Source organism: Peribacillus sp. YIM B13477 (genome assembly GCF_042787955.1).
In the GTDB taxonomy this organism is placed as follows: Bacteria; Bacillota; Bacilli; order Bacillales; family DSM-1321; genus Peribacillus; species Peribacillus frigoritolerans.
The window spans coordinates 1-57671 of the sequence record NZ_JBHZPD010000013.1 but is presented as its reverse complement, the minus strand read 5'-3'; the positions used below and the strand labels follow the sequence as shown (position 1 = coordinate 57671).

Annotated in this window: 54 protein-coding genes and 1 other annotated feature; of the genes, 41 read left to right on the top strand and 13 right to left on the bottom strand. The window is 42.9% G+C overall.

The window, feature by feature from the left end; genetic code table 11:
* The first annotated feature begins 94 nt into the window (after nt 1-94).
* From ACFX4H_RS24280 to ACFX4H_RS24245, 9 genes are all read left to right on the top strand, one after another.
* Complete coding sequence (locus ACFX4H_RS24280) at nt 95-910, top strand: uroporphyrinogen-III synthase (RefSeq protein ID WP_377436410.1); 816 nt, start codon at nt 95-97, stop codon at nt 908-910.
* Between the two features lie 13 nt (nt 911-923).
* A complete protein-coding gene (gene cobA, locus ACFX4H_RS24275; protein WP_377436409.1) occupies nt 924-2369 on the top strand; it encodes a uroporphyrinogen-III C-methyltransferase in 1446 nt (481 codons plus the stop codon).
* A 183-nt stretch (nt 2370-2552) separates the two neighbouring features.
* On the top strand, nt 2553-2726 hold the full coding sequence (locus tag ACFX4H_RS24270; protein WP_161784859.1) for a hypothetical protein: 174 nt from the start codon (nt 2553-2555) through the stop codon (nt 2724-2726).
* Between the two features lie 140 nt (nt 2727-2866).
* Nucleotides 2867-3280, top strand: a complete 414-nt coding sequence (locus ACFX4H_RS24265) for a DUF4064 domain-containing protein (RefSeq protein ID WP_052137318.1) — start codon at nt 2867-2869, stop codon at nt 3278-3280.
* Between the two features lie 179 nt (nt 3281-3459).
* Nucleotides 3460-5340, top strand: coding sequence for an immunoglobulin-like domain-containing protein (locus ACFX4H_RS24260; RefSeq protein WP_377436408.1), 1881 nt, complete (start codon nt 3460-3462; stop codon nt 5338-5340).
* A gap of 476 nt (nt 5341-5816) precedes the next feature.
* Nucleotides 5817-5924: a DnaJ family domain-containing protein gene (locus tag ACFX4H_RS26885; protein WP_483878274.1), complete on the top strand. Its 108-nt coding sequence runs from the start codon at nt 5817-5819 to the stop codon at nt 5922-5924.
* A 33-nt stretch (nt 5925-5957) separates the two neighbouring features.
* Entirely contained in the window at nt 5958-6200 is a 243-nt protein-coding gene (locus ACFX4H_RS24255; protein ID WP_377436407.1) for a hypothetical protein, read from the top strand.
* A gap of 94 nt (nt 6201-6294) precedes the next feature.
* Nucleotides 6295-6846 (top strand): signal peptidase I, encoded by a 552-nt coding sequence (gene lepB, locus ACFX4H_RS24250; protein WP_176474440.1) that lies wholly within the window; start codon nt 6295-6297, stop codon nt 6844-6846.
* Between the two features lie 248 nt (nt 6847-7094).
* A complete protein-coding gene (locus ACFX4H_RS24245) occupies nt 7095-7580 on the top strand; it encodes a DedA family protein (protein WP_034309313.1) in 486 nt (161 codons plus the stop codon).
* An 86-nt stretch (nt 7581-7666) separates the two neighbouring features.
* On the opposite strand, the gene ACFX4H_RS24240 is transcribed toward ACFX4H_RS24245, so the two are convergent.
* The gene (locus ACFX4H_RS24240) at nt 7667-8401 is read right to left on the bottom strand and encodes an SDR family NAD(P)-dependent oxidoreductase (protein ID WP_214806209.1); all 735 of its coding nucleotides are present in this window, start codon (nt 8399-8401) and stop codon (nt 7667-7669) included.
* A gap of 442 nt (nt 8402-8843) precedes the next feature.
* Between ACFX4H_RS24240 and ACFX4H_RS24235 the strand changes: the two genes are divergently transcribed.
* From ACFX4H_RS24235 to ACFX4H_RS24200, 8 genes are all read left to right on the top strand, one after another.
* Nucleotides 8844-10181 carry an MATE family efflux transporter gene (locus tag ACFX4H_RS24235; RefSeq protein WP_034309304.1) on the top strand — a complete coding sequence of 446 codons (1338 nt, stop codon included), beginning with the start codon at nt 8844-8846 and terminating at the stop codon, nt 10179-10181.
* A 156-nt stretch (nt 10182-10337) separates the two neighbouring features.
* Nucleotides 10338-11750 carry a dipeptidase PepV gene (pepV, locus tag ACFX4H_RS24230; RefSeq protein ID WP_063590418.1) on the top strand — a complete coding sequence of 471 codons (1413 nt, stop codon included), beginning with the start codon at nt 10338-10340 and terminating at the stop codon, nt 11748-11750.
* Nucleotides 11751-11771: 21 nt separating this feature from the next.
* Nucleotides 11772-12626, top strand: coding sequence for a D-amino-acid transaminase (gene dat / locus ACFX4H_RS24225; RefSeq protein WP_377436406.1), 855 nt, complete (start codon nt 11772-11774; stop codon nt 12624-12626).
* 215 nt (nt 12627-12841) lie between these two features.
* Nucleotides 12842-14080 carry an Nramp family divalent metal transporter gene (locus ACFX4H_RS24220; RefSeq protein WP_328138142.1) on the top strand — a complete coding sequence of 413 codons (1239 nt, stop codon included), beginning with the start codon at nt 12842-12844 and terminating at the stop codon, nt 14078-14080.
* Nucleotides 14081-14538: 458 nt separating this feature from the next.
* Entirely contained in the window at nt 14539-15102 is a 564-nt protein-coding gene (thpR, locus tag ACFX4H_RS24215; protein ID WP_095679590.1) for an RNA 2',3'-cyclic phosphodiesterase, read from the top strand.
* 19 nt (nt 15103-15121) lie between these two features.
* A complete protein-coding gene (locus ACFX4H_RS24210; protein WP_377436405.1) occupies nt 15122-16129 on the top strand; it encodes an NERD domain-containing protein in 1008 nt (335 codons plus the stop codon).
* Nucleotides 16041-17072 carry a diacylglycerol/lipid kinase family protein gene (locus tag ACFX4H_RS24205; RefSeq protein ID WP_249597376.1) on the top strand — a complete coding sequence of 344 codons (1032 nt, stop codon included), beginning with the start codon at nt 16041-16043 and terminating at the stop codon, nt 17070-17072. The genes ACFX4H_RS24210 and ACFX4H_RS24205 overlap by 89 nt, the downstream gene beginning before the upstream one ends.
* A 292-nt stretch (nt 17073-17364) precedes the next feature.
* Nucleotides 17365-18147 (top strand): phosphotransferase family protein, encoded by a 783-nt coding sequence (locus tag ACFX4H_RS24200; RefSeq protein WP_034311469.1) that lies wholly within the window; start codon nt 17365-17367, stop codon nt 18145-18147.
* Here ACFX4H_RS24200 and ACFX4H_RS24195 read toward each other — a convergent pair whose 3' ends face one another.
* Nucleotides 18148-18423 carry a YtzH-like family protein gene (locus ACFX4H_RS24195; RefSeq protein ID WP_034309293.1) on the bottom strand — a complete coding sequence of 92 codons (276 nt, stop codon included), beginning with the start codon at nt 18421-18423 and terminating at the stop codon, nt 18148-18150. It abuts the gene before it with no gap.
* Nucleotides 18424-18665: 242 nt separating this feature from the next.
* Between ACFX4H_RS24195 and trmB the strand changes: the two genes are divergently transcribed.
* Both trmB and ACFX4H_RS24185 read left to right on the top strand, forming a co-directional pair.
* Entirely contained in the window at nt 18666-19304 is a 639-nt protein-coding gene (trmB, locus tag ACFX4H_RS24190) for a tRNA (guanosine(46)-N7)-methyltransferase TrmB (RefSeq protein ID WP_034309290.1), read from the top strand.
* A 129-nt stretch (nt 19305-19433) separates the two neighbouring features.
* On the top strand, nt 19434-20279 hold the full coding sequence (locus ACFX4H_RS24185; protein WP_377436404.1) for a YtnP family quorum-quenching lactonase: 846 nt from the start codon (nt 19434-19436) through the stop codon (nt 20277-20279).
* 47 nt (nt 20280-20326) lie between these two features.
* On the opposite strand, the gene ACFX4H_RS24180 is transcribed toward ACFX4H_RS24185, so the two are convergent.
* On the bottom strand, nt 20327-20644 hold the full coding sequence (locus ACFX4H_RS24180) for a PepSY domain-containing protein (RefSeq protein WP_034309283.1): 318 nt from the start codon (nt 20642-20644) through the stop codon (nt 20327-20329).
* A 176-nt stretch (nt 20645-20820) separates the two neighbouring features.
* On the opposite strand from ACFX4H_RS24180, the gene ACFX4H_RS24175 reads away from it, so the two are divergent.
* The 3 genes from ACFX4H_RS24175 to ACFX4H_RS24165 all read left to right on the top strand — a co-directional run bounded on the left by ACFX4H_RS24175 (nt 20821) and on the right by ACFX4H_RS24165 (nt 23482).
* On the top strand, nt 20821-21894 hold the full coding sequence (locus ACFX4H_RS24175; protein ID WP_063590425.1) for a M42 family metallopeptidase: 1074 nt from the start codon (nt 20821-20823) through the stop codon (nt 21892-21894).
* An 81-nt stretch (nt 21895-21975) separates the two neighbouring features.
* The gene (locus tag ACFX4H_RS24170; RefSeq protein ID WP_034309275.1) at nt 21976-22497 is read left to right on the top strand and encodes a DUF84 family protein; all 522 of its coding nucleotides are present in this window, start codon (nt 21976-21978) and stop codon (nt 22495-22497) included.
* Nucleotides 22498-22612: 115 nt separating this feature from the next.
* Nucleotides 22613-23482 (top strand): AraC family transcriptional regulator, encoded by an 870-nt coding sequence (locus tag ACFX4H_RS24165; protein WP_283866201.1) that lies wholly within the window; start codon nt 22613-22615, stop codon nt 23480-23482.
* 132 nt (nt 23483-23614) lie between these two features.
* Here ACFX4H_RS24165 and ACFX4H_RS24160 read toward each other — a convergent pair whose 3' ends face one another.
* Nucleotides 23615-24064, bottom strand: a complete 450-nt coding sequence (locus ACFX4H_RS24160; protein WP_249597380.1) for a YtoQ family protein — start codon at nt 24062-24064, stop codon at nt 23615-23617.
* A gap of 123 nt (nt 24065-24187) precedes the next feature.
* Here ACFX4H_RS24160 and ACFX4H_RS24155 point away from each other — a divergent pair, with 123 nt between their 5' ends.
* The 6 genes from ACFX4H_RS24155 to murC all read left to right on the top strand — a co-directional run bounded on the left by ACFX4H_RS24155 (nt 24188) and on the right by murC (nt 31287).
* Nucleotides 24188-24694, top strand: a complete 507-nt coding sequence (locus tag ACFX4H_RS24155) for a hypothetical protein (RefSeq protein ID WP_034309266.1) — start codon at nt 24188-24190, stop codon at nt 24692-24694.
* Between the two features lie 110 nt (nt 24695-24804).
* Complete coding sequence (locus ACFX4H_RS24150) at nt 24805-25116, top strand: thioredoxin family protein (RefSeq protein ID WP_034309264.1); 312 nt, start codon at nt 24805-24807, stop codon at nt 25114-25116.
* Between the two features lie 50 nt (nt 25117-25166).
* The gene (locus tag ACFX4H_RS24145; protein WP_377436403.1) at nt 25167-25973 is read left to right on the top strand and encodes a DUF1444 domain-containing protein; all 807 of its coding nucleotides are present in this window, start codon (nt 25167-25169) and stop codon (nt 25971-25973) included.
* Between the two features lie 132 nt (nt 25974-26105).
* Nucleotides 26106-26447, top strand: coding sequence for a M20/M25/M40 family metallo-hydrolase (locus ACFX4H_RS24140; protein ID WP_377436402.1), 342 nt, complete (start codon nt 26106-26108; stop codon nt 26445-26447).
* Nucleotides 26448-26872: 425 nt separating this feature from the next.
* Nucleotides 26873-29698 (top strand): DNA translocase FtsK, encoded by a 2826-nt coding sequence (locus ACFX4H_RS24135; RefSeq protein WP_483878273.1) that lies wholly within the window; start codon nt 26873-26875, stop codon nt 29696-29698.
* 284 nt (nt 29699-29982) lie between these two features.
* Entirely contained in the window at nt 29983-31287 is a 1305-nt protein-coding gene (gene murC, locus ACFX4H_RS24130) for a UDP-N-acetylmuramate--L-alanine ligase (RefSeq protein ID WP_034309255.1), read from the top strand.
* Between the two features lie 46 nt (nt 31288-31333).
* Here the strand turns inward: murC and ACFX4H_RS24125 are convergent, their stop codons facing one another.
* Nucleotides 31334-32446 (bottom strand): aminopeptidase, encoded by a 1113-nt coding sequence (locus tag ACFX4H_RS24125; RefSeq protein WP_057276734.1) that lies wholly within the window; start codon nt 32444-32446, stop codon nt 31334-31336.
* Nucleotides 32447-32675: 229 nt separating this feature from the next.
* Between ACFX4H_RS24125 and ACFX4H_RS24120 the strand changes: the two genes are divergently transcribed.
* The 5 genes from ACFX4H_RS24120 (at nt 32676) to ccpA (ending at nt 37240) form a co-directional block, all read left to right on the top strand.
* Nucleotides 32676-33185 carry a DUF948 domain-containing protein gene (locus tag ACFX4H_RS24120; RefSeq protein ID WP_377436401.1) on the top strand — a complete coding sequence of 170 codons (510 nt, stop codon included), beginning with the start codon at nt 32676-32678 and terminating at the stop codon, nt 33183-33185.
* Nucleotides 33186-33232: 47 nt separating this feature from the next.
* On the top strand, nt 33233-33805 hold the full coding sequence (locus tag ACFX4H_RS24115; RefSeq protein ID WP_377436400.1) for a YtxH domain-containing protein: 573 nt from the start codon (nt 33233-33235) through the stop codon (nt 33803-33805).
* A 128-nt stretch (nt 33806-33933) separates the two neighbouring features.
* Nucleotides 33934-34260: a bacillithiol system redox-active protein YtxJ gene (gene ytxJ, locus ACFX4H_RS24110; RefSeq protein WP_034309246.1), complete on the top strand. Its 327-nt coding sequence runs from the start codon at nt 33934-33936 to the stop codon at nt 34258-34260.
* 518 nt (nt 34261-34778) lie between these two features.
* Complete coding sequence (locus ACFX4H_RS24105; RefSeq protein WP_034309244.1) at nt 34779-35855, top strand: bifunctional 3-deoxy-7-phosphoheptulonate synthase/chorismate mutase; 1077 nt, start codon at nt 34779-34781, stop codon at nt 35853-35855.
* A 380-nt stretch (nt 35856-36235) separates the two neighbouring features.
* The gene (gene ccpA / locus ACFX4H_RS24100) at nt 36236-37240 is read left to right on the top strand and encodes a catabolite control protein A (RefSeq protein WP_048682265.1); all 1005 of its coding nucleotides are present in this window, start codon (nt 36236-36238) and stop codon (nt 37238-37240) included.
* A gap of 91 nt (nt 37241-37331) precedes the next feature.
* Here ccpA and ACFX4H_RS24095 read toward each other — a convergent pair whose 3' ends face one another.
* From ACFX4H_RS24095 to ACFX4H_RS24085, 3 genes are read right to left on the bottom strand one after another with little or no spacing between them, the layout of a single operon-like run.
* The gene (locus ACFX4H_RS24095; protein WP_377436399.1) at nt 37332-38513 is read right to left on the bottom strand and encodes an acetoin utilization protein AcuC; all 1182 of its coding nucleotides are present in this window, start codon (nt 38511-38513) and stop codon (nt 37332-37334) included.
* Complete coding sequence (locus ACFX4H_RS24090; protein ID WP_328138148.1) at nt 38506-39156, bottom strand: acetoin utilization AcuB family protein; 651 nt, start codon at nt 39154-39156, stop codon at nt 38506-38508. Before ACFX4H_RS24090 ends, ACFX4H_RS24095 begins: the two co-directional genes overlap by 8 nt.
* A gap of 26 nt (nt 39157-39182) precedes the next feature.
* A complete protein-coding gene (locus tag ACFX4H_RS24085) occupies nt 39183-39815 on the bottom strand; it encodes a GNAT family N-acetyltransferase (RefSeq protein ID WP_034309235.1) in 633 nt (210 codons plus the stop codon).
* Between the two features lie 323 nt (nt 39816-40138).
* On the opposite strand from ACFX4H_RS24085, the gene acsA reads away from it, so the two are divergent.
* On the top strand, nt 40139-41857 hold the full coding sequence (gene acsA, locus ACFX4H_RS24080) for an acetate--CoA ligase (RefSeq protein ID WP_377436398.1): 1719 nt from the start codon (nt 40139-40141) through the stop codon (nt 41855-41857).
* 126 nt (nt 41858-41983) lie between these two features.
* On the opposite strand, the gene ACFX4H_RS24075 is transcribed toward acsA, so the two are convergent.
* Nucleotides 41984-45022: a transglycosylase domain-containing protein gene (locus ACFX4H_RS24075; protein ID WP_377436397.1), complete on the bottom strand. Its 3039-nt coding sequence runs from the start codon at nt 45020-45022 to the stop codon at nt 41984-41986.
* 147 nt (nt 45023-45169) lie between these two features.
* Nucleotides 45170-45386, top strand: a binding site (T-box leader).
* A gap of 66 nt (nt 45387-45452) precedes the next feature.
* Between ACFX4H_RS24075 and tyrS the strand changes: the two genes are divergently transcribed.
* Complete coding sequence (gene tyrS, locus ACFX4H_RS24070; protein ID WP_377436396.1) at nt 45453-46709, top strand: tyrosine--tRNA ligase; 1257 nt, start codon at nt 45453-45455, stop codon at nt 46707-46709.
* Between the two features lie 711 nt (nt 46710-47420).
* Nucleotides 47421-48065 carry a hypothetical protein gene (locus ACFX4H_RS24065; protein ID WP_377436395.1) on the top strand — a complete coding sequence of 215 codons (645 nt, stop codon included), beginning with the start codon at nt 47421-47423 and terminating at the stop codon, nt 48063-48065.
* 377 nt (nt 48066-48442) lie between these two features.
* Here the strand turns inward: ACFX4H_RS24065 and rpsD are convergent, their stop codons facing one another.
* Together rpsD and ACFX4H_RS24055 are read right to left on the bottom strand one after the other, a co-directional pair.
* Nucleotides 48443-49045 (bottom strand): 30S ribosomal protein S4, encoded by a 603-nt coding sequence (rpsD, locus tag ACFX4H_RS24060; RefSeq protein ID WP_034309220.1) that lies wholly within the window; start codon nt 49043-49045, stop codon nt 48443-48445.
* 478 nt (nt 49046-49523) lie between these two features.
* Nucleotides 49524-50003, bottom strand: a complete 480-nt coding sequence (locus tag ACFX4H_RS24055) for a GAF domain-containing protein (RefSeq protein WP_034309218.1) — start codon at nt 50001-50003, stop codon at nt 49524-49526.
* Nucleotides 50004-50157: 154 nt separating this feature from the next.
* Here ACFX4H_RS24055 and refZ point away from each other — a divergent pair, with 154 nt between their 5' ends.
* Complete coding sequence (gene refZ, locus ACFX4H_RS24050) at nt 50158-50802, top strand: forespore capture DNA-binding protein RefZ (protein ID WP_034309217.1); 645 nt, start codon at nt 50158-50160, stop codon at nt 50800-50802.
* A gap of 14 nt (nt 50803-50816) precedes the next feature.
* On the opposite strand, the gene hisJ is transcribed toward refZ, so the two are convergent.
* Complete coding sequence (gene hisJ / locus ACFX4H_RS24045; RefSeq protein WP_095393615.1) at nt 50817-51620, bottom strand: histidinol-phosphatase HisJ; 804 nt, start codon at nt 51618-51620, stop codon at nt 50817-50819.
* A 167-nt stretch (nt 51621-51787) separates the two neighbouring features.
* On the opposite strand from hisJ, the gene ezrA reads away from it, so the two are divergent.
* From ezrA to ACFX4H_RS24025, 4 genes are all read left to right on the top strand, one after another.
* The gene (ezrA, locus tag ACFX4H_RS24040) at nt 51788-53482 is read left to right on the top strand and encodes a septation ring formation regulator EzrA (protein WP_034309211.1); all 1695 of its coding nucleotides are present in this window, start codon (nt 51788-51790) and stop codon (nt 53480-53482) included.
* 218 nt (nt 53483-53700) lie between these two features.
* On the top strand, nt 53701-54849 hold the full coding sequence (locus ACFX4H_RS24035) for a cysteine desulfurase family protein (RefSeq protein ID WP_377436394.1): 1149 nt from the start codon (nt 53701-53703) through the stop codon (nt 54847-54849).
* A complete protein-coding gene (gene thiI / locus ACFX4H_RS24030) occupies nt 54846-56057 on the top strand; it encodes a tRNA uracil 4-sulfurtransferase ThiI (RefSeq protein ID WP_241634871.1) in 1212 nt (403 codons plus the stop codon). Before ACFX4H_RS24035 ends, thiI begins: the two co-directional genes overlap by 4 nt.
* 82 nt (nt 56058-56139) lie before the next feature.
* Entirely contained in the window at nt 56140-56346 is a 207-nt protein-coding gene (locus tag ACFX4H_RS24025; protein ID WP_034309203.1) for an alpha/beta-type small acid-soluble spore protein, read from the top strand.
* 667 nt (nt 56347-57013) lie between these two features.
* On the opposite strand, the gene ACFX4H_RS24020 is transcribed toward ACFX4H_RS24025, so the two are convergent.
* Entirely contained in the window at nt 57014-57280 is a 267-nt protein-coding gene (locus ACFX4H_RS24020) for a hypothetical protein (protein WP_377436393.1), read from the bottom strand.
* Nucleotides 57281-57671: the final 391 nt, after the last annotated feature.

Below are 57671 nucleotides of genomic sequence, written 5' to 3'. Positions count from 1 at the left end.
TGATATGGAATCCGTTTTTTATAGTTTCATAGACTGAAAATTTGTATAATGGGTGAGATGGATTTAATTGAATGTACATATAGGAGGGGCATGGATGAGTAAGCTTAATGGCAGGACCGTTGCTTTATTGGGGGCGCGGAAGACAGAAGAACTTAGTAAAATCGTTCAAAATCTTGGGGGAGTCCCGCTTGTTCGCCCGGCACAGGGGACGGTTTTCCTTGATGATTCCCATTTGGAAGAGGATGTCACCCGGTTGATGGCAGGGGAGTTCGATTGGATCATTCTCACGACGGGAGTGGGGACGGAATTATTATATAAAACGGCAGTGAAGATGGAAGCGGGAGAGCGTTTCATAGAGGCTTTGCAGTCTATGAAAATTGCAGCTAGGGGCTATAAAACGGTTAATATGCTGAAAAAGCTTGGCCTGCAGCCATTAATCCGTGATGATGATGGCAGTACGGCAGGGCTTGTTCGCAATCTGGAAGGCCATCTGCCTGGAGGTGTAAGGGTCGCTTTGCAGCTTCACGGCGATCCGGCGCCTCTTTTGATGAATTGGCTGGATGAACAAAAAGTGGAACATAAAGAAATCCTGCCATATGAACATATAGCGCCTGAAAAAGAAATGATGCAGCAGCTGATCCAAGAAATCCTTGAAGGCAAAATCGATTCGGTTGTGTTCACGAGTGCACCCCAGCCGCGAAATTTAATGAGATTTGTCCGTGAACAAGGTATGGAGGATAAGATAGTCGGACTGTTTGCAACAGATGTAATTGCTCTTGCGGTCGGAAAGGTAACAGCGCAGGTGGTGATCGATGAAGGGATTGAGCGGGTCATATATCCTGAAGACCAACGGATGGGCAGTGCAATGGTGGAGCTGGTGAAATATTATCAGGGAATGGCAAGCAGATAGGGGTGAGTGCGGCATGACCAAGGGCAAGGTTTATTTTGTTGGTGCAGGTCCGGGTGATGAAGGCCTGATTACCGTAAAAGGCCAAAAAGAGATTGAAAAAGCGGATGTCATTTTATATGATAGATTGCTGAATCCCAAGCTGTTGGAGGCTGCCGCCTTCGATTGTGAATTGATATATTGTGGCAAGACACCTTATGCTACTGGCATCAGCCAAGGGGAAATCAATGAGCTGCTTGTTTCCAAAGCACTGGAAGGGCATCGGGTCGTCCGTTTGAAAGGCGGTGATCCTGCCGTTTTTGGAAGAGTCGGGGAGGAAGCGGAATCGTTGAAAGATGAGGGAATCCCATTCGAAGTCATTCCGGGGGTTACGTCCAGCATTGCTGCATCCATGTACGCAGGAGTCCCTGTCACACATCGGGATTACGGACGTTCCTTTGCGATGGTGACGGGCCATGACCAAACGAAGAAGGATATAGATTGGAATGGGCTTGTGAGTATAGATACGGTTGCCTTTTATATGGGTGTGGCCAACCTTCCGTCTATCCGCGAAAATTTGATCAATCATGGAAAGCAGGGGAATACACCGGCACTCGTCATTCAATGGGGCACTTATGGAAGACAGGAAAGTGTCGAGGGGACCTTGGATGATATCGTCGAACGGGTAAGTGGAAAGTCGCTTGGCAATCCTGCAATAACCTTGGTCGGGGATATCATTTCACTAAGGGGAAAACTGCAATGGTTCGAAAAGAAGCCGCTTTATGGACAACGGTTTTTAGTGGCCCGGACGGGGACGGCAAAAAGTGCCTTGGCGGAAGCCCTGTATGAACTTGGCGGCGAAGTCATCGAGTTTCCTAAATGGAATGCGGCAAAAGTGAAAATAGAAGAAAGTCAGCTGCTCGCTTTTCTTTCGTATGATCGAATTCTCTTCACCTCTCCTGAAAGTGTCCATGGATTCTTGGATTCACTCACTGAACAAGCTATTGATTTCCGCCGGATTTCTTCAAAACTATATGTGTTATCTAGGAAATCGAAAAAGGCTTTACAGCAACGGGGTCTGACGGCCGAGCTCAAATCCGGGATGCCGGAAGCCGGAACACTGTTAGTTGTCGGGGATCGAAACAGGGATCTTAGAGATCCGGCACATGGGGACGGAGACTATATTCAATCAATCGCTAAATTTGTCGATGAAAGATTCCTTGAAATCTTTCCGAGAATGCTGGATGGGAAACCTGTAGGAACGGTACTATTTTCAAACCGGCATTCAGTCGATATGCTGATGCAATATGGGAACAAGGCAAACGTGGATGTTGAAGCGCTGCTAAAACAAGCCTCCATCGGGGTGATCGGGGAAAGTACCGGCAATAGAATTCAAGACTATGGATTTACATCTGATATGATGCCGAAAGAACCGTCTGCCGAACAATTGGTGGATTTGATCGTGAATAGGAATGTTTTTTAGACTCTGATAAAAACAGAGTCTATTTCCTTTGGGGAGCTTCGTTATTCACCTTCTATTAATATTGTGGGCCCAGTGTTAGGGCCAATCGTGTTATCATTTAATTACGGGACTTCACGGAGTACGAAAAGCCCTCACTTACTGCTTTTATTGGCCGGAATTCATTCAAGGACAGAAGGTGACTTCATGTTTAATATTGGCGATGTTTTATGGCAATTATTCTACCTTGCCCTACTTGTTCTGTTATTCGTTATGGTTGTGAAGGCGGTCCGTTTCTTTATAAAGCATATGACAAAAATGAATAACCTGGATAATAAAAGAGATGAATTACATGAACGATTGAAAAAGAAGGATGAATGAAGGCAAGGCAGGGGGAGTTAAAGGATTTGGACGAATTCACCAAATTTACACTCAATTTTGAGGAGTAAGGAATAAAAGTCTTTTATTCCTTCACAGATTGGGTATTATATATACGTGACTTTTCCAGGGAGGCGAAGTAAATGAAACGGACATGGGAATACGCATTAAGTATCATAGGCGTGAGTATCGCTGCGATTTTTTTAATCGTGACGATCATATCGGCCGTCTATCTCAACAGTATCGATTTGAAAGAAATGGTGGACAACTCATTAATGACAGATTCTCAGGAGTTTTCCTCATCTGAGATAGATATGTCAGTCAAATTTTTCATGGGCTTATTATGGGCTGGGATCATTTCTCTGTTCATTGCCTTGGCAGGCGGTTTGATCGCTATCTTTCTATTAAAGGGCGGCAAGGCGAAGGGAGCCGGAATCTTATTGATCATTACGGGCATTCTGACGATTTTTCATGTTTGGCCGCTTATCTTCTTCATCATACCGGGTATCATGTGCCTTGTAAGGAAGCCGAGGGAAACGGTGGAAGTGATCGAATGATCCGGCATCATACATAGTTTTGAGATTTGAAAACAAAGGAGCTTTCCCGATAATGCGGGTAAGCTCCTTTTATGCTGCAAGGATATTTGAGGAGGAAATACCCTATTATACCTGAAATCACCAGTCTATCATGTTACTATTATTATAGATTTAAATATAAATAGACTGGAGTTCGATCGATGAAGATACCTTTAATGAAGATTGGGGCACTGACCTGTTTAACACTCGGTTTGTTCAATGGACAGGCTTTTGCGGAGTCTGGAATAACCAATGCGTGTTCATCATTCGGTGAGGTTCAACCCAATGAAAATCCTTCCCATAAGCAGATCAACTGCTTACTGACGAATGCGGCAATAGAGGCTGAAATCCCCCCTGAAGTGGTAAAAGCGGTGGCTACGCAGGAAAACGGGGATTGGAGGCAATTTAATGAGGATGGTAAACCGATTATATCCGACGATGGCGGCATCGGTTTAATGCAGCTTACCAATAAAAGTGGGTATGACCAGAAAAAGCTGGAAAATGATATAGTCTACAATATCGGGGCAGGCGTCGAGGTCCTGAGTGGCATGTATTCAAGAAGGGATTTACCCAAGATCAAAGGTGCAGGGCGCAGGGTCATCGAAAATTGGTATTTCCCTGTCATGGCTTACAATGGGACAAAACCGGTGAACAGTCCTCTTTACCAGGAAAACGGGAAAATAAATGTGAATGCGTACCAAGAGGAAGTTTTTGCTGAGATAGAAAACCAAAGTTATTTGAATGATACGAAACTGGCAAAATATCCATTCAAAACTTCTGACTTTCAATATGATCGGAACAGCACGGAAAATATCGTCTTTAAAAATCTTGAATACACCCTGACAGATCAAACGCATGACTCTGTTTATTGGTTCAGGGCAGGAGACAAAGTGGTGACGACATCGAGCGCGAATATCAGGAAAGAAATAAGCACTACGGCAGGTGCAGTAACTGTTCCGCCAAATACAAGCTTGATCATCACTGGGAATTTTGACTATCACGAATCTAAGGGAAATAAATTTGTCTTTTACCCCGTACAAACGGCAGACAAAAGTATTAAGGGGTATGTTTCATCAGCTTACATCTCCAATCGGCCATCGATTGTCAAGGATACGAATAAGCCTGTGATTTCAGGGACTGCCGGTAAATCGATTCCATTCAACTCAACTTTCAATACTAAAACCGGCGTAAAGGCGAAGGATGATAAAGATGGTGACTTAACGAATGTCATCCGAGTGGAAGGCAAGGTCGATACCAAGAAAGTGGGCACCTATAATTTGATTTATACGGTAGCTGACAAAGCTGGGAATGTTTCCAAGGTCACAAGGAAAATAACCGTTTATGATCAAGTCAAGCCTGTGATATCAGGTGCCGGGAACAAAACCATCAAACTTAATTCTTCATTCAATCCAAAAACAAACGTGAGTGCCAAGGATAATGCCGATGGAAATTTGACTAGTAAAATCAAAGTGACGGGTACAGTCAATACGAAGAAAAAGGGGACCTATACATTGAAGTATACGGTCACAGATTCATCGAAAAATGCGGCGACGGTCACAAGAAAGATCACGATAGATGGCACCAAGCCAGTCATCTCGGGAGCCAATAGTAAAACCGTTGGCTATTATTCGTCATTCAGCCCTAAATCGGGTGTATCTGCGACAGATAACCTGGATGGCAACATGACAAGTAAAATAAAGGTGACAGGTACGGTGAATACAAAGAAAAAAGGTACGTATACATTAAAGTATACAATCACTGATTCATCGAAAAATACTGCAACAGTCACAAGAAAGATCACGGTAGACAGCACAAAGCCGGTCATTTCCGGTGCCAAGAGCAAAACCATTGCCTATAACTCGACATTCAATCCTAAATCAGGAGTATCCGCAAAAGATAATCTTGATGGAAGCTTAACAAGTAAGATCAAAATAACAGGGACTGTGAATACGAAGAAAAAAGGCACCTATACATTGACTTACACAGTTACGGATAAATCGAAGAACAAGGCGGAAGTAAAAAGGAAAATCACCGTTAAATAGAAGGCCAACAAGGATTCCCTGAATAGAATCATGTTTAGAAAGCATCCTCATCACCTCAAGTTTTAATACAAAACAAAAATGAATCTAGGCAAAAGTGTTCTATCTAAAAGTTAAAACAAAGTTGATTGGAGCGGGTGTTCGAGACTCCTGCGGGAAAAGCGAGTCCAGGGGAGACCCCGCAGGAGAAAGCCGAGGGCGGACCGTCCGCGGAAAGCGAGTGCCCTACGTTCCAATCAACGGCCAAATTGTACAAGCCATAAAAAACTGTAGACAAAAAATCGATCTTCATCGAGTTTGTCTACAGTCTGCAAGGATTCCCTGAATAGGGGAATCCTTTTTTGATGCCTGAATTTGTTTGGCTGAAGGATAGGCATATATAATAGTAGAAAGTGTCCCACAAGGGTAGAGTGAGTATTGATAAAAATGTTATAATTGTAAAAACATGTAATTACAAGTGATCTGAAAGGGGATTGTTTATGGGCAAAGAACACGGACATGTGAACTGGATGGATCAAATTTTCAAGGAATATGAAAGAGAAGGCGGGCTGAAGAATAATCCTGGCTTTGGTAAACCGCTTCCGTAGTCGGCGCTGTCGGGAAATATATATGACAACTTCTTGACGAAGGCCAAGGATGCCGGCTTCCTTCCGCTGTGGATAAAATGGCAAAAAGAAATTCGGGAAGAGCTAGCCGAATTGGTTCAATTGAAAAAAATGAATGGAACTGAATCTGAATTACTGAAACGAATGGGTGAAATAAATGAGAAAGTCCGTACATATAATGCGATTTGTCCAACCAAAATGCAGCGCAGGGAAATAGAGTTGGAAAGCATGGAAATCCAGTATGAAAAATGGAAGTAAATGATAATGTGTAAAATGTGGGTATTTGTATGACGTGATCATGAAAGGATTATGTTATAATGGCATGAATAAAAAACAGAGAGAGGGACTTCGATTGGAAAAAAGAAAAGAAGTTTTTTCATGGATAAAAGCGATATTGATTGCAGTCATTCTAGCTTTTTTAATTCGAACGTATATTTTTGCACCGATTGTCGTGGACGGTGAGTCAATGATGCCGACTCTGCAAGACCACGAAAGAATTGTTCTTACCAAGTTTGGAACGAATATCGATAATATAGACCGGTTTGATATTGTCGTATTTCATGCAACGGTAGATAAAGATTATATAAAAAGGGTTATCGGTCTGCCAGGTGACCATATTGAATATAAAGACGATACGCTTTATATTAATGGGAAGGCTTATGAAGAACCATACTTGGACAAATATAAGAATCAGATGGCATCAGGAGTGCCGCTGACTGAATCCTTCAAGCTCGAAGATATTACAGGCAGCATGACAGTGCCGGAAGACCAGTTGTTCCTTATGGGTGACAATCGCCAAAATAGTTTGGATAGCCGTGAAATTGGCACGATTTCCGTCGATGAAATCGTAGGCAAGGCGAATCTAGTGTATTGGCCGATCAATGAAATAAAGATTGTGAAATAAGAAGAAGCGGACTCAGGTATCGAGTCCGCTTTTATTGTTGCCGATTTTCATCCTTAATGAGGAAACTGCCATACAGGTATTTCAACAAAAAACGTGTTCATTCTTCTTTTTTTTCTATTTTTTTTTTTGAAAATCAACTCATTTGGGTTAAATTAGGTTATCCTATTAAAAAGAAGTAATCACGTTACCCAGGCCCGCATAAGAAAATGGATTACTTTAATAAAGGGTGCTGAGATGGAGTACTTTAGATGGATATAGTAAAAGATTTAATATCAAACTATGGTTATTTTGCGATATATGGATTGTTGGCGATTGGGATTATTGGCTTGCCGGTACCTGATGAGTTCATGATGACTTTTGTCGGTTATTTGTCATCCATTTCGGTTTTGAATGTCCAGGGAGCATTCCTTGTCAGTTTCCTTGGCTCGATATCCGGGATGCTTGTCAGTTATTTCATCGGAAAAAAGGTGGGGAAGCCTTTTTTGAGGAAGCATGGTAAGTGGATCAAAATGACCCCCGCGAGGTTGGAAAAATTGGAAAAATGGTTCAATAAATACGGTCCATGGACGATTATCATCGCCTATTTCATTCCAGGAGTCCGTCACTTCGCCAGTTACATTTCCGGTATGAATGGAATGGGGAAACGAAAGTACTTTATCTTTGCAGGGGCAGGGGCATTCAGCTGGTGTTTGGTATTTACGACTTTTGGCTATTTCATCGGTGTGTTAACTTAACTCATTACAACTTACAAAATTTCTTTATTGAATCAGAAAATCCCGTTTCTGAGTTTTAGAAACGGGATTTTCCATTTCTGCTTTAATTATTGAGCGGAGTATCCGCCGTCGATGACAAGCTCGGCACCAGTTACGTATGAAGCTTCATCGGATGCTAGATAAAGCACGGCATTTGCAATATCCGCCGGCTGACCCAAACGTTGTAATGGAGTGGCCTTGATCATTTGGTTCACTAACTCTTTTGATTCTTCTAATTTTTGAGTCATCGGTGTTTCGATGATACCAGGGAATACGGCATTGACACGGACGCCCATGCGGCCATATTGCGTTGCGGCAGCCTTGGAAATGGCACGTACGGCACCTTTTGAAGCTGAATAAGAGTTTAAGCCCATTCCGATTTGAGCAGTAAAGGAAGAAATGTTTACAACTGCGCCTTTACCTTCTTTAGCCATGTGAGGAACAACGTGTTTCATTCCAAGGAATGGTCCAAATCCATTAATGCCTAACATTAGCTGCCAATCTGCCAAAGTCGTATCGTTAATGCCTTTTTCCGTTGAGATGCCGGCATTGTTTACCAAAATGTCGATTTTGCCAAATTTAGCGATAACTTCATCCGTCACCTTTTTCCAGCTTTCGTCTGAAGATACATCAAGTACTGTTCCATGGACGTTATCCAGTTCATTCACGGCAGCTACAGCTTTTTCATTGATATCGGCAGCAATGACTTGTGCTCCTTCTTTTGTGAATAGGTCTACCATTTCCCTGCCCATACCAGATGCTCCGCCAGTGATAATGGCTACTTTATCAGTCAATCTTCCCATCATGATCACTCCTGATTAGTTGTTATAACAATGAATATATATTCAAGCATAGTTCAAAAGGTATATTATCAACGAGCAATACTATAACTCATTCAAGAATCCGTCAAGCATTTTATTTTCCGTCTTGCGAAATGCCTTTTTCTTGCTGGATAAAAATGGACCTCCCATAACCCCTGCGGGTTGAAAGCGATATCAATCTTTCAATCTTCAAAATTTGATACGTAAATGATCCAGATTTAAAATGGCTTTTACCCGTTCTATTTAAAACGTTCCACAAGTAATCTTGTAGAGGCATCTCTTGCATGTTTGGGAGCACCATATGTACAATTCTAGTGATTAAAATTAAATACTGCAATCTTTTTGTACTTTGAATACAAAATTTTATAACGATATTCCAATTCTAACTTTTCAGAACTTTTATGTACATAGGAGGTCACATTTTATGAATAACAGAGTATATCTTTCCTTGGCCATCCCGCTTACGATTTCGACGATGAGTACGCCCTTGCTCGGTGCGGTCGATACGGCTGTGGTTGGAAAGTTGAGTGATCCCGCTTATATTGGCGGGGTGGCTGTCGGAACGATAATTTTCAATACGATGTATTGGCTTTTTGGTTTTCTTCGGGTCAGTACATCTGCCTTCGCTGCACAAGCGGAAGGGGCAAGGGATGAAAAGCAAACCCTGATGGCCTTGATTCGGCCTTTTTTCATTGCAGCGATCATCGGTCTGCTTTTTATCGTGATCCAAAAGCCCATTTTGAATGTATCGTTAGGCGCAATCGGTCCGGAATCGGACGTTTCCGCCTTTGCCGCAGATTATTTCGGCATCAGGATATGGGGCGCACCTTTTGCTCTATTGAATTATGTCATCTTAGGCTGGTTAATGGGGAAATCGAGGATAAAAACGTCCTTGTTCATTCAAGTTTTCATGAACGTGATGAATATAATCTTATGCCTCGTTTTCGTTAATGGTTTTTCATGGTCTGTATCAGGGGTTGCTGCCGCTACACTGATATCAGAGATTTCCGCTTTTTTACTGGGCTTGTGGGTCATCAGGAAAGCGGTTAACGTACCGGATTCTTTTTCATTCCGGGAGGGGTTCGATCGGGCTTCCCTGAAAAAAATGATGGTGGTCAACAGGGATTTATTCATCAGGACCATTTGCCTGATCACGGTTTTCAACCTTTTTACGGCCAAGGGAGCGACTTTCGGGACAGAGACCCTGGCGGCCAATGCCGTACTCATTCAAATCCATTACCTGATGGCCTATTGCTTTGATGGCTTCGCGAACGCGTCCAGTCTTCTGGTCGGGAAGGCGATTGGTTCGAGAGATATAAACCTTTATAAAAAAACACTCTCACTATCGGCGCGGTGGGGCTTGTATGCCGCGTTCATACTTGCCGCATCTTACTATCTTTTCAGCGATGAGGTCATTCTCTTATTCACGGATATTCCCGGCGTCATCGAATTGGCCCATGAATATGGACTTTGGATAGTCCTATTCCCATTCAGTGCCTTTATCGGACTCATTTTTTATGGAGTGTTTACCGGTGCGACTGAAGCCGTTCCAGTAAGGAACTCGATGCTTCTGGCACTGATGGCTTTTTTAATAGTCCAGTTCGCAGCAGTCAGCAATCATGGCAATCATGGTTTATGGCTTGCATTCCTGGCTTTCAGTTTAGGACGTTCTTTGTTTTTAGCATTATATATCCCAAGATTGAACAGAAAAGTAACAGAGTTAATGAATGACGATAGTCTAATGAAATCATCCTCTTTTTAATAAAAGAGGGTGTTTTTTTATTTTTGTAAGGAAATTTATCGGTAGTTTGATGCTAGCAATAATGCGGGAATACGAAGAATAGGTAGCAAGGCTTGGCGAATGTGGTAGTAAAAGTGATAAAATGAAAAATATATATAAAAGAGGAGTTGTCATATTTTGAGTGAATTGAATTGGCGAGAAGAAGTTGAAAAACGGAAAATGGACTTATTACTGGACACACAAAACTTATTGAAAATAAAAAGTGTACTTGATGAAGAACATCCGACAGAGGAGGCCCCACTCGGTAAAGGGGTGAAGGAAGCGCTTGATTTCATGCTTCAATTAGGTGAAAAAGACGGTTTTACTGTGAAAAATGTCGATAATGTCGCTGGTCATATCGAAATGGGGGAAGGTGAGGAGTTAATCGGGATTTTATGCCATGTCGACGTGGTACCTGAGGGAGATGGCTGGAGTTCAGATCCGTTTGGCGCTGAAATCCGCAATGGCCGCATATACGCCCGCGGGGCAATCGATGATAAAGGGCCGACGATGGCTGCCTATCATGCGATGAAGCTGGTCCGGGAGCTAGGAGAACCTTTGAACAAACGTGTGAGGATGATCATTGGAACCGATGAAGAATCGAACTGGCGCTGCGTTGACCGGTACTTTGAAGTGGAGGAAATGCCTTCGATCGGCTTCGCACCAGATGCTGACTTCCCGATCATCAGTGCGGAAAAAGGAATCTGGGATTTCTCGGTTATCCATCCTGCCGATGCAGGAAATGGCACGAACTCAGACGTGAATGTCATCGAGTTTTCTTCAGGTCGAAGGACGAATATGGTACCGGATTTTGCGACGGCTGTTGTGGAAGCGGACAACACTGCTGAAGTGGCGGCAAACTATCAGGATTATTTGCAAAAGTACTCATTGGAGGGGCAAGCCGTTCCGCAAAAAAATCAAGTGCTGCTTGAAATGAATGGTATCTCGGCACACGCGATGGAACCGAACAACGGAAGGAATGCAGGTCTGCATTTAGCCGTGTTTTTAGCTGATCTCACTCTTGATCCGCATGCGAAAGCCTACTTCACTTTCATCAAGGACCGTTTGTTCGAAGATTCCCGCGGAAATAATTTAGGTGTGGCTTATTCGGATGAGCAAACCGGAGAATTGACGATCAATGCCGGCGTTTTCAATTATTCTAAACAAGGCGACAGCTCAATCGGTTTCAGCATGCGTTATCCGGTCACGTTTGAGTGGGAACAGCAAAAGGCGGCGCTGGAAGAAAGGCTTGCGGCATATAATTTGAAAGTGAAGACCAATTCGCATTCAACTCCCCATTATGTGGACAGTGAAAGCTTCTTGATCAAGACGTTGCAGGAAGTGTATGAAGCGGAGACAGGTGATAAAGCCGAGCTTCTTTCGATTGGCGGCGGCACATATGCCCGTTCATTGAAAGAAGGCGTTGCATTTGGCCCGCTTTTCCCAGGCAGCGAAGACATTGCGCATCAGAAAGATGAATATATTGATATTGAGGATATGCTTAAGGCTACGTCCATTTATGCACGTGCCATTCATGAATTGGCTAAATAAGAGGCAAAGAGGGAGAAAGACATGGGAAAAATCATTTTTAACGGCGACCTTAAAAGCAGGTCCGAAGTAAAGGTAGATATTGAAGACAGGGGATATCAATTCGGTGATGGCGTCTATGAAGTCATTCGGGTTTATAATGGCGAATTATTTACGGACGATATGCATCTGACCCGGCTGATGGACAGTGCGAAGTTGATTCAGATGAAAGTTCCCTTTACCATAGCGGAAATCAAAACCCGCATGAAAGAGCTGATCGCTGAAAATCAACTGAAGGACGGTATCGTCTATATGCAGCTGACAAGAGGAGTATCTGCGCGTACACACTCTTTTCCAACTGCAGAGGTGGAACCGGTCTTTGTCGCCTATACAAAGGAAATGCCTTATACAGGCAAAATGAAGCCAGGGGTCAATGCTGTTACCACCGAAGATATACGCTGGCTGCGCTGTAATATCAAGAGTTTAAATCTACTGGGAAATATAATGGCTAAACAGCAAGCGGTGGAAGCTGGCTGTGATGAAGCGATCCAGCATCGTGATGGTACGGTGACGGAGGGAAGTTCGTCAAATGTCTCAATCGTGGTGGATGGTCAACTTAAAACGCATCCGGCCACAAATTTGATCCTGAATGGAATTACCCGTCAGGTGATGCTGAAGCTTTGCGCTGATCATGGGATTCCCTATGTCGAAGAAGCCTTCACGGTCGAGGACATGATGGCAGCCGATGAAGTTCTTTATACAAGCACTAGTGTCGAAGTGACACCAATTATAAATATCGATGGCCAATCGATTGCAGCCGGGGAACCCGGTCCGTTAACTCAAAGACTGCAGAAACTGTTTTCCGAGGAAATCGAGAAGCAATGCGGTTCCATTAAATAGAGGAACGCCCCTTTGCCACTAATGGCAAGGGGGTTTTTTTATCTGATTAGCCGGAAGCGAGATGGCCTTCCCCGAATCCCCGATCACGTTAATTACATCGATAGGCAATCCTCCCTTTTTGACATTTTCAATAACCAGGAATATACTTGCTAATAACCTAAAAAGTTTACCTGTTGCAACAATTTGAGTTGCGTGTAAAAGGAGTAGAAATTGATATGTCCGACGTGTTGCATCAATCTTCTTCGAGAGGAATAAAAAAACTGCTTCCCTATCTGGGGCCTGCATTCATAGCAGCTGTTGCCTATATTGATCCAGGGAATTATGCGACCAATATTACAGCCGGATCTAAATATGGCTATACGTTATTATGGGTTATCTTCGCCTCCAATTTAATGGCTGTGCTAATCCAATCACTATCAGCTAAATTGGGGATAGCCACTGGAAAGAACCTTCCGGAGCTATGCAGGGAAAAATTTTCGAAAAAAACATCTTTCTTATTATGGATTCAGGCTGAAGCCGTTATAATGGCAACCGACCTAGCTGAATTCATAGGAGCCGCACTAGGGATTTATTTACTATTTGATTTACCGTTAATCACATCGGCAATCATTGCAGCGATTGGTTCCTTTGCCATCCTGGAAATCCAGCGCAGGGGTTACCGAACATTCGAAGCCCTGATCACGGTCATGATATTTGTCGTTGTGATCGCTTTTGGCGCTCAAGTTTTTTATGCAAAACCTGACACTTCAGCCGTTGTTTTAGGACTCTTCACTCCAAAATTCGAGGGAGTGGACAGCATTTTACTATCGGCCGGTATGCTTGGAGCCACCGTTATGCCACATGCGATATACCTTCATTCCTCTTTGACTCAAAGAAGGATAGTCGGAGTAAACGATTTGGAAAGAAAAAGGATTTATCGTTTTGAGCTAATCGACATTGTCATCGCCATGTTGATTGCAGGTGCGATCAATGCCGCCATGGTCATAGTTTCAGCTGCCCTATTTCATAAGAATGGAGCACTGGTTGAGGACTTGGATGTTGCCTATCAACAATTCGGGGCCATGCTTGGACCATCAGTCGCGATGTTCTTTGGAATAGGATTATTATTTGCCGGTTTATCGAGCTCATCCGTTGGTGTAATGACAGGTGATGTTGTCATGCAAGGATTCATTAAAAGACATATTCCGATTTATTTAAGAAGGGTCATTACTACCGTCCCGCCCCTGCTCATAATATTATGGGGAGTGAATCCATCCAAAGCGCTTGTGATGAGCCAAGTTGTCCTCTCGTTTGGCATCGCGTTTGCCTTAGTGCCATTGATCATGTTTACAAGCAATAAAAAAATCATGGGCAGCCTGGTCAACCATAAAATCACCTCGGGCGCCGCTTGGCTTATAGCTGTACTTATCATTGGGCTGAACTTGTTCCTGCTTTACGAAACAATGTTCAGCTAACATGGGAATGGCAGGGAAGGATCGATTTTTGGTCCTTTAGATTGAAACTCGATAATAATTGAGTCAGGTTTTTAAAATTTGACCGTTGATTTCCCCTCCAGGCACTCGCTTTCCGCGGGCGGTCCGGGAGTCTCCTCGGTGCCTATGCACGCGGGGTCTCCCTTGGACGCGCTTTCCCCGCAGGAGTCTCGAACACCCGCTCCAATCAACTTTGGATAGTACTCCTTTTGCCTCCAGTATTTAGGACCGATTTTTGGTCCTTTTTTGCTGTTTTTTTCATTAATCTACCCAGCCTGAAAAATACATTCCGGACCTGCGTATGATCCGTCAGGGGCTTTGATCATAGGATGGTAGATTAGGGATATTCCTGTGGAGGGAGTATGTATTAGGAAGCCCAGGAAAAGGTATAGGCAATGGGAATTATGGTAAAATTAAAGGGAAAACAGGAAGGAATGGAAATGAACATGAATACTCATTTTTTCTTTGCTTTAGTATTGCCTGATGATATTAAGGCCTATTTAAATGCTGTTACGGAACAACTAAAGCCAGACTTTCCATTTAAGAAATGGCTGCATCCAGCCGATTATCATATTACGATGGCATTTTTGGGCAATGCTCCCGATACATTGAAAGAAGATGCTTTGGGGCGTGTGGGAAGCGAGCTTGCCAATGAGGCCTCATTCGGCTTGGAACTGGGCGATATCGGCGGTTTCGGCAAGAGTGATAGTCCAAGGATTCTATGGGCAGGCGTCAAGCAGCAAGAAAGGCTTTTTGCCATTCAAAGGAAAGTCTATAATTCCTGTATCGAAGCGGGTTTTGAACTTGATAAAAAGCCGTTTAAGCCTCATATTACACTGGCAAGAAAATTCGAGGGGGATAATCCCTTTTCGCTGGAGGGCGTTCGCCAGATGGCGAATGTGCAGGATAAGCATTTTGAAGCAGACCAGGTTGCGTTATATCAAACACATCTTGGAGCTTCCCCATCATACGAGAAGATTTTCACGATAAACCTCCAAAAATAGAAAGATGGGTGGTGGTCGCATGGCACAGCTCATAAAGATGCAAGATTATATTTCCCGGTATGAGCAGGATATTTATCGTTATCCTACACAATTTGCGCGGTTGAAAAAACAGCAATGGGATAAATTGAAGGCTGCTTATAATGCGGGCGAGCTAGATCGGTTGTATAGTGAACATACTGAAAGAGAAACACAGGTCAAATTTGATCCTCCTCAGGAAGATTCGAAGCGCCTGTTTAAAAAGGTGAAAGGCATATTCCTCCGGCCAGGTAAACAGGAGTCAGGGGCGGAAGAACTGCCGATGCCGAACCTGATTGAAGATCCTAATGTTTTTTCATTAAGATTTCCGTTCCGGCCGGCCAGTCTCGATGAATTAAAGCAAAGTTTTTTAAATCAATTGCTTCGTTTTCAAATGAAATGGGGGAGTTCGACGCTTCGTGAAAAGTCATTTGTGGACCAATCATTCTTTTTGGATGAGAGGCTCCGCTTTTTTCTGCAGCGTTTTCCGGATACGTTTCTCGTATTATACAAACCTATCTTTCTTTTGAAAAATGCGCCTGTTGAGGTCGAAGTCATTTTATTGACCCCTGTTGATGCTTGGTGCATCACGTTTCTGGAAGCGGAAGAAGACGCTGCTTTCATCGGGTCAAGTGAACGATTCTGGGTCCGCAGGCATCATAAGCATCCTGATAAAAAGGTGCTCAATCCTTTGCTTGGTGCAAATCGGATGACGAACATCGTTTCCAAGCTATTTGAGCTATATGGAGTGAACATGCCGATTAAAAAGGTGATTTTATCCCGGAATGGATATGTCGATTATCCCGAAGCCCCTTATGATATTACGATATTGGATAAACGGACCTTCCCGGAATGGTTCGAAAGGATGCGGGCCATATCGTCTCCGCTCAAGGCACAGCAGTTAAAAGGGGCACAGGCTTTGCTTGAATATTGCCAAACTACATCCAGCCTGCGACCTGAATGGGAAGCGGAGTATAACCAAACGGATGGAAATCAGCATGCCGCACCTTAAAGAAACGGTGTATTTCATTGTCAATCCAATGGCAGGAAATGGAGAGAGTTTGAAGGTTTGGAAAAAAGCCGAGAAAATACTGCAATCAAAAGCTGTTCCCCATGAGGTGTTTTTTACACGGGAAAAAGGGCATGCGCTAAGATTGACGAAGGAGATCCTATCAGGGACGAAGCAGGATACCCGGATGATCGCTGTCGGGGGAGATGGCACGATCAATGAAATGATAAATGGCGCCATTGGTTTCCCACACGCTATCATCGGCTCCCTTGCGGCTGGATCCGGCAATGATTATGTAAGGGGCATTCAAAAAACCGAGAGTGTGGAAGAAGCACTTTCTTTATTTCAGGATAATGCCTTTAGTGCCATTGATATCGGACAGTTCGAGACGAATGGTCAGATGGGGTATTTCGTGAACTGCCTGGGAATGGGCATTGATGCTGAAATTTCCGATGAAGCGGACCGTTCCCCTCTGAAAAAATGGTTTAATTTTATCAGAGCGGGTAAATTAATTTATCTGTTCATTTTTATAAAAAAGATAGTGACTTACAAGCCCGGCTGCATGGAATTGATCATTGATGGTGACCGGCATTTTTTGAAAAGGGTTTGGTTCATCGCTATTGCGAACCAGTCCTATTTTGGCGGCGGGATGAAAATTTCACCGATGTCGAAGCTGGATGATGGCAGGTTGAACGTGATTGCGGTCCATGATATTCCTTTGTTGAAATTATTGACCGTCTTCATCACCGTTTTATGGGGCGGTCACCTGAACATTAAAAATGTTGATTCTTTTTCCGGTAAAAAGATAAAAATGAAGAATGAAGGGTCAGTGAAAATCCAGTCTGATGGGGAAATTGTTGGTAGGAACGAAGTAGCTGCAGTGGTTCTGAAAGAGAAATTGCGCGTCATGTTACAGGCTGATAACCGATACAAAAATATGAAATGATTTATTTGTTTTTGTTTTATGCGTATAATCGTTTTATAGTACTTGACGAAGAAACCGTTTTTCAACTAAAATTTAATTTATGGCTATTGTTTAATTGCTCAATAGCTATTTTTTTATTTCTCTAAAATGAGGATGTTTTTAATTGCGGGTATCATCCCGATGCAAGTATATATGCAGCTTCGCCAGCAGGCGGATTTTTTATAAAACATGGACTCAAAGTAGTGGTAATACATACACTAGGTGAACGTACCCACATTTGTATGATTAAGCGAGGAAATCGAAGGTGAACCAGTTGGAACATTTATTAGGTCAGGAGTGGGATATATCCCCTGCTGGAGGAGCTACGGGAGAAGCCTTTATTGCCGAGAAAGAGGGGCAGAAGCTCTTCCTTAAACGAAATTCATCGCCATTTTTAGCTGTTCTTTCAGCTGAGGGCATTGTTCCAAAGTTAATGTGGACAAAACGCCTGGAAAATGGGGATGTAATTACGGCCCAGCATTGGATGGAAGGCAGGGAGCTATCTCAGCAGGAAATGAACAATATAAGAGTCGCAAAGCTGCTTCAAAAAATTCATCAATCCGATCCTTTGTTAAGCATGCTCAAAAGGCTTGGGAAATCCCCTTTACGACCTGAAAGTATACTTACGGACATAGAAACCGGGTTATCTTCGGATGTTACGGACATTCCGATTATCAAACAGGCCATCCATTTTTTACAGAACAATCTCCTGTTGATTGAATGCGACGAAAAAGTCGTCTGTCATTGTGATGTGAACCACAATAATTGGCTCATGACAGAAACGGACGGATTGTTCCTGATTGATTGGGACGGAGCGGTCATTGGCGATCCGGCCATTGACCTCGGCATACTCCTTTATTCATATGTCCCGAGGGAAGAATGGAATCAATGGCTTGCCCGTTACGGCAAGAAGCTTGACGCAGGCCTGGAGATGAGGATGAAATGGCACACGGTTTCACAACTTGTGCTTTCCATCCAATGGCATCATCGCAGGAAGCGGTACGAGGAAAGAAATGAATTACTGCAAAAACTGGAAGCTTTATTGATGGTCAGCTGATCAGAATTGATCTATATCATCCACCCACTGGGACAGGTCGTTCTGGTGGGTTGAAATATGTGCATCTAAATCGGCGGTACCGATGCCCGTCTGACTGTATTCGTAAATCTCCGTCAGTATCGTTTTCACATTGCTGTCAATTTCCATATTGATCATTAAGGATTTGACGAGCCTTTCAACCTGTTCACATTCAGAAACGGATCCGCAGCAGTCTGTTTGATGGTTGGTCAATATATCTTTCAATAGTGACATTTGGTGTTCATGGGAAAGCGGCATATAATGCCTCTCCTTTCTTAAACATGGATTCAAGGGATTCCCAGGTGGTGCCCGCCTGCCCTTCACTTATTTATGTTGTGTTTTGCTGAAAGTTTTATACATGAAAACTACAGTGACTGTCGCCTGGATGGCCGGCAGTTTTTTTATTTGACCAGTGGGGGTTTCCTGAAAAAATCAACTTGCAGGAATCCATACACTCGTGTTATGGTTTGAACGATTATATTATAAATAGGGGTGTCATCATGCGTTTAAGAAATAAACCTTGGGCTGAAGACCGTTTGAATGATTTTCCACAATATGTAATTCAGCAGCCAGTGAGCCATAAAGGTAAATGGCATGAAGTTTTCGGAAACGATAATCCGTTATATATTGAAGTGGGTACGGGAAAAGGCCGTTTCATCACAGAAATGGCAAAGGCCCATCCCGATGTGAATTTCATTGGAATTGAAGTATATGGAAGCGTCATTGTCGCTGCATTGGACTTGCTGATTGAAGCGGATGTTCCAAATTTAAAGCTGTTGAATGTTGACGCAGCGAACTTAGGGGACTATTTTGCAAAAGGTGACGTGGATCGCGTCTACTTGAATTTCTCTGATCCATGGCCGAAATCACGTCATGCAAAACGCCGATTAACATATAAGACCTTCCTCGAAGTATATGAAGGCATCCTGCCAGACAAAGGCGAGATTCACTTCAAGACGGATAATCAAGGGTTATTCGAATCTTCCTTGAAAAGTATTTCAGAATACGGCATGCTCTTGAAGTTTGTAAGCCTTGATTTGCATAACAGCAGTTTTGAAGGCAACATTATGACTGAATATGAAGAAAAGTTCTCGAGTAAAGGCAATCGGATATACCGATTGGAAGCAATGTTCCAATAATCAACGATCAGAAACCAGGTGCATAGCATCTGGTTTTTTTGTTTGTTTATGATTCACGGGGATGACTTGATTGTTATCGATTTCAATATATGGAAGCGGGTGTTAAACTAAAGGCAGAGGAGGGGTAAAATGGAAACAATGCAAATAGGGGAAATAAAATTAACATGGTTGAATGGCGGTGTGACACACTTGGATGGCGGTGCGATGTTCGGTGTTGTACCGAAACCGCTTTGGTCCAAGAAGTATCCCGTTAACGAAAATAACCAAATCGAGTTACGTACGGATCCGATTTTGGTCCAGGCTAATGGATTGAATATGCTTATAGATTCCGGTATTGGCAATGGAAAGATGAATGACAAGCAGAAACGGAATTTTGGGGTGACGGAGGAATCCAATCTTGTCGAAGATCTTGGCAGACTTGGGATTCAGCCAAATGATATCGATTACATTTTAATGACCCATCTACATTTCGATCATGCCTGCGGGTTGACGAAACGTGAAGGTGAAACTTTGGTGCCTGTTTTCGAGCGTGCAGAAATCATAACGACCAAAACGGAATGGGCGGAAATGAAAAACCCGAATATTCGTTCAAAAAGTACATATTGGGCAGAAAACTGGGAGGCTGTCGCTTCTCTTGTACGTCCTTTTGAAGGGGAACGGGAAATTACGGCCGGCATTAAAATGATCCATACCGGGGGGCATAGTGATGGACATGCGATCATCATCATAGAAGATGGCGGGGATAGATTGATCCACATGGCAGATATCATGCCGACGCACGCGCATGCGAATGTCCTCTGGGTCCTCGCTTATGATGATTATCCCATGACTTCCATCGAGGCGAAGGAAAAATGGATGAAATCCGGACTGGAAAATGGGTCCTGGTATAGCTTCTACCATGATGCCCAATACTGTGCCATCAAATGGGATGCAACGGGTAAGGAGATACTAGCCGAATTGAAACGGAAGCGTTAAAAGGAAAGCACAAGGAGGACGTCATCTGACGGCCCTCCTTTTTTGTTTCAATCATTTTGAGCATTAAGCTCCAATATCGTTCCTGTCGAAGCATCTGCAACAAATTCGAATTGCTCGCGTTTACCTTCTGTATTTCTGGTGATCCCGCCTTTGTACACTTCATAGTCCAAATCGTTTTTTGTATAGTTCTCCGGCTTCATCAAGATCCATGAGCCATATATATTTCCGTCCTTTTTGACTGTTTCCTTCACTTGGGCCAAGACTTTATCGGGAGAAGGTTTACTTGATTGATCCAATAATTGTTTTGCTGCATAGCCAGCAGCAAACCCGGCTGCAGTCCCTAGTAAAAACGTTTTCCAATTCATTGATTTCTCCTCCATTGCATTTTATAAAATCACTTCTTCTAGTATACAGAAGAACGCTTTATTTGACTAATAATTTGAAATTTTACCCATAAACTGATAAATTAGAACTTTCTAGTGTAACATGATGCTAAGTTTTGTAAAATAGAAAGAAACAATACATAGTTAGGGGTAGAAAAATGAATCATGAGACTTTGGAGCTTTTTAAAACATTGACGGAATTACCGGGAGCCTCGGGAAATGAACATGCAGTTCGGAGTTTCATGAAGAGTGAGTTGCAAAAGTATTCGGACGAAATCGTCCAAGATCGCCTCGGCGGAATATTTGGCGTAAAAAGAGGCAATGAGGATGGGCCGACCGTCCTGGTTGCCGGGCACATGGATGAAGTGGGATTCATGGTCACATCCGTAACAGAAAATGGAATGATTCGCTTTCAGACCCTAGGAGGCTGGTGGAGCCAAGTGCTTTTGGCCCAAAGAGTCGAGATCATAACCGATAACGGTCCGGTCATTGGTGTCATCGGTTCGATTCCGCCCCATTTGCTTGATGAGTCGCAACGCTCAAAACCAATGGATATCAAAAATATGCTGATTGATATTGGGGCGGATGATAAGGAAGATGTGAAGAGAATCGGTATTAAGCCCGGTCAGCAGATTGTCCCGATTTGTCCATTCACGCCAATGGCCAATGAGAAGAAAATCCTAGCAAAAGCGTGGGATAATCGTTATGGCTGCGGACTTGCGATTGAATTGTTAAAAGATTTAAAAGGTGAAACGCTGCCGAATGTCTTATATTCCGGGGCAACCGTCCAGGAGGAAGTTGGATTACGAGGTGCGCAAACTGCAGCTCATATGATCAAACCGGATCTTTTCTTTGCTTTGGATGCAAGTCCGGCGAACGATATGTCCGGCAGTAAAAATGAATTTGGCCAGTTGGGAAAAGGGGCACTGCTCCGCATTTTTGATCGTTCGATGGTTACGCATCGCGGCATGAGGGAATTCATCCTTGATACGGCCGAGTCGAATGAGATTCCGTATCAATATTTCGTTTCCCAGGGCGGCACGGATGCAGGGCAAGTCCATATTGCAAACGAAGGCATACCAAGCGGGGTGATCGGCATTTGTTCCCGCTATATTCATACACATGCATCCATGATTCATATTGATGATTATGCCGCTGCCCGTGAACTGATTGGGAAATTGGTTCGTTCCTGTGATAAAACGACATTCGAGACCTTGATAAAAAACGGTTGATGGAAGAAGCTGGAATGGAAAGGGATGCTGTCATGAATCCTTTTCCATCAGCTTTTTTTACATAGAAGGAAGGTAATTATATTGAAAATAGCAGTAGGCAGTAAGAATCCGGCGAAAGTAAGTGCCGTGCTTGGTGTATATGAAGATGCTGAAATCATTTCGCTTCAAGTGGAGAGCGGGGTCCCGGAACAGCCTTTTTCAGACGAGGAAACGATGGAGGGGGCCATGACACGTGCCCGGAATTGCTTGATACACAGTGATGCCGATATGGGTATCGGACTTGAAGGCGGTGTCGTGAAAATGGGACAAGCCCTGTTTCTGTGTAATTGGGGTGCAATGGCCACGAGGGACGGTGAGGTTTTTGTAGCTGCCGGAGCGAGAATCCCGGTTCCGGGAATCGTTGCCGGGAAGGTGCTGGACGGTGAAGAGTTGGGCCCGGTGATGGACGCCTTCACAAAGCAAGAGAATATTAGCAAAAAGGAAGGGGCGATTGGCGTATTTACAAATGAGCGAATCACGAGGGGCGATATGTTCCTTCATATCATGAGGATGCTAGCCGGTCAACATGAATATAAGCTGAAAATGAGAAAGTACGATTTATGAATCACTGTCATGGAAAGGCGTCTTCGAATGGAAACGAACACTGCCAAAACTGAGCAGAATAAGACAGGGTTTTATTGAGCGGTCTTGCTACTATAGTGACAAGGGGTGAGCGGATATGGGGTGGGTTGAATCAATCCAAAAGGCCATCGACTATATCGAGGAGCACTTATTGGAGGACCTTACGATCGAGAGCATTTCCAGGCAGGCGAATGCCTCGGCTTTTCATTTTCAACGGACCTTCACCATTTTAACGGATATATCCATTGGTGAATATATCCGGCGTCGAAGACTGACTTTAGCTGCCCAGGAGATATCATCCACAAATGGCAAGGTCATTGATTTAGCCTACAAGTACGGCTATGACACCCCCGAGGCATTCTCAAAAGCTTTTCGAAGGCAGCATGGGGTATCTCCAAGCGAAGCGCGAAAGTATATGGGAAAGCTGAAATTCTATGAACGCCTGATGATACAGGTCATTCTGAAAGGGGCAAAACCGGTGAAATACAATATCCTTGAAAGGGATTCCTTTCAATTGATTGGAATCAAGCAAGAGTTTTCCTTGGTTAATGAAGAGAATTTGATTGGGATTCCAAAGTTGTGGGAGAAAGTCAATTCGAATGGAACAGGAGATAGGTTAGCGAAGTTGAACAATGGCCAAATAAATGGCTTGCTTGGTGTATGTGTCGATAAGCGTAATGTGGAAAAAAGTGAAACGATGGATTATTGGATAGGTGCAGAGTATGCCGGGAAAGTGCCTGAAGAGTTTTCGACCCTTACGATACCGGCTTCCAAGTGGGTTGTATTTGAAGTTCACGGACCTATGCCTGATAGCATGCAACAAGCTTGGAAGCGGATTTTTTCCGAATGGTTCCCTACGAGCGGTCATGAACATGCCGGAACTCCTGAATTGGAAGTATACGACAATGCGGATGCTTCAAATCCTGACTATTACTCCGAAATTTGGATTCCGATTAAAAAGGGATAGTATTCAACCATCAAAATCATTCGTTATTCGCTTGCAGGGGGTTAGGCATCTAATTTGCCCCTGCAAGCTTTTTTATTTGTAAATATGAAATGATCAGCCCTTCATTTTTGTGTTGGTTAAGGGCAGGGAGATTTACAGCCCGTCTTCAAAAATATAGGAAAGCACCTTCATGGCTTGGTTCACGGATTCGACCGTGACACTCGCCTTTTCCGATAACTCCTTTAAGGCATGGTGATGGGTTTCCGGGCGAATCAAAATAAGCGGTTTTCCCAGGGCAATGGCGGTGCTTGCGTCCATGGCAGTATTCCACTGCTTGTATTTCTCGCCAAACAGAGCGACGACAAGATCGGCTTTTTTCATCAAAAGACCTGTCCGTAAATTATTGATTTGGGAAGCGGCTGCATCCTTCAGGATAGGATTCGGCTGTTCCCCGAGGACATCTTCACCGATATTATCGGAGCGTTCATGATTTTCCATCGGGCCGACGAATTCTAATGGAAGCTTCAGAGCAGCGGCCTTATCTCTCAACTCACTTCTCCAATTTGAATGGATTTCCCCAGCAAGATAAACGGTTAACTTCATTGTTTTCCTCCTCGATATTAAAATTGCTTTCATTGTACCATGTTTTTTAGAAAATGGATGAATTCCATAAATAAGGATAATATTATCCATAAGATAGTAAAAGAGACGGCTGGAGGAATGACGATGGCTTTATCGAATAAGAATTTCCTTGTTATCCTGTTGATAAGCAGTTTGATCGTAGGCTGCTCAGGGATCGAGAGACAAACCGAAAAGGCAATGAAGGCTGCTGAAGTGGCTTTTCGTGACGATGAAAAACAGCCCAATCAAGAGGCAGGGCTAATTCAGGTCTATCTGCCCAAGGATTTTAAAGTAGTGGAAGAACATGATAATAACTTGATTTTACAAAAAGGTGATCAGATTTATATATTATTTGTCAATCCAAATGAAAAAGAAGACAGTTCCGTGTTATATTTGGCGATTAAGGAACAAGAGGATCAATTTGAAGTGCTGCATTCTTTTCAAACTGATGATAAATTCGGCTTTATTTCAATTAAAGAAATACCGAAAGAAAAGTATGAGCTTGCAGTGGGGATCGGCGGGGTGAAACTGACAACGGAAACGGATAAAGACCAATTAAAAACCGATGCAAAACAAATGATGGAAATCGTTTCATCCGTGCCCCAGAGATAAGCTGAACCCTGCCTTTCAACCGATCCGTATTAATGGTTGATTCGGGGAGAGTCTGGTATGATGGGATTATAAAAAATTAAGGTGTCATTTAGAGCAGGAGGAATATTCAAATGGAAAAGTTACAAACCGTCGAGCAATATGATGCATTGAAAAATGAAGGCAAACATATCTTTCTTTTTTCCGCTACATGGTGTGGAGATTGCCGTGTAATCGAACCGATAATGCCGGAGATAGAAACGAAATTTCCTGATTTTACATTCATTTATGTGGACCGTGATGAATTCATCGATGTGTGTGCGGCTAATGATGTATTCGGTATACCAAGTTTCATCGCCTATGATAATGGTAAAGAGCTAGGCAGATTCGTGAGCAAGGATCGCAAAACGCAAGAACAAATTGAGGAATTCATTCAATCACTATAATCAAAATCCCCTTCTCGCTGGGGATTTTTCAATGAAGAGGAGGGTCAGTCATGAAAATGGACAGCACGAAGCTGAAAAATATTTTGAAGGAACGTTTAAAAGATGAGAGTCGGACATTCAAATTCGATAGCAAGCAAGATACGTTACGGGTGAAAAATGTGAAGACCGGGAAAGGGATCACCATCGAGTTGCCTCCTGTACTTGCTAACTATGAAAACGTACAGGAAAAGGCCATCGATGAAATTATTTATTACGTGGAAGAGGCCCTGAATGTGATGGGGGGAGAACACAGCATGGAAGGCAAGGAGAAATTCATTTTCCCAGTCATCCGCTCGACCTCCTTTCCAATCGAATCGGAAGACGGAAATCCGTTTTTATTCGATGAGCATACAGCTGAAACCCGGATTTTTTATGCCCTTGATTTAGGTAAAACCTACCGTCTTATAGATGAAAAGATGATTCAACGGGAAAACTGGCAGGGTGACAGGATCCGTGAAATTGCCCTTTTTAATGCCCGTTCGCTCTCCACTGAAATGAAGTCGGATATCGTTGCAGGTAATGCATTTTATTTTTTGAACACGAATGATGGATATGATGCCAGCAGGATCCTGAATGAATCATGGCTTCGGGAAATGAAGGACAAGGTCGAGGGAACCATGGCTGTGGCCATTCCCCATCAGGATGTCATCATCATTGCCGATGTGAAGAATGATACGGGCTATGATATTCTGGCGCAAATGGCGATGAGCTTCTTTGCCAGCGGTCATGTTCCGATTACGGCTCTATCATTCCTTTACGAAGAAAATGAGTTGGAGCCCATCTTCATTATGGGTAAAAACAAAAAGCGTGAACAATAATATAGGGAATCACAAAAGGACCGTGCCAGCATCTGGCAGCGGTCCTTTTAAAGTTTGATAGAGTTTATAACTCTCTTGTAGTTGATATTTATTTTTTAATCGGTGATAATATAATTGTAATATTTTGAAAATATGGATAAAACATTCGATGTTCAGTGCGAACTTACATATGTGCCCGATTATCCTCCGCTATATAATGACCCTGAACTGACTGAATTCGTGAAAAATAGCCTGGAAAGCATGAATGACAAAGAGATTAAGAAGGTAAAATTTCCGGTTTTTTCAGGTTCAGAAGATTTTTCGTATTATGCAGAAAAGATACCAGGCTGCTTCTTTTACATTGGCTGTAAACCGAAAGGGGTGGAGAAGGCATATTTCAATCACCATCCTAAATTCGACATTGATGAAGATGCCCTTTTGATCGCTTCCAAATCAGTGGCGCAGGTTGTTTGCCGTTTTTATGAATGGAACTAGTCCTTTGGTCTTCGTTTGCAAAAAAAACGGAGAAACCCACAAAACACCGTTCGGTATTAACGAACGGTGTTTTATGGGTTGCGACAGGCAATAGGATTCTGCCGGAGGTTTCATGAAGGATGATGCAATGAATTGGCCAGTCTGTTTTCAAGTCAGCATGAAAACTTAATCTCTTTGTAAACGCGATTTAACAGCTGTGTTTTATTTAAATAGTAGACTAGGGGCTAATGTTATTTCGTGATGATAGGTTTAAACCCATTGCAGAAGGGGTTTAATAGGGTAGGAGTTCTGCGAAATACGTTAAGGTAGCAAGAATGTGATAAAAAAGTAGATACTAATCCCAATTTAGCTTAAATTTTCTCGATATTTTTAAAATAACTGGTAGAATTAGTTACATAACTACAGATGTAGAAAGAGTGATAGTTTTGAAATGGCTAAATAAGATGAAAAAATGGTTCCAAGCAGAGGAAATTATTGAAATCGAAGAGATTATTATAGATGAACCGCTTGATGAAGAGACATTGAGGAAAATGGATTTTTCGAAGCTTACGAAGTCAAAGAAAGAAGAAATAAAGGTTTACAATCAAAAAGTGGAAAAAATGTCCCAGACGCCAGACCCGGATACGAAAATCCTGTTTCAATATCCAAAAGGCCAGTTCAAGTTTCCGCTCATTCCAGACCGGGAGCAGAATAAAAGAAAACCTAGGGAAAGAAATAGGGAAGACAACGAACCCAAACAGGGGAAGAATGTGACTAAAGAAACAGCGAGAAGGCCTGTAAGGGATCCTGAACCAAAACGGAGAAGCCTTGACCGGGAGGAAAATTCAAAAATAGTCCCGTCAAATACTCCATTCCGCCCAACTGAAATCCCATCACCGATTTACGGGTTCCGTCGTCCGGAAAAAAAAATAGTCCCTTCTGAAGAAATTGTCGAATATGAATTGGAAAGCAAAATGCCCATCTTTAAAAAAGAAGAACCCGCTATCGAGATTCCGGTATCGATCCCTGAAATCTCAAAAGATGCGTCACATGAGGAAATGACGGCAAAACCCGCCATTCTTATACCGGAACAAGCGGAAAAAAAAAGGGAACATACGGAGATACCCGCTTTCTTTCGTAGAAATTCCATTGAGTCATTGCCAGAAGAAACGGTAAGCGAGCCAAACATAATTGAGCCTGAGGTAGAAAAAGAGGCTATTGAACAGGACCAAGTCGATTTTGGACGCGAAGTCGCCGTATCCATCATGGAACAGGCGGACGACACACGGCCTGAAGCGATATCGGTTCATGGGGAGGCTGCTGTACAATCAAATCAACCATCCGTTAGTCAAGGGACAATGCCTGAAAGTGACTCATCTGAGGCAATACCTGAAGTGCAGCCTAAAAGTCCGAAAAAACATATTCCATTTAATGTGATGATGCTTAAGCAAGATCGGGAAAAAAATGGCTTCATGAATAAAATGATGCCGGAAAAAAAAAGCCTTAATCCGGAAAGGGCAGTAGTTTCACCTGATAAACGAGCAATGGATGATGCTGCCCAAACGAAGGCAGGACAAGCGGAACCATCCGCCATTCCCGAACGGAAACCGCAGGAAGGCAGAGTTATGCCGAAAGAGGAGACTCGGGACATTACATCTGCCTTTTTGGACACCGAAACCGCCGGCGAGCCTGAAAATACAGGTGAATCCGTTATTGGTTCCGACCCTAAGCCGCTTCTAGAACAGGAATCCCCCGTTTCTGGAGATGGGTATCAAGAAGCGGTATTAACAGAGACAGCGGATAGTGGCCAGGGCAATGCCCTTGAAGTTTTTGGTTCCGTGGAAGCGGATGATAATCCATACTATGTGTTTCCGAATATCGAATTGCTGACACCTCCCACTTATGCTGTGCATGATGATGAGTGGCTCGGGGAACAGACTGTATTACTTGATCAGACATTGAAAAATTTCAATGTCCGTGCAAAGGTCGTCAATGTCACCCAAGGACCGGCAGTCACTCGTTTCGAGGTGCATCCGGAGCCGGGAGTGAAGGTTAATAAAGTGACGAATCTGATGGATGACATCAAATTAAGCCTTGCTGCCCAGGATATGAGGATGGAAGCGCCCATTCCGGGTAAACATACAATCGGCATCGAGATTCCGAACAGGAAAAGCAAACCGGTATTTTTGCGTGAGGTTTTGGAAAGTACTGAGTTTCAAGAGCATGAATCACCGCTTGCCGTGGCTTTAGGCCTCGATATATCCGGTCAGCCGATCATCACGGATTTGAGAAAGATGCCGCATGGTTTGATAGCCGGGCAAACGGGGTCGGGGAAAAGTGTCTGTATCAACACCATGCTGGTCAGCTTGCTGTATAAAGCGACGCCGCAGGAGCTGAAATTACTGTTGATCGATCCGAAAATGGTCGAGCTCGCCCCATATAACCGGATCCCGCATTTGGTCAGTCCAGTCATAACCGATGTAAAAGCCGCTACGGCTGCGTTGAAATGGGCTGTAGAGGAGATGGAACGGCGTTATGAATTGTTTGTACATGCCGGTGTACGTGATATCACCCGCTTTAATGAACAAGCGGAAAAAGCCGGTCAATATTCAAGCAAGCTGCCGTATATCCTGGTGATCATCGATGAGCTTGCAGATCTAATGATGATGTCCCCGGCTGATGTAGAGGAAGCGATTTGCCGGATTGCTCAAAAGGCCCGTGCCTGCGGCATCCATTTGATTGTAGCCACTCAAAGACCTTCAGTCGATGTCATAACTGGATTGATCAAGGCAAATATCCCGACAAGGATCGCTTTTTCGGTTTCTTCACAAGTGGACTCCCGTACAATCATCGATAGCGGCGGTGCAGAAAAACTTTTGGGAAGAGGAGATATGTTATTCGCTGAAAACGGCTCTTCAAAAACGGTGCGCCTGCAAGGGACTTTCGTGAGTGATGAAGAAATCGATCAAGTGGTCAACCATGTTAAACGGGAGCAGCAGCCGAAATACCTGTTTGAACAGGAAGACTTGCTGAACAGGGCCCAGGTCACGGAAGAAGCGGATGAACTGTTTTTCGAGGCATGTGAATTTGTCGTGAGCCAGCAGGCCGCATCTGCATCGAGCGTCCAACGGCGTTTCCGTGTCGGATATAACCGTGCATCGCGTCTAATAGAAATGATGGAGCAACAGGGGGTCGTTTCCGAATCCAGGGGCTCAAGGCCCAGGGATGTATTGATTACGCAAGAAGAGCTGGAATTTTTACATGTTAATTAAGAGAACCTAATAAAAGGAAATTGTATATAATGTGAAAGGGTGAAAACCCTTTTTTATCACCTTAATTGAGGGAAAAGCCAATGATTTGATAAATTGGCATCTGCCTGACATGGATGAATGAATAAAAAAGTGATATAATAGTTTTTTGTTGATGAATGATTGAAAATAAAAGTTCGAAAACCTATGAAGAAATTGCGTTACTAACAAGTCTCGTAATGGAAAAACAAATAAAAGATGACGTCATATACTGTCATACAGGTAGACGATTGGTGGAGGTTCGCTTTATGACTGCTTACCATTTTGTGGGAATTAAAGGGTCGGGTATGAGTGCTCTTGCACAAATACTGCATGATATGAATATTGAAGTGCAGGGTTCCGATTACGAAAAAGAATTTTTTACACAATTGGCATTAGAAAAAGCCGGGATTAAAATCCTTCCTTTCAACGAGGAAAATATTCAACCTGGAATGACCATCATTGCAGGAAATGCGTTTCCGGATAGTCATCCGGAAATCTTGAAGGCAAAAGAACTTGATTTGCCGATTATCCGTTATCACCGTTTCCTAGGTGATTTCATGAAAAACTTCATCAGCGTGGCGGTTACGGGAGCGCATGGTAAAACATCGACGACCGGCTTACTTGCCCATGTAATGGGGGGCGCTAAACCGACATCCTTCTTGATTGGGGATGGAACGGGTAAAGGAATCGTGAATTCTGATTACTTCGTTTTCGAAGCATGTGAATATCGCCGTCATTTCCTTTCTTATTATCCGGATTATGCAATCATGACGAATATCGATTTTGATCATCCTGATTATTACGCTAATGTCGAAGACGTGTTCGAGGCTTTCCAAACGATGGCCCTTCAAGTCAACAAAGGCATCATAGCGTGCGGGGATGATGAGCATTTACCACATATTCAGGCGAAAGTACCGGTTATTTTTTACGGATTTGCAGAAGGAAATGATTTTCAAGCGAAAAATGTTTCCGTCACTCCGGATGGCACGACTTTTGATGTGCATGTAAGGAACAATTACTATGATACATTCACTATTCCTACTTTTGGAAAGCATAATGTGTTGAATGCACTTGGTGTCATTGCACTTTGTAAATATGAAAACTTGGATACGGAAGCTGTGAAAGCCCAATTGCGGACTTTTGGCGGAGTTAAACGCCGGTTCTCCGAAAAGGAAATCGGAAGTCAGATCATCATTGATGATTATGCACACCATCCGACCGAGATCTCTGCAACTGTTGACTCGGCTCGTCAGAAATATCCAGAGCGTGAAGTTGTTGCTGTATTCCAGCCGCATACTTTCTCGAGAACGCAGGCATTCCTGGATGAATTCGCCGACAGCTTGAATTTGGCCGACAAAGTATACTTATGTGAAATTTTTGGATCTGCTCGTGAACATCAAGGAAAGTTATCGATTGAAGACCTTCAAGATAAGATTCCAGGTGCCGAACTGATTACGGAGAACACAACATCTATATTGCAAAACCATGATAACAGTGTCGTGTTATTCATGGGTGCGGGGGACATTCAAAAATTCCAAGCAGCCTATGAGCATTCACTGCAGGTAAAATAAAAAAAACGACCATCCGTTGTAGCGGATCGGTCGTTTTTTTATTTGGTTATTTTAAATTTTCCGGATTTAAATTTTCCAGTTCCGGTAAAACGAAGCGTCCGTCCTTACGTATCAAGACGTCATCAAAATGGATTTCCCCGCCGCCATATTCAGGCCGCTGGATATTGACCAGGTCCCAGTGAATGTCTGAATGGTTTCCGTTAAAGGCATCATCATAGCATTGTCCTGGAGTGAAATGAAAACTTCCATCAATTTTTTCATCAAAGAGGATATCTTGCATCGGGTGTAGAATATAAGGATTAACACCAATTGCAAATTCACCGACATATCGTGCGCCTTCATCAGTATCAAAAATTTTGTTGATGCGTTCCGTATCATTCGCGACCGCTTCAACGATTTTTCCATCCTTGAATGTCAACTTCACGTTTTCAAAAGTAAAACCCTGATATGGGGAAGGAGTATTATACGAAATCACTCCATTGATGGAATCTTTAACTGGAGCCGTATATACTTCACCGTCAGGAATGTTCAGCTCACCCGCACATTTGATGGCTTTAATGTCTTTGATGGAGAAGGTTAGATCCGTACCGGGCCCAGTTAAGCGGACCTTATCCGTTTTATCCATCAATTCAACAAGGTTGTCCATTGCTGCACTCATTTTGCCATAGTCGAGGTTGCAGACTTCGAAATAAAAGTCTTCGAATGCTTCTGTGCTCATTTTGGCTAATTGGGCCATGGAATTTGTCGGGTAGCGAAGTACGACCCATTTTGTTTTTGGCACGCGGATATTTCTATGTACTTTACCGACTGTCTGTCCATGAATCGCCATCTTCTCTGAAGGGACATCGGATTGTTCATTGATATTATCCCCGGCACGAAGCCCGATATAAGCATCCATCTGCTTCATTACGTTTGCTTCAAACTCACCCATCATCTTGTACTGTTCTTCTTTGGCACCCATCAGCAAGGCCCGATCCACTTGGTGATCCTTTAACAGGACGAATGGGTAACCACCTGCTGCATAGGCTTCATTCACAAGTGCGTTAACAAGTTCACGCTGCAATCCAAAGTTTTCGATCAAGATTTTTTCACCTTTTTGAAGCTTTACGGAATAATTGATTAAGTTTTTGGCCAATGTACCAATTCTGGGATCTTTCATAAAAAATACCTCCATTGTTTAAATTCGACTTATCTTTTCTATCATACCCGATTTCCTGCCATAAGTGTCACCCATGAATTTCACGGAGGAACTGGATGCAGACAACAATATTTCCAGATTAGGGTTTGATAGGGTATATTGAAAAAATAAATACGTTTATAATAATAGGGAAGGGGTAATTAATATCTAACAGCTATTAAATAAGTCGATTTTTTTCGGAGGTGTTCCAATGGAGATTATTTTATACGTAAGTGCTGCTGTTGCAGCGATAGCTTTTTTGGTACTCGTTATTTTTCTAACGAAGGTACTGACATCACTTCAAACTACCCTGGACAGTGTGGCCCGGACGCTGACAGGACTAGAGAGCCAAATGCAGGGCATAACGCTCGAAACTACTCAGTTATTACATAAAACGAATACGTTGGCTGAAGATTTGCAGCAAAAGTCAGAAAACCTGAACACGGTGGTGGATGCGGTGAAGGATGTAGGTACATCCATCTCCAGCTTTAATTCTTCCATCCAAAAGGTTTCCCATAAAGTGCAGACTGAGATTGATAATAATCAAGAAAGAATCTCACAAATTGTACAATGGAGTAATGTAGCCATGGAGATCAGGGACAAATGGAAGTCCAGAAGCAAACAGGCAGCCCCGACCCCGACTGAAAGGGCAGAGTTAGAAAGGGAAGCGCTGGAAACAGATAACTTACCTAAAAAAAGGTTTTTACGTTCTAGATCATAAAATCTAGTTAAATAAAAATGAACTGAAAATTGAAAGGGGAATGTATTATGACTCAAAAAGAATTTCCGACAAAGGACTATCAGAAATCATATGAGGACGAACGCGACTCGATCAATTCTAAGGATTTTATGATTGGCGCCTTGATCGGCGGGATGATCGGAGCGGCTACAGCTTTGTTCATGGCTCCGAAAACAGGCAAGGAATTAAGGAATGACTTCAATGAACAAGCTAGAAACATTTCCGAGAAAACAGAAAGATTAAGACAAACGGCGATGGAAAAAGGTACAGTCCTTGCTGATACTGCAAAAGAAAAAACAAACTCCGTCACGGAAATCGTTTCCAATAAATCTTCGAATATCGTCAACAAAGTGAAGAGCCTGAAAACAGGAAAAGAAAACGGCGACGCTGCTGATGATACAACCAATTCAAGCAATAAGGATATTGATGTAACCGGAACTACCGATGCACCTATCGTATCCGTCGAAACGAACTTTGCTAACAGAAGTGAATCGGAAAATAATCCTGCAGATCCTACAAGCGGAAACAAGAATGCGGCAAAATTAAAACTTGATGAAGCGAAAAAGGCATTTGATGAAACGGAGAGTAAACTAAAGAATTAAACTCCCTGGATTCCTTTAATGGGAATGAAGAGGCATTAAGGGACGAAGAATAAGGCGGTGAAGTGCTTCGATGGCTTCATCGCCTTTTTGATGGTAAAATTTATATGACAAGGAAAGGAGACTGCTATATGGTCATGAGCAAAATCGAAACAGAAGAACAATTCAATGAGCTTCTAAAAGAGGATACATTCCTGCTTTTCAAGCATAGCGTAACATGCCCTGTAAGTGCTGAAGCATTTGAACAATATGAGAGGTACACCCTAGGGAACGAACAACTTAAAACGGCCTATTTGGCCGTCCAGGAAGCTCGTCCACTATCCAATTATGTGGCAGAAACCTTTGAGGTCAAACATCAATCACCTCAGGCCATCCTTTTTAAAGGTGGAAAACCTGTCTGGAATGAATCTCATTGGCGGATTACATATGATTCATTGAGCAAGGCCATTACAGAATGAATGTGAAGGCCGGATCCCTTTGGTAAGGGGTCCGGCCTTTTATTATTCCATTGATTGGCGGGCCTAAGGATGTTTATCCTGGGGAAACCTTTTCTAGAGAGGCCCTTCCGTAAAGACTCTTTAAACATTTCTCGGCTTCGGAAAAATGGCAGAAGATTTAAACTTTTCTATGCTCTTGTGAAAAATGATCAATTAAATGATAGCTTTCCTGTTCTATTTCCAATATAATTCCTACAACGGATCTGTTTCAATATTCTGTGTAATCGTTTTTCTGGCATGAGCGGCACCTAGTTTTATGCATTTATAACTTTAATGCTTAAAAGCGTTTAATTATTAAAGAAAAATATAGTGACATTTATGGACACTTCATTTATAATTGATTTAATCATACATGAAATATTCTAAATTTTTCATTGATAAAACAATCGGGGTGGATGTTCGAGGATCCGGATGGGATTTTTTTAGTTTGAATCCGCTGAACCGATTTCTATTTTAAAAAACGAAGGGATGGATTTGTAATGAGCAACAAAGAGCTTGATGGACTTCGTAATCAACTGGATGATGTGAACCTTCAGTTATTACATCTTATTAATCAACGTGCTGAACTTGTACAGGAAATTGGTCGCGTTAAAGAAAAACAAGGTGTAAACCGTTACGATCCGGTCCGTGAAAGAACAATGCTGGATCTTATCGAAGCCAATAATCAAGGACCGCTTGATCTTGGTTCGATTAAACATATTTTCAAAGAAATCTTTAAATTGGGCTTGGAGCTGCAAAAGGATGATCAGAAGAAGACGCTTCTTGTATCAAGAAAACAAAAAGCTGAAGACACGATCATCGACATTAAGGGTGAATTGGTAGGTAACGGGATCCCTAGCTTCGTTTTCGGACCATGTGCCGTTGAATCTTATGAACAGACAGCTGCGGTGGCGGAAGTCATTAAAGCTAAAGGTTTGAAATTGATGCGCGGCGGTGCCTTTAAGCCACGTACATCTCCATATGACTTCCAAGGGCTTGGTTTGGAAGGTTTACAAATACTTAAACGCGTTGCTGATGAATACGGCTTGGCTGTCATCAGTGAAATCGTGAGTGCCAATGATATTGAAGCGGCGATCGATCATATCGATGTCATCCAAATCGGGGCGCGGAACATGCAGAACTTCGACTTGCTAAAAGCGGCAGGTGCAGTAAATAAACCAGTTCTGTTAAAACGCGGACTGGCTGCAACGATTGAAGAGTTCATTCATGCAGCGGAATACATCATGTCGCAGGGCAATGGCAACATCATCCTTTGTGAACGCGGTATCCGCACTTACGAAAAAGCAACAAGAAATACACTTGATATCTCTGCTGTACCGATCTTAAAACAAGAAACACATTTACCGGTCATGGTTGATGTAACGCATTCAACTGGACGTCGCGATCTATTGCTTCCTACGGCTAAAGCGGCTCTTGCAATCGGTGCTGACGGTGTTATGGCTGAAGTGCATCCGGATCCTTCCGTTGCTCTATCGGATTCTGCACAGCAAATGGACTTCAAACAATTTGATGAATTCTACGATGAAATTAAACGTTTGAACTGGGTAACTGTTTAAGCTAAGAATGTCTTGAATTGATCTATTTACGGCCCTTACCAACTTGGCAAGGGCTTTTTTTAATGGTAAAATACTAGTTTTTACAGAAAAACCTTCGAAATAAGCACTATTGGATTGCAGGAAAGATTCGACTATCGTATGATAAATAACAAGAATGAGAACTGTTCGGAAGATTGAGTCATACATAAAGTGATATCTATGTGAATTTTATACTTGAATAGGGTATTGAATATTTGACTGAGAAGAGAGTAGGACTGTTTTTTGTTAGGCAGATCGTTCCTAAAATAATCTTCCTTATAGAGAAAAACGCATAAAAGATTTTTTTCCGAAATAATTCGGGTCTTTTATGGGGAAAATGAAAGAAATGGAGGAATGGATGAATGAATAATATAACCATTTATGATGTGGCACGTGAGGCGAATGTTTCCATGGCCACCGTTTCCCGCGTAGTTAACGGGAATCCAAATGTAAAGCCTGCAACAAGGAAGAAAGTTTCCGATGTGATTGAAAAGTTAGGGTACCGACCGAATGCAGTGGCAAGGGGACTTGCCTCGAAGAAAACGACTACTGTCGGGGTCATCATCCCGGATATCTCGAGCATCTTTTTTGCCGAATTGGCACGGGGCATAGAAGATATAGCCACCATGTATAAATACAATATCATTCTAAGCAGTTCTGATGAGAATATAGATAAGGAATTCCATTTGCTGAATACGATGCTTGGAAAACAAGTGGATGGCATCGTATTCATGGGCGGCAACATTTCTGATGAGCATGTCAAAGAGTTTACGAATTCACCGGTTCCGATCGTTCTGGCAGGTTCGGTAGATGAAAGCGGGCAAGTTCCATCTGTTAATATTGATTATGAGGCGGCGGCATTTGACGCAGTGACCTTCTTTGCTAATAAAGGCCACAAGCATATCGCTTTTGTAAGCGGAAACCCTTCCGCGCTGATTAATGAAATGAAACTGACTGGATATAAACGAGGATTGAAAGAAGCTGGTCTTTCATTTGATGAAAGATATATTGTTGAAGGTGATTATACATATGATTCAGGAATTGAATCTTTTGAAAAGTACCTGGAAGTTGAAGACAGGCCGACGGCTTTCATCGCCGGTGCTGATGAAATGGCGCTTGGTATTGTCCATGCCGCACAGGACAAAGGGTATAATGTACCGGAAGACTTTGAAGTGATCAGCTTCGATAATACGAGATTGACATTGATGGTGCGTCCGCAAATCACAACGATCGTTCAACCTTTATATGATATTGGTGCGGTTGCGATGAGGCTTCTTACAAAGTTGATGAATAAAGAACAAGTGGAGGAAGGTCTTGAAAAGGTGATCCTGCCGCATCGGATTGAAAACCGTCAATCAACGAAATAAACTGGTTTGGAGAGTGTCCCGATGGCACTCTCTTTTTGTTTCCCAAATGTTTGACCGAACAAAAAAAGATCGTTTTTCAACGATCTTTTGGTTAACTTTGTTCATTGCTTTTCGATGTTTGCTTGGAAGACCTGATGGGATAAAGAGCCTTTTCAAGCGTCAGGGCATTCTTCTCGGTAATTTCAGGCTTTCTCGGAATGGGTTCGTATATATCTTCCATGTCATCCCATTCAGCCGGTAGGGGAACAGGGGACTCAGGCTGCCAGCTATCGAGCCATTCCTTTGATAGGGGACCTGAAATATCATTATTCGTCATTTCAAGCCAGACCCTCGCCCAAGCCCTCGGGACGACGCGCCATATATCATATCCGCCGCCGCCTACTGCAATCCACCGTCCTTCGCAATACTTATGGGCCATTTCATGGGCCAACTTTGGTATTTCCCTAAATATCTTCATGGTCGCAGATAAATGGGTGAGCGGATCGTAATAATGGGAATCGGCTCCGTTTTGCGTTAATATGACATCCGGTTTAAAGTATTCAATGACCTCTTTAAAGGAAGCCTTATAGCATTCGAGCCAAGATTCATCTTCAGTGAACGCATCGACCGGGATGTTGAATGAATAGCCGTAGCCTTTTCCCTGGCCCCGCTCGTTAATCGTGCCGGTGCCGGGAAATAAGTAGCGCCCCGTTTCATGAATGGATAGGGTGCATACATCCGGATCATCATAAAATGACCATTGGACTCCGTCACCATGATGTGCATCGGTATCGACATACAAGACACGCGCCCCATATTTCTTTTGCAGGTATTTAATCGCGACCGAACTATCATTGTAAATGCAAAAGCCCGATGCTTTCCCGCGGAAACCGTGGTGCAGGCCACCGCCAAGATTAAGTGCGTGCAGGGACTGACCGGTCATGACGGCATCCACAGCCGTCAACGTACCGCCTACAAGCAAGGCGCTTGCTTCGTGCATATTGGGGAAGATAGGGGTATCCTCTGTTCCCAGTCCATAATTTACTGCCTTTTCAGGGGGGAGCTTTCCCTGGCCCGCTAATCTGACAGCGTTTACATAATGGTGATCATGGATCAGTTCCAATTCTGCATCGGTAGCCATTCTTGGCTTGATAATTTGATCATCATTGATGGCATGGTGTTTTTTTAATAAATCAAGCGTGAGTTTAAGCCGTTTTTGATTGAATGGGTGATCATCGTTGAATTTGTAGGTAAGGAGTTCATCCGAATAGACGAAAAGGGATGTATCATTCATGTGAAATCCCCGGTAGACTAGGCCATAAAACGGTATAGCCTTCTTTCTTCAAATCCTCCACCACCATAAATGGATTCATCGTCTGTACACGAATTACAAGAATTTTATAATCGGTTCCATTTTTTTCAGGATAAACAAGGGTGCTCAGGATATTCGTATTGCGCCTTTTGAAAATATGGGCAATATCATGAAGGGAACCTGCCTTATCCGGGATTCTGATTTCGATTTGGGAACCGGGCTGATTGACTCCTGTCAACTCAACGTATGAATGAAGTAAATCAGAACCGGTTATGATGCCCACTAACTTCCTGCCCTTTACGATTGGAAGGCAGCTGATATTGTTATCACAAAAAACAGCCCCGATTTCTTCCACGAAATCAAGCGGGTGCCCCGTGATTATTTCCGTTTTCATGATGCTTGATAATGGTTTTTGTAAATCATTTTTGTATTCTTCGGTACGGAAAATAGAAGGGGCAGCATCCCGAATATCACGGTCGCTGACTAATCCCACAAGTTGAAAGCTGTCATCGACAATGGGTATATGGCGAATTCGTTTCTCCCTAATGATCAAGGCAGCGCTATGGATGGTATCCGTTGGAGTGAGGGTGATGATATCCTCATTCATTATTGTTTCAACAATCATTTTCCTTCCTCCTCTTCCTCTCCTCTTTAATACATAAACCGATTCATAAAACGCAACTGGTCGAACTTCTGGATGGATTCCGGCGGGACTCTTTTGCCAATTCGGGCCATCAGGCAGTTGGCCGGGTGGGAACTGATTTCAGGATCATCTGTTGCAAAGTAGACCAAGCCACCCGCACTCATCATTTTTTCCATGACCTTGCGATAGTCCCAAATATTCAGCCCTGTCCCTTTCAAATCCCAATGCCAATAGTATTCAGTGGTGATGATGATGAAGTCTTCAACCGAATCGTCTTCCATTGAAAGGCGGATCAGGTTCTTCCCGACCGAGGCACCCCGGTATTTAGGGATGACCTCGATTGCACCAAGCTCAATCAGGTCCTCCATCTTGATTTCCGACCAGCGCTCCAAGGGATCGGGATATAAGTAAGTTACATACCCCACGATTGTTTCATTTTCACGGGCGATGAAAATCCTGCCCTCAGGCAAGTCTGCTATCTCTATTAACGCTTTATGCTGCAAAGCAGGGGGGCGAAAGGCGACCAAGTCTTCATGAAACTCATAAGCGGACATTTTTTCTCCGCTTAACGGTCCCTCGATGATGAGCGTTCCGCTTAATGTCTGCAGTTCCTTAGTGTAAAAGGTCTTACTATATTCCATTCTTTCACCACCCTTGTTATATAGTAATCTTACACTCTCGCATTCCGAAGCATCGCTTTTAAACCGAATGGAAAGCTTACATAAATTATACATGAAAACAAGGGGCATAATTCAGAAAGTTCAAGGCGCTTTTGTTACAGTGCTCCTTCTTTCCCGGCTATCATATGGATGCACCTTGACCATGACCATATACTAGTAACTTTCAACATTCACCAAGAAGGGATTTCCCTAATATGGAAGTACCCAATATTTTAAAAATTGAGATAATTCGATTCTTATACTATAATAAAAATATAGAGCCGAATGAAGGGGGAGTTTGTCGTATGAATGTGAAAGCGTTACCAGTAGTGGAAGGTAATTTTAATTTAAAGAATTATGATGAAAAATACAATAAGTTTGACTGGTCTGAGACGGAAAAGGAATTCTCCTGGTCTGAAACCGGTAAAGTGAATCTTGCGTATGAAGCCATTGACCGCCATGTCGAAACATACAAAAAGAATAAAGTGGCCCTTTATTACAAAGACGATAAAAGAAATGAAAAGTATACATTCAAGGAAATGAAAGAATATACGAACCAAGCGGCCAATGTATTCAAGAACATTGCCAATGTGGAAAAAGGTGATCGTGTTTTCATTTTCATGCCTCGCTCCCCGGAGCTGTATTTTGCATTGTTGGGTGCGATTAAAACGGGAGCGGTCGTAGGGCCGTTGTTCGAAGCCTTCATGGAAGGCGCCATAAGGGATCGTCTTGAAGATAGTGAGGCAAGTGTGATTGTGACGACACCTGAACTTTTGCCGCGCGTTCCAGTGGATGAATTACCCCATTTAAAGCATATTTTCCTGGTGGGGGAAAATATAAAAGAAGAAGGAAAGTACCATCACTTCAATAAGAAATTAAAAGAAGCCGACAAAAAATTCGACATTGAATGGGTCGATCGGAATGACGGTCTGATTCTTCACTATACCTCCGGTTCCACAGGAAAACCAAAAGGGGTGCTTCATGTTCATAATGCGATGATCCAGCATTATCAAACGGCAAGATGGGTCCTTGATTTGCAGGATGAGGATGTGTATTGGTGCACAGCGGATCCTGGTTGGGTGACAGGGACGTCTTACGGGATTTTTGGACCTTGGCTGACAGGGACCTCGAATGTCATTGTAGGCGGGCGTTTCAAGCCTGAATCCTGGTACAAGACCTTGGAGGACTTTGGTGTCACGGTATGGTATAGTGCACCGACTGCCTTCAGGATGCTGATGGGCGCGGGTGACGAGATCGTTAAGCGGTTCGATTTAAGCACTCTCCGCCATATTTTAAGTGTCGGTGAACCGTTGAACCCGGAAGTGGTGCGCTGGGGAATGAAGGTATTCAATCACCGGATCCATGATACATGGTGGATGACGGAGACCGGGGCTCAGGTCATCTGCAATTATCCTTGCCTGGAAATCAAACCGGGTTCGATGGGTAAACCGATTCCTGGCGTGAAAGCGGCAATAGTGGATGATCAAGGCAATGAGCTTCCTCCGCATAGAATGGGGAACCTTGCCATCAAGAAAGGCTGGCCTTCGATGATGAAGACCGTCTGGAAGAATGAAGCGAAATATGAATCTTACTTTATGCCAGGCGATTGGTATGTTTCCGGAGATTCCGCATACATGGATGAAGATGGTTATTTCTGGTTCCAAGGCCGTGTTGATGATGTCATCATGACTGCAGGGGAGAGGGTCGGACCTTTCGAAGTGGAAAGCAAGTTGGTCGAGCATCCAGCTGTAGCTGAAGCGGGGGTCATCGGTAAACCGGATCCGGTTCGGGGGGAGATTATCAAAGCGTTTATCGCCCTTCGGGACGGATACGATGCGAACGATGAGTTGATTGAGGATATTCGTACATTTGTGAAGCATGGTCTAGCAGCACATGCAGCACCTCGTGAAATTGAATTCAGGGATAAACTTCCTAAAACAAGAAGCGGTAAAATCATGCGCCGTGTCTTGAAAGCTTGGGAACTTGATTTGCCAACCGGTGATTTATCATCGATGGAGGATTGAGAAACTGAGTCATACTGATTATTGAAAATGAAAAAGGCATCCATTGTCACATGGATGCCTTTTTGGGAGATTATAAGGAAACAGGCTGTCGGGGGTTACCCGACAGCCTGTTTTAGTTCAAGAGTGTCATTCTTCCCCTTCTTCCGCTTTAACCGTTTCTTGCTCTTGTTCATTGACTGTGCCTTGATCTTTGTCGTTCCCTTGAATTTCTTTATCTGTATTCTCTTTGTTTTGATCTTTGTCTTGAACTGGATCTTTTTCTTTATCCGTTTCCGTTTCTTGTTGTATATCTTTTTCCGGTTGTTTATCTGTATTTTTGTCTGGAGCGTTCTCTTCTTTTGAGTCTGTTTTTTTAACTTCGTTAACTACTTTATCTTTTCCGCGATCATCTTTATTTTTCGTGGAATCTTCTTTGGAACTTGTCTTTTTAGCGCCGCTTTCAACATGTTGGGAAGGGGCTGATTCTTTACCGACAATGTCGACGGCCGTTACGTAATAAGATCCGCCAGATCCGACTTTGTAAACAAGATTCTCCCCAGCATTGATGCTCGCCACTTTTTTGCCGTCTTTATAGACACGATAACCGACGACATCTCCTTCATGATGCAAGCCCCATGTAATCTTATCGTTGCTGATCGTTATGGATAGGGGATCTGGTGCTTTGCCATTATCATTCAATTTCGCTGTCGCCCCGACGAGATTTCCTGATTTTTCGGCTCCGGGAATCACGGATCCCGGGTCAATGACATATCTCAATCCGATATCTGCAAAGGAATCTGGATTCAACATGAACCCGCCGCTTTTGAATTCGCCAGGTGTTTGCGGAAGGGCTGCGTAGCGTTTGCTGCCCACTGATACATATTGTCCATCTATGAAACTATCATCCGCCCTGGATGGAGCATACTTGGCGATGAATAAATCCGATTTGACAAGCCCGGCCTTTTGGCATGAGCTTGAAGGCAGCAGTCCTGAAACGCCACAGAAGGAACGGCTGACAATTCCGCCAGGCATTTCGAATCGCTTATCGGGGTCGATGAGTTTAGGGTCGACTTTATATGCGGCATTGATCAGATCTGCCCAATAATACATATTACGTTTATTATATTCAAGACCATTATAAGTCCCTTGCAAGGATTTTGGCTTGTCATAACCGAGCCATGTCCCGAACGATACATTCGGGTTGCTGGCTACAAACCAGGCATCCCAATAGTTTTGTGAAGTACCGGTTTTACCTGCCCAATCGCTTGAGAAAGCAAGGCGGTTCCTGACCGAGGCCGCCGTCCCGCTGTTTACGACATCACGCATCATATCGAGCGTCAGGTAAGCGGCTTGCGGAGAGAAAACATCCACTGGTTTCACTTTATGCTGATAGATGACTTTGCCATCTTTCGAAACGATTTTATCGATCATATAAGCATCTATGAATTCTCCTGAATTGGCAAAAGTGCCATATGCATTGACGTTTTCTTCAACGGTTACACCTTTTTCCATCGCACCCAATGACACGGCAAGATTGGAGTAATCCCCTTTCGTCACGGTGGAGAAGCCCATTTTTTCCAAATACGAAGCGGGGCTCAGGTTGATGATTTTCTTGTAAAAGAGCGCTGCCGGGATGTTATAGGAATTCTTCAGGGCCTCGCGGGCAGTCGATACTCCCGTATAGCTGCCGCCGCCATAGTTTCCTGGACTCCACGGTTTGCCGCCTGTTGGAATGGAGATCGGCACGTTGGCCGATACGCTGCCAGGCGAGATCTTGCCCAGCTCGATGCCTGGACCATATATCACCAGCGGCTTCATCGTTGATCCGTTCGAGCGCAATGATGCGGTGGCATGGTTCGTCTGTTCCCGCTTGAAATCGCGGCCGCCTACGAAACTGATGATTTTCCCTGTTTTATTCTCGATAAGAATCGCTCCGGCCTCTACGGGCTGGCTCACAGTCTTCATTTCCTTCGTATCCGGGTCGGGGACTTGCGCCAGTTTATCGTACCCGAAATTTGGATAGTTTTTCGTTACTTCCTGCATCTTGTCATAAATCTTTTTGTTGACGGTCGTATATACCTTATAGCCATTTTGCCGCAGCTTACGGTCGGCAAGTGCTAGATATTGAGCTTTTAAATCATCATTCTTTAAATCTTTCTCTTCATATCCATCTTCTTTTGCCAGACTGACAGAGAGGATTTCGATGGAGCGTTTTTCGATTTCATCGATGAGCCATGGATATTTCTCGGATGGCATCTCCGTTTTACCGATAAAGTCTTTAGTAATGTCGTATGCGTTTGCTTTAGCATATTCTTCTTTTGTTATGTACCCGTTACTATACATCCGCTTTAAAACGGTTTTCATCCGGTTGATGCCGGGCTTTTGATTTTCCTTCAATTTTCCTTTCTGGGTATATGGTGTATATCCGAAAGGGCTTTGCGGCAATCCAGCGATAAAGGCTGATTGGGGCAGTGTCAGGTCTTTGGCCTCCACTCCAAAAATACCTTCAGCGGCGGACTCGACCCCGGCGATGTTACGGCCTGAAGAGTTTCGTCCCAAAGTGGAGACGTTTAAGTACGTTTCCAAAATCTCTTCTTTTTCAAAGAACTTTTCGACCCGGAGCGCAAGAAGAATTTCTTTTGCTTTCCGTTCAAATGATACTTCGTTGGTCAGGACCTGGTTTTTAATGAGCTGCTGTGTTAATGTACTTCCTCCCGATTGGACGGTTGCATTCGAAAATTCCTGGTAAATCGCACGCAGGATGGCTTTCGGGACAACCCCGTCATGCTCATAAAAATACTCATCTTCAGTAGCGATGACTGCATTTTTAAGATGCTTGGAAACTTTATCGATGGACACTTCCTCACGCTCAAGGTCACTCTTGAGCTTGCCCAAGTATACTTCATCTGCAAAGTATACTTCAGAGGTCTCTTCATAATTGTAAATGTCTTTTTTCAAATCTTCTTTTGAGCGTACTGGCTCATCATTGACGAGGGCAGCGAAATAGCCGGCTCCGACGCCGCCGGCGAATGAGAATCCTAGGATCCCGACAATAATGAGGATCAGTGTTAAATTCCAAATGACTTGGTATGTAACCCGCGCGTTATTATGTGTTTTTTCACTTTGGAAAAAACGGGTCAGCTGCTTCCAGACTGTTTGAAATCTATCTTTTTGATTATTATTCATCGTATCATACCCCCTGAAATCACATATATTATAGCATACAACCGGTAGGGGAAAGGGCATCTTTCTTATTTTTCTATAATCTGTAGGTGATGTTGACAAGGATTCTTATGTATGATAAAAGTTTATTAACAACAATAAAATGATTAAATGATCGCGATGATAGGACCCAGTAGTCAGACTATCCCTGTTTCAGAGAGCCGGTGGTTAGTGGAAATCGGTACAAATGGTATGATGAATTACTTCCTGGAGCATTTGCTGTGAAATGATTAGTAGCAGGAAACGGCTGACGACCGTTATTCGTCTTGAGCGGAGGGCGTATTATGTCCTCAAGTTGGGTGGTACCGCGAATTCATTCGTCCCTTCATATTTATGAAGGGGCGTTTTTGTGTGCTTTTTGCGGGTTTTTTCTAAGATGGAGGAGGAATATTTAATGGAATTGCTTAAAGACCTCGAGTGGAGAGGAATTATTTATCAACAAACGGATGAAGAAGGTTTTAAGAACCTTTTGGAAAAAGAGAAAATTTCTTTATACTGTGGTGTCGATCCAACTGCGGATAGCATGCACATCGGTCATCTATTGCCATTCTTGACATTGCGCCGTTTCCAGCAGCACGGTCATCGTCCCCTTGTGCTAGTAGGCGGTGCGACAGGACTCATCGGTGATCCTAGCGGTAAAAAAGAGGAACGTCAGCTGCAAACGCTGGAAAAAGTGCTTTATAATGCAGACTGCATAAAAGGGCAGCTATCCCACATCTTTGAATTCGACGGTGAAAATGGTGCGGTCATGGTCAATAACTATGACTGGATAGGCAAAATCGATATGGTTACGTTCCTGCGTGATTACGGGAAATACATCGGCATTAACTACATGCTGGCAAAAGATACGGTTGCTTCCCGCTTGGATACGGGAATTTCCTTCACTGAATTTGCGTACACGATTTTACAAGGAATTGATTTCGGTCATTTATACAGCAATTACGACTGTAAATTGCAAATAGGCGGCAGTGATCAATGGGGCAACATTACGACCGGCCTTGAAATGATCAGGAAATCCAATGATGAGAATGCCAAAGCATTTGGTATGACGATCCCGCTCGTAACGAAAGCGGATGGAACGAAATTCGGTAAAACGGAAGGCGGAGCGATATGGCTTGATCCGGAAAAAACGACTCCTTATGAATTTTACCAATTCTGGATCAATACAGCAGATGCAGATGTCGTGAAATACCTTAAATTCTTCACATTCCTATCTCGTGAGGTGATTGAAGAGTTAGAGCAATCCGTACAAAACGAACCGCATTTGCGTAAAGCGCAAAAAGCTTTAGGGGAAGAAATGACCCGTTTGATTCATGGTCAGCAGGCTCTTGACCAAGCGATCAAAATCTCTGCCGCCCTATTCAGCGGTGAGGTGAAGAATTTAAGTGCAGCGGAAATCAAATTGGGCTTTAAAGATGTCCCTAGCTTCGAACGTGAAAGCAAGGAAGATATCGGTTTGGTCGATTTAATCGTTGAAGCGAAAATTTCGCCATCAAAGCGTCAAGCCCGTGAAGATATTCAGAACGGGGCAATCTCCATAAATGGGGAGAAAGTGACCGATCTGCAATATGTAGTGACGGAAGCTGCCAAGATTGAAGGGGAGTTCATCCTCGTTCGTCGCGGCAAGAAGAAATACACATTAGTGAAATGATTGTCCAAAGCCCGGCTGAATCCCAGCCGGGCTTTGTTCTGCAATAATTTTTTTTAAAAAAACGTTGATTGGAACGTGGGCACTGCACCCCCTAGAGTCGCTTTACCCACAACCGTCGGGAGGATAAGCTATGATTTTAATTGGGAGAGGAGGATGGAAACCTAAGTCTAAATCTGCAGTAGTCACATTTAAAAGGGTGCAAAAGCCAATCTTACATGGAAGGGTTTGACCCTGGAACTTGATGCTATCTTTGAAAAGGTACCGAAACAGCTTTGTCTAAGCTCCAATAGGCAAGAGATTTCTGCAGATAAGAAGGAGGTAAGAATTACTTTCATTGAATGGTATGCTCTAACGGATTATCATGATTTTCTGGAATCTCCATCACGTCTACTCGAATTTGAGTCAGGATTTTTAGCTAATCAACATTTTATTATGTTTAGTCTTTGTTGTTTTTCCTCATAATTGATACAAAACAAAACATGGCTATCAATAATAGTATTGCTGGAAACGTATAAAAGCTTCCGTTGTATTTAATAGAGTGATCTACTTTTAAGCCATACAAATAAATAAATAGGATAAAAGAAACAGATAATGCTATAGTTCCGGCTATTAATTTCATAATATCACCTCTCTTTAGTTAATTTGTATTATATACTAAAAAGTGTATACTGTAATTATCGGAAAATTCAGAAAAAATAGGAGGGGTAAAAAATGAGAATTAATAACCAAAAGTTTTACATTCAGCTTCTTAGTCTTTTCAGCCTGTTTATTCTATTAATAGGATCTCTGAATTTATCAAGGGTTTCAGCAGAAGGGGGAGACGATTCCATTGTAGAAATTGAAGGAGCTAATGTGGAATTAACAGTTGATGCTCCTTACAGTTTAACAAAAGACGATGGAACCTTAGTATTTTTTGATACAGTAGAAGACTATAATGCTTATTTAGATAGCCAAATTATAAAAATTGTTCCTATATGCGCAACGTGTAATAAAACTACAACAACAACCATTACTACTAATACAGCAAAAGAAAAATGGGTAAACTATCACCCTCTTACAAACGCTTGGGCTAAAGCTAGCAGTTATACTATTTCTCGTGGGAAATCATATACTATTTCTGGTTCTTATAGTTATGATGGATTTAATGTGGGTGTTAGCGTAGCTCATAATACCTCAGTTTCTACAACAATCCCAGCTAATTCAAAAAAATACAGTAGATTAGGTGTTTGGTCAGACATTACTTTCAAGAGATTTAAACACATAGTCAAAAGCCCGACTGGAAATGTTATAAATACGTATTATTCAAATACTGCATACGGTGTTGGTGCTCCCTATATAAAAGTTAAATATAAATAAGAAATCAAATACAGTATCTATTTTAAATGAATATATTATCTACAATAATTGTCTTAGCCTATTTCGTTACTGTATTTCTCCTACATTTATAATTTAAGTAATGTGGTGGTGACTTGGCTTTCGCTATATTTTTACTTATTATACTACTTTATAAAGTATTCTTCTCTGATATTAAAAACGTCCTCCTATTTCAAGAGAACGTAAAAATAAGCAACAGTCCACAACCTATTTTTTTATTGGAGTTTTCTAAACCTCCCCTAATAAAACAGGTTATCATACACCATTCTAAAAATCAGGAGAAAAAGAAAAAACCCTAGAAACACTGATGTATCAATGTTTTTAGGGTTTTCCTAATTGCTGTTAACAAAGCGTTTTTATTAACGAGAGTAGAACTCAACGATAAGAGCTTCGTTAATTTCAGCAGGCAATTCAGAACGTTCTGGTAAACGAGTGAAAGTACCTTCTAATTTCTCAGCATCGAAAGTAAGGAAATCAGGAACGAAGTTAGTTGCTTCAACTGATTCTTTGATGATTGAGAAGTTGCGTGATTTTTCACGAACTGAGATTGTTTGTCCAAGAGACACTTTGTAAGATGGAATGTCTACGCGGCTTCCGTCTACAGTGATGTGACCGTGGTTAACAAGTTGACGTGCTTGACGACGTGTACGAGCTAAACCAAGACGGTAAACTAGGTTGTCAAGACGTGATTCAAGAAGAATCATGAAGTTTTCACCATGTACACCTTTAAGTTTGCCAGCGCGGTCGAACATTGTGCGGAATTGACGCTCAGTGATTCCGTACATGTGACGAAGTTTTTGTTTCTCTTGTAGTTGCATTCCGTATTCAGAAATTTTTCTACGTTGGTTAGGACCATGTTGTCCTGGAGCATAAGGGCGTTTTTCTAATTCTTTACCAGTACCTGTTAGGGAAATTCCTAAACGACGGGATAGTTTCCAGCTTGGGCCAGTATAACGAGCCATAGGATGACTCCTCCTTTAAATGTTTTTATTTTGGTAAAATAAAAACCGTGTGAATGTACGATCATGACCATTTTGTTTTCATGTACCTTCGCCCTAGCAGCAGAGGGTTACGAGATACACCTCTGGATTGAGGAACAAAATGAGAACATAAAGGCTATCACATAGGCTGCAATATTTTACACAAAGAGTATTGTATAATATTCTGCTCAATGAGTCAAGGACAGTTGTGATAATTATGGAATAGAGAATGGCGGCAGGAAAAATACAATTTTATCATGAGATAATGAATACAACAATTATGGATGGTTTCCGGGATTACTTGGAAGCCCTTGCCACGGGTTTCCTTTGCATCATTTAAAAGTGAAATGTCAACAGGGCCGGTGGGAAGTTATATATTGAGAAGGGTTCAGGAAAGGGTTTGTACCTGGGTACTGAAATGAAAAAGGGAGCAGGCATGGGTTGCCGCTCCCTTTAACTTTTATAGATGATTGGAAAGGATTTCAGCGAACTTCTCCAGTCCTTGCTGATCCATTTCGTCAAAACGGTCCGTTATCGGGCTGTCGATATCGAGGACACCAAGCAATTTGCCATCCTTCATGAGCGGGATGACAATTTCAGATCTTGACGCCGCATCGCAGGCGATATGTCCAGGGAATTGGTGGACATCCTCAATGCGCAGGGTTTTTTCAGTTGCCGCTGAAGTCCCGCATACGCCCTTGCCCATTGGAATGCGGACACAGGCCGGAAGCCCCTGGAAGGGTCCCAGTATTAATTGGTCTTCTTCATATAAATAAAAGCCAACCCAGTTAATCTCATCGAGAAACTGATTAAGTAAAGCTGCCGCATTGCTTAAATTGGCTATCCTGTTCGTTTCATCTTCGATTAAGGCAAGTAGTTGTTTTTGGACCAGTTCATAGTTTTTTTCTTTTTTTCCTTGATACATTTCGACATTAAACAAAAGCGTTCACCTGTCTTCCTCATATTTTTACAGCACTTTCTAATCATGATGCTCCATTGTTGGGAAATTGTCGAGAACTTACTAAAGGATTAAGGCTCTTTCGTGAAGAAGTAGTCCATAAGACTTGTCTCAAAGAAAGCGAGGGATTGCCTGAATGAATCGCCAGACGCCAACGAAACAAGCCATTGTGGATGCTGCATTGCATTTATTTCATTTAAAAGGCTATCATGCTACATCCATACGGGATATTGCGAATAAAGCGAAAGTGAACGCTGCCAATATTGCCTACTATTTCAAGAATAAGCAGGGGTTGCTGGAATTCTGTTTCACTTCCTATTTAGAAGAATATATCCTGGTCCTTGAGACGAACATGACGCTGCTTGAACTTAAAGGCCCGCAGCATTGCTTGATGAACCTTGTAAAGGATATCCTCGCTTTCCAGAGGGAAAACTTCCTTGCTGCAAGGTTCATTTATGGGGAATCTTCACTCGATTCCAATTTAAACCGTGAAATTCATTCGACTTATTTTACAAAGGAAAAGTCTTATTTTCAATATATATTGGAACAAGGAATCAAGAGCAGGAGTTTCCAGCAGGTCTCCGTTCCCATGTATATGCTGCAGTTGAAGGGATTATTGACGGCCCCTGTCCTGCATACCCATTATGCGATGGATGTGCTTCATGTGTTCCCGCAGGAAGCGTATTACACGAATATTTATGCCAATGAAGTCGGGCGTTTTCTGCAAGATACCCTATTCATTGCCGAAGACCTGCAGCCGCTGTTAGCCGGCCGGGGCTGAGGTGTAAACATGAGTTACCCATTATACCCTGCAATCAGTGCCTGATGGCCCTGACCCAAATCTTTAGCCTGATGGGCATCGGAACCATAAATGAGCGGAATGCCGAGTTCTAAAGCACGCTTTGCAAATCGTTCAGGAGGGTAGGGTTCACCGCATAGCGGCTTTACAAGCCCAGCTCCATTATAATCCAGTTCATACCTTTGATCCTTGATCATTTCGAGAACCTTGTAAACCCGCTCGTCAAAACTTGATGCCGGCGGATATCGATGCTGGAATTTATGGACAAGCGTAATGTGCCCGATCCGTTTTGGTTTATAAATGCCTAAATCAGTTTCTATTGATTTTTCCAGTGTATCGTAATATTTGGCATAAACCGATTCCACTGAACCTAGTTCATTGGCAATCTCAGCAAACCCATTTTCGCTGAAATCGATGCAATGCCAGCTGTTTTGATGCTTGATGAAGTGAACGGAAAGTATACTATCATCAAGGAATTCTCCGATTTCGTCGAGGAATTCTTTTGTTTCTTTTTCATACCCCTCTATAAAGTCAACCTCCAGACCTGTTTTGATCAGGATTTTGTCTTTATGGCGTTCTTTCAGTACGCGGAGCTCTTGAAAGTAATCGAGGAGCAGGGCAGCGTCCATCCCGCTGTCTTTTTCAGGCGTAGGATCTTGAAAATTTCGTGGCAATGGAGCATGTTCCGTAAATGTGATTTCCTTTAATCCTAGCTCGATTCCCCGCGTAATATATTCATCGAATTTATCCGTAGAGCCGTGAGGGCAAAACGGAGTGTGCACATGACCGTCAGCTTTCATGGTCCTTCCCTCCCAAAAAACAGGTATTTGTAGCAATTTTCTACAAAAAAATCATTTTTCTCGTCAAAAATTATTGCTAACATGGTATCATAAAAGCATTAAATTTAACATTTTTACAATTCATATATAAATAGCAAGACTGTAAGGACTAGAACAGGGGGCTTACCATGGATTACATAATTGGGGTAATTGTATTAATTTTGATTTTCATCATTTGGGGTTATTTTTTCAAAAAGAGATATTTTAAAGAAATCGATCGACTGGAATCCTGGAAAATAAGCATCATGCACCGCCCCGTGCTGGAAGAGCTTTCTAAAGTCAAACAATTGAACATGACAGGTGAAACAGAGGAAATGTTCGAAAACTGGCGCATTGAATGGGACGCCATCATTACGGATCATATGCCCGAAGTCGAAGGACTTTTATTCGATGCCGAGGAATTCGTCGATAAATACCGTTTCAGCCGATCAAAAGAGATACAGCGCAAAATTACAGTCAAGCTGAATGAAATAGAGGAAATGATCAAAAAGATCCTATACGAACTGAATGAACTCGTAGGCAGTGAGGAAAAGAATCGATTGGAAATTGAGGATATCAAAGAATCCTACCGTCAATTGAAGAAATCCCTGCTTGCACACAGGCATAATTATGGGAAAGCGGCTGATAAGCTGGAAAGCTCCTTGGATGAAGTGTTGCAGATCCTTCAGAAATATGAAGAAGAGACCGTGAACGGCAATTATTTGAATGCGAGGGAGCTTGTTCTCACCATTAAGGACAAATTGGCGGTTCTGTCAGTTAAAATGGAAATGCTCCCAAAATTATTGGTTGATAGCCAATCCGAGCTGCATTCCCAGCTTAATGAATTGAAGGATGGTTATGAGGAGATGTCAGGACAGGGGTACCTGTTGAGCCATATCCAATTCGAGCAGGAGATATCACGGCTTGAGGAAGAACTGGATCTATATAAAACACAATTGGAAAATGCCGAAACGGAAGCAGTGGAAAAAGGCATTAAAGAAATGCGCGAAAGCATCGAGGTTCTTTATGACCTTTTGGAAAAAGAAGTACTTTCAAAACAGTATATCTTGAAAAATGATGAAATTCTCAGGAAAACGATTAGTGACCTGGAATATGAAAACGATAAACTTAAAGTTGAAACCATACATGTTCAACACACGTATCATCTGACGGAAAATGAGCTCGATGCCCAACGGAAAATGGAAAAGCAGATTGCCCAGATTTCAAAACGCCATCAATTGCTCGTCTTGAAAATGGAGGATAATGTGATGGCAAGCTCGCTTATCAGCGAAGAGATGCAGGGGCTTGCAGTACAGTTGAAGGAATTACAGGAAAATCAGAAAGACTTTACCGTTAAATTACAGGCTTTACGAAAAGATGAAATGGATGCCAGGGATTCACTGGCAGAATTGAAGCGCAAAATGGTCGATACTGGACGTTTAATTTCAAAAAGCAATATTCCAGGTCTTCCAGAAGAGTATAAAGTGGTGCTTCAGGATGCCAAAGAAAGCATGGATGACGTTCAGGGTAAACTTGAAGAAAAGCCGCTTGAGATGGCCGCTGTTTATATTTATTTGGAAAAAGCGGTTCAACAGGTGGATAAGGTCCACGAAAAAGCCCAAGAATTGATCGAGCATATGTATTTGGCCGAAAAGGTGATCCAATTCGGAAATCGTTATCGAAGCAGCCACGATATGGTAGCCGAGAGCCTAAGGGAAGCCGAAGCGAAATTCCGAAGCTATGAATATCAAGCCGCATTGGAAACGGCAGCCACTGCCATAGAAAAGGTCGACCCAGGCAGTTTACGAAAAATCGGTGCGAACATAGAAGAAGTCCTTTCCTGAAAACCCGCCATGGCGGGTTTTTTTCTTTTTCTAGATTAGGTGGGAAGTTAAATCATTCTCGGGAATAAAAAGAAGCAGGTATCCTATCATTCTTGGATCAGTGTTTTACATTCTCTTTCAAATTCAATTATGTTAATATTAGAAGTTGCAACAGCAACATTGAAACTTATATTTAGAAGAGTGACCATCATAGATATAAAAACATGGAAGGTGAACCCATGATTTATTTTGACAATAGTGCAACAACAAAACCATATCCCGAAGTAATCGAATCATTCATGAAGGTTACTTCGGACTATTTCGGGAACCCCTCTTCGCTTCATGGACTTGGGGTGCAATCCGAAAAACTGCTTTCCGCTGCCAGAAAGCAGATTGCTGATTTATTAAAGGTGAAGAGTTCGGAAATATATTTCACTTCCGGCGGAACGGAAGGAAATAATCTTGCCATTAAAGGTGCAGCCCACTCTCAGGGAAATCGCGGCAAACACATAATCACGACAGCGATTGAACATCCTTCTGTAGAAGACGCATGCCAATCATTGACGAGAATGGGATATGAGATCACATATCTTCCCGTTAACGAATTTGGACAAATTGATGTAACCGATCTTAAGGATGCATTGAGGGAAGATACCATTTTGGTTTCCGTCATGCATGTTAATAATGAAGTTGGCTCGATACAGCCGATTGCTGAAGTGGGCAAATTGTTAAAACAATACCCAAACGTGCTCTTTCATGTCGATAATGTACAGGGAGCAGGCAAGGTTTCGTTATCATTGCGTGAAGCCAATGTGGATTTATGTACAATTTCCGGCCACAAGGTTCACGGTTTGAAGGGAACGGGCATCCTGTATGTTCGTGAAGGAGTTCGGGTCGACCCGCTTTTCCATGGTGGCAATCAGGAAACGAAAATCAGGAGCGGCACCGAAAATGTTGCGGGAATCGTCGCCCTTTCGAAGGCTTTGCGTATTAGTATGAACAATCAATTGCTGTATCATGATAAGCTTCAGCAAATCAAAACTTATTTATATAAAGGTTTGAAGGAAATGGACGGGGTGTTGGTTAACAGTCCCGAAGAGGGTGCACCCCATATTGTGAATTTTTCCGTTCCGGGCCTTAAATCCGAGGTATTGCTGCATGCACTGGAATCGGAAGGAATATATGTTTCGACGACTAGTGCCTGTTCTTCGAAAAAAAGGACGGTAAGCAAAACGGTGGACGCGATGTACCATCATTCAGCTCGTTCTGAAAGCGTCATCCGTATCAGCACTACCTATAGCAATGAAATGGAAGAAGCAAAGAAAGTTCTGGCGGCGATACAGAAAATAGTCGCTAATTTAGAAAAAATAATGAGGGTTGCTAAATGAAATTTGATCATATAATTATCCGTTATGGAGAAATCTCCACTAAAAAAAGAAACCGTAAAGGCTTTGTAGACAAAATGAAGGCACATATCCGCTGGAGTTTAAAAGATATAGAAGGCGTAGTGCTGACAGCCAACCGGGAGCGGATGTACGTTCTCCTGAACGGTGCTGACCATGTGCCGGTCATTGACCGATTGAAAGGCATTTTTGGAATACAGTCATTAAGCCCTGCAATAAAAATAGAGCGTGATCTGGAAGTGATGAAAACGGCCGCATTGTATTACCTTAATCATACCCTTGAAGAGGTAAACACGTTCAAAATCACGACAAAACGCGCCGATAAGGATTTTCCATATAATACCGATGAAATTAACAGGGCAATCGGCGGGCATTTGCTCCGAAATACAGAAGATTTAAAAGTGGATGTAAAGAACCCAGATTTGAACCTGCTAGTGGAAGTGAGACGCGAAGCCGTGTATTTGACAGGTGAAATCATCCAGGGTGCAGGCGGTCTTCCATTCGGTTCAAGCGGGAAGGCGATGCTGATGCTTTCAGGCGGGATTGATAGCCCTGTTGCAGGCTTCCTTTCGATGAAACGGGGATTGGACGTGGAGGCGATCCATTTTTACAGCCCGCCTTTCACAAGTGAGCGTTCACGTCAAAAGGTCATTGATTTGGCAGGCAAGCTGGGGGAAATAAATGGAAGCATGAAAGTGCATATCGTTCCATTTACGGAAATCCAATTATTGATTCAAAAACAAATCCCGGAAAACTACTCAATGACTACAACCCGTCGTTTAATGATGCGGGTCGCCGATCGCATCCGTGAAAAGGAAGAAGCCATGGCACTGATCACCGGTGAAAGCCTTGGGCAGGTTGCAAGCCAGACGATGAGCAGCATGTTTGCCATCAATGAGGTGACGAATACACCGATCCTGCGTCCGCTGATTACCATGGATAAGACAGAAATCATCAAAATAGCAAGAGAACTCGATACTTTTGAAATATCCAATCTGCCGTACGAGGATTGCTGTACGGTATTTACGCCGGCAAGCCCAAAAACGAAACCGAAACGTGAAAAAGTCAATTACTATGAAAGCTTCGTCGACTTTGAATCCTTGATTGAAAAAGCGGTCTCCGAAACAGAAATATTAACGGTTAAACCGGGTCAGACTTTCGATAAGGAAGAAGCGATGGAAGACTTATTCTAGAATCCTTTAATTACCAATAAAAATGTGCGAATGAAGCCATGTGTTTTAACACACTCTATAATCACAAGGAGGTGAAACACACATGGCAAACAACAACAGCTCAAACGAATTATTGGTACCTGGAGTTGAACAAGCTCTACAACAAATGAAATATGAAATCGCTACAGAATTCGGCGTGCAACTTGGTGCCGACACAACATCTCGCGCTAACGGTTCAGTTGGTGGAGAAATCACAAAACGCCTTGTTCAAATGGCTGAACAACAATTAGGCGGAGGTTTCAACAGATAATTTCATAAATATGGCTACAGAGAGCGGGTTTTAATACCCGCTCTCTTTACGTTTGTGGAATTAATTCGTGAACGCCGATTTAATAAATTCCTTAGCTTTACTACATAATTTTTTACTGTCTTATATAATATGAAACATTATTGGAATGAAGAAAAGTGCAACATTCCTGCTTGCCGAGACCCCACCGAAAGGGAGTATGTGTAATGACTTCCACTCCAGGCACTCGCTTTCCGCGGGCGGTCCGCCCTTGGCCACGCTTTTCCCGGAGGAGTCTCGTTCCTTACGTTCCAATCAACTGGAACTTCTTTTTTAAGAAAGGCTGTTTTCACATACTTTGTTGCTATTTACCAGGTAGTGAGTTGTGGTTGATTTCCCCTCCAGGTGCTCGCTTTCCGCGGGGCGGGCGGTGAGCCTCCTCGGCGTAAACGCCTGTGGGGTCTCACCTGTCCCGCTGCTCCCGCAGGAGTCTCGCACTTCCGCTCCAATCAACCTTAAATAGATTCGTTTTAAAAACAACAATCTTTACGAAAAGAGCCTTAAGAAACATTGTATGGAAACTGCCTCTTTTTCTCCAATTCGTCTACAGTCTGGCGGTTCCATCAATTTTCCGGCAAAAGGAGTTCCGAATTGCTCTCGCCTCGAACCAAAATTTTAAAAGTAAACTAGATTATCCTTCAGTATTCCTTAAAGGATTGAAGAAATTTGCGACACTCCTGCCGAATAACTGGTTAGAAAAGACCCTGCAGGTGCTGCTTTGATAAGCTTGGCAGACAGTCAGTGGATAGGGAACGGGTTTCTGAAAGTGGGTATGTGTAATGACTTCCACTCCAGGCACTTGCTTTCCGCGGGCGGTCCGTGAGCCTCCTCGGCGCTCGCCTGCGGGGTCTCCCTTGGCCACGCTTTTCCCGCAGGAGTCTCGTACCTTACGTTCCAATCACTGGAACTTCTTTTTTAAGAAACATTGTAGGGAAACTGGCTCCTCTTCTCCAATTCGTCTTTAGTCTGGCGGTTTCATCAATTTTCCGGCAAAAGGAGTTCCGAATTGCTCTCGCCCCGAACCAAAATTTTAAAGGTAAACTAGATTACTCTTCATAGTTTTTTTCAGTATTCCTTAAAGGGTTGAAGAGATGTGCGACACTCCTGCTAGCCAAGACCACACAGACGCATGCTTTGATGAGGCTTGGCAGACAGTCAGTGGAAAGGGAACGGGTTTCTCAAATAAAACTGCAGGCTAGTCTCATCCCGAATTATGTTTAAGACTATTTAATCCTTTAAGTTTTTTTCTGTAATCCTTAAAGGATGGAAGAGATTTGCGACACTCCTGC

Bases quoted from the DNA above. Each gene is read 5' to 3' on its own strand.
- ACFX4H_RS24280 (WP_377436410.1), top strand. From the start codon at position 95: ATGAGTAAGCTTAATGGCAGGACCGTTGCTTTATTGGGGGCGCGGAAG.
- cobA (WP_377436409.1), top strand. From the start codon at position 924: ATGACCAAGGGCAAGGTTTATTTTGTTGGTGCAGGTCCGGGTGATGAA.
- ACFX4H_RS24270 (WP_161784859.1), top strand. From the start codon at position 2,553: ATGTTTAATATTGGCGATGTTTTATGGCAATTATTCTACCTTGCCCTA.
- ACFX4H_RS24265 (WP_052137318.1), top strand. From the start codon at position 2,867: ATGAAACGGACATGGGAATACGCATTAAGTATCATAGGCGTGAGTATC.
- ACFX4H_RS24260 (WP_377436408.1), top strand. From the start codon at position 3,460: ATGAAGATACCTTTAATGAAGATTGGGGCACTGACCTGTTTAACACTC.
- ACFX4H_RS26885 (WP_483878274.1), top strand. From the start codon at position 5,817: ATGGGCAAAGAACACGGACATGTGAACTGGATGGATCAAATTTTCAAG.
- ACFX4H_RS24245 (WP_034309313.1), top strand. From the start codon at position 7,095: ATGGATATAGTAAAAGATTTAATATCAAACTATGGTTATTTTGCGATA.
- ACFX4H_RS24240 (WP_214806209.1), bottom strand. From the start codon at position 8,401: ATGGGAAGATTGACTGATAAAGTAGCCATTATCACTGGCGGAGCATCT.
- ACFX4H_RS24235 (WP_034309304.1), top strand. From the start codon at position 8,844: ATGAATAACAGAGTATATCTTTCCTTGGCCATCCCGCTTACGATTTCG.
- dat (WP_377436406.1), top strand. From the start codon at position 11,772: ATGGGAAAAATCATTTTTAACGGCGACCTTAAAAGCAGGTCCGAAGTA.
- ACFX4H_RS24220 (WP_328138142.1), top strand. From the start codon at position 12,842: ATGTCCGACGTGTTGCATCAATCTTCTTCGAGAGGAATAAAAAAACTG.
- thpR (WP_095679590.1), top strand. From the start codon at position 14,539: ATGAACATGAATACTCATTTTTTCTTTGCTTTAGTATTGCCTGATGAT.
- ACFX4H_RS24210 (WP_377436405.1), top strand. From the start codon at position 15,122: ATGGCACAGCTCATAAAGATGCAAGATTATATTTCCCGGTATGAGCAG.
- ACFX4H_RS24195 (WP_034309293.1), bottom strand. From the start codon at position 18,423: ATGCCGCTTTCCCATGAACACCAAATGTCACTATTGAAAGATATATTG.
- trmB (WP_034309290.1), top strand. From the start codon at position 18,666: ATGCGTTTAAGAAATAAACCTTGGGCTGAAGACCGTTTGAATGATTTT.
- ACFX4H_RS24185 (WP_377436404.1), top strand. From the start codon at position 19,434: ATGGAAACAATGCAAATAGGGGAAATAAAATTAACATGGTTGAATGGC.
- ACFX4H_RS24180 (WP_034309283.1), bottom strand. From the start codon at position 20,644: ATGAATTGGAAAACGTTTTTACTAGGGACTGCAGCCGGGTTTGCTGCT.
- ACFX4H_RS24175 (WP_063590425.1), top strand. From the start codon at position 20,821: ATGAATCATGAGACTTTGGAGCTTTTTAAAACATTGACGGAATTACCG.
- ACFX4H_RS24165 (WP_283866201.1), top strand. From the start codon at position 22,613: ATGGGGTGGGTTGAATCAATCCAAAAGGCCATCGACTATATCGAGGAG.
- ACFX4H_RS24160 (WP_249597380.1), bottom strand. From the start codon at position 24,064: ATGAAGTTAACCGTTTATCTTGCTGGGGAAATCCATTCAAATTGGAGA.
- ACFX4H_RS24155 (WP_034309266.1), top strand. From the start codon at position 24,188: ATGGCTTTATCGAATAAGAATTTCCTTGTTATCCTGTTGATAAGCAGT.
- ACFX4H_RS24150 (WP_034309264.1), top strand. From the start codon at position 24,805: ATGGAAAAGTTACAAACCGTCGAGCAATATGATGCATTGAAAAATGAA.
- ACFX4H_RS24145 (WP_377436403.1), top strand. From the start codon at position 25,167: ATGAAAATGGACAGCACGAAGCTGAAAAATATTTTGAAGGAACGTTTA.
- ACFX4H_RS24140 (WP_377436402.1), top strand. From the start codon at position 26,106: ATGGATAAAACATTCGATGTTCAGTGCGAACTTACATATGTGCCCGAT.
- murC (WP_034309255.1), top strand. From the start codon at position 29,983: ATGACTGCTTACCATTTTGTGGGAATTAAAGGGTCGGGTATGAGTGCT.
- ACFX4H_RS24125 (WP_057276734.1), bottom strand. From the start codon at position 32,446: ATGAAAGATCCCAGAATTGGTACATTGGCCAAAAACTTAATCAATTAT.
- ACFX4H_RS24120 (WP_377436401.1), top strand. From the start codon at position 32,676: ATGGAGATTATTTTATACGTAAGTGCTGCTGTTGCAGCGATAGCTTTT.
- ACFX4H_RS24115 (WP_377436400.1), top strand. From the start codon at position 33,233: ATGACTCAAAAAGAATTTCCGACAAAGGACTATCAGAAATCATATGAG.
- ytxJ (WP_034309246.1), top strand. From the start codon at position 33,934: ATGGTCATGAGCAAAATCGAAACAGAAGAACAATTCAATGAGCTTCTA.
- ACFX4H_RS24105 (WP_034309244.1), top strand. From the start codon at position 34,779: ATGAGCAACAAAGAGCTTGATGGACTTCGTAATCAACTGGATGATGTG.
- ccpA (WP_048682265.1), top strand. From the start codon at position 36,236: ATGAATAATATAACCATTTATGATGTGGCACGTGAGGCGAATGTTTCC.
- ACFX4H_RS24095 (WP_377436399.1), bottom strand. From the start codon at position 38,513: ATGAATGATACATCCCTTTTCGTCTATTCGGATGAACTCCTTACCTAC.
- ACFX4H_RS24090 (WP_328138148.1), bottom strand. From the start codon at position 39,156: ATGATTGTTGAAACAATAATGAATGAGGATATCATCACCCTCACTCCA.
- ACFX4H_RS24085 (WP_034309235.1), bottom strand. From the start codon at position 39,815: ATGGAATATAGTAAGACCTTTTACACTAAGGAACTGCAGACATTAAGC.
- acsA (WP_377436398.1), top strand. From the start codon at position 40,139: ATGAATGTGAAAGCGTTACCAGTAGTGGAAGGTAATTTTAATTTAAAG.
- ACFX4H_RS24075 (WP_377436397.1), bottom strand. From the start codon at position 45,022: ATGAATAATAATCAAAAAGATAGATTTCAAACAGTCTGGAAGCAGCTG.
- tyrS (WP_377436396.1), top strand. From the start codon at position 45,453: ATGGAATTGCTTAAAGACCTCGAGTGGAGAGGAATTATTTATCAACAA.
- ACFX4H_RS24065 (WP_377436395.1), top strand. From the start codon at position 47,421: ATGAGAATTAATAACCAAAAGTTTTACATTCAGCTTCTTAGTCTTTTC.
- rpsD (WP_034309220.1), bottom strand. From the start codon at position 49,045: ATGGCTCGTTATACTGGCCCAAGCTGGAAACTATCCCGTCGTTTAGGA.
- refZ (WP_034309217.1), top strand. From the start codon at position 50,158: ATGAATCGCCAGACGCCAACGAAACAAGCCATTGTGGATGCTGCATTG.
- hisJ (WP_095393615.1), bottom strand. From the start codon at position 51,620: ATGAAAGCTGACGGTCATGTGCACACTCCGTTTTGCCCTCACGGCTCT.
- ezrA (WP_034309211.1), top strand. From the start codon at position 51,788: ATGGATTACATAATTGGGGTAATTGTATTAATTTTGATTTTCATCATT.
- ACFX4H_RS24035 (WP_377436394.1), top strand. From the start codon at position 53,701: ATGATTTATTTTGACAATAGTGCAACAACAAAACCATATCCCGAAGTA.
- thiI (WP_241634871.1), top strand. From the start codon at position 54,846: ATGAAATTTGATCATATAATTATCCGTTATGGAGAAATCTCCACTAAA.
- ACFX4H_RS24025 (WP_034309203.1), top strand. From the start codon at position 56,140: ATGGCAAACAACAACAGCTCAAACGAATTATTGGTACCTGGAGTTGAA.